The following is a 53,101-nucleotide window of genomic DNA, read 5'->3' on the forward strand; positions in this document are numbered from 1 at the left end:
TCGACCACCAGGTAGGCTGCGTCGAAGGCTTCACGCTGGAAGCCGGTATCGACGATATGGATGCTGGGATCAAGGGACGTCACGGCGATCCCTGGCGTGGCCGCGCCCACCCAGCGTGGCCGCAACCACAGCGCCACCGCCAGCACGGCAAGGAAGGCGCCGTAGGCGTACAGCACGGCCACCACCTGCGGCCAGATGCGACCCACGCCGGCCGCTGCATCCGCGCCCGCAAGGCGGTAACCCCACTGCATCGCCAGCACGCTCAGCAGCAGGGCGAGCGCCAGTGCGGCCGTGTCGAAGCGGCGCCGCCGGCGCGCCCCGCGCTGGCGCGGGTACAGCCAGAACAGCCCGCCCAGCAGGGCGAACCAGGGCAGGAACAGCAGCAGGGACAACCAGGCCATCGCAGGAGGCTCCATGTCGTCGCGCCGACCGCGCGCGGCCATCATGGCACGGCAGGCGGCTGGGCCGCCTCCCGGTCCGGGCGCCTGCCCGGCTCAGCCTGCTTCCCGCAGGTCGGCCAGTGCGGCCAGCACGAGGGCGACTTCGGCCTCGAGCTTGAACAGCTCGCTCTGCAGCTGGTCACCCTGCTCGGCCTGCTTGAGCACGGCGATGAGCTGGCCGGCTTCGCGCGGGGAATCGAAGCCCCCGCTCTGGATCAGCAGCGTGCCATCGCCGGCGGTCAGTTTGAAATGGAAGCGTCCGTCGCTTTCGCGGTACTGCTTGAACACCGGCAGCGCCGCGCGCGTGGCGACGGTGGCGGCGGCCTGCGGCACATCGGCCAGGTTGCGCAGGCCGACGGCATGGCGCAGCTCGGCCAGCAGCGGCATGGCGAAGGTCTCGCGCAGCTGCGTGCCACGGCGGACCAGCAACGCTTCGATCTTTTCCGGCTCGGCCATCAGGGCGTTGTAGCGCTCGCGCAGCGGTGAGAGTTCGGCATCGATACGCTCGAACAGCTGCTGCTTCGCATCGCCCCAGCTGATGCCTCCGGCGAACGCCGCCGCGAACGCGGCGGTCTGCTCGGGCGTGGCGAAGGCCTGGTACATCTGGAACAGCGCCGATCCTTCGGTGTCCTTGGCCTCACCCGGCGCACGGGAGTCGGTGAGAATGGAGAACACCAGCTTTTTCAGCTCCGCGCGCGGGGCGAACAGTGGAATGGTGTTGCCGTAGCTCTTGCTCATCTTGCGCCCGTCCAGGCCCGCCAGCGTCGCCACCTGCTCGTCGATCACCACTTCGGGCAGCGGGAAGTACGTCTTGCCATACACATGGTTGAAGCGCTGGGCGAAATCGCGCGCCATCTCGATGTGCTGGATCTGATCACGTCCCACGGGCACGCGGTTGGCCTTGAAGATCAGGATGTCGGCCGCCATCAGCACCGGGTACATGAACAGCCCGGCGCTGACACCGGCATCCGGGTCCAGGCCCTCGGCGGCATTGCGGTCCATGGCGGCCTTGTAGGCGTGCGCGCGGTTGAGGATGCCCTTGCTTGCGATGGCCGTCAGGTACCACATCAGCTCGGTGGTCTCGCGGATGTCGCTCTGCCGGTAGAACCACACATGCTCCGGATCCAGCCCGCAGGCCAGCCAGCTTGCCGCGATTTCCAGCGTGGAGCGCTGCGTGCGCTCGGGCTCCTGGGCCTTGATCAGGCTGTGCAGGTCGGCCAGGAAGAAGAAACTCTCGATGCCCTCCGCCCTGCTCGCTGCGATGGCCGGACGGATCGCACCGACATAATTGCCGAGGTGCGGGGTGCCAGAAGGGGTGATGCCGGTGAGGACTCGGGTGGTCATGACTGCTCGGGGGATACGTGCGATGAACACCGCCAGTTTACCCTCCGCTGCGCAACCCCGCTGTTCCCGCTCACCCGTTCCCCTCTCCGTCCGTCCCTTCTGGAGAACTGCGATGAAGCACCTGCTGCTCCCCCTGCTGTCCGTGCTCGTCCTGGCCGGGTTCCGCCCCGCCCCGCCCGTCCCTGCGCCCGGGCGTGTGACAGTGAAACAGGCGTTGGTGCAGGCGTCCGTGCTGGACCGCGCCACCGGCGAGGTCCTGCCCCTGCACCCGCACGAAGGCCAGCTGTGGGTCGCCGGAGAACGCGGCCACCCCTATGCGGTGCGCCTGCGCAACGCGACCGGGCAGCGCGTGCTGGTGGTGCTGTCGGTGGACGGCATCAACGCTGTCAGTGGCGAACAGGCTGCGCCCGAGCAGACCGGCTACGTGCTCGATCCCTGGGAGAGCACGGACATCACCGGATGGCGCAAGTCCAGCCAGGACGTGGCGCAGTTCGTCTTCAGCGCGCCAGGTGCGAGCTATGCCGCCCGGACCGGTCGGGCGCAGAACCTGGGAGTGATCGGCCTTGCCGTATTCCGCGATGGCGATGCGCCGCGCTGGACGCCCCGTCGCGGGGTACTGCATGGGCCGAGGGCGTTGGCGGAGGCCGCCGATGCCGAATCGGCCGCAGCGGCGCCACGGGTCGAACCCTCGCCGATGCAACGCCTGGGAACGGCGCACGGTGTGCGGGAGAAATCCCCCGTGCGTGATACAGCGTTCGAGCGGGCCACCGCGCTGCCCGAGCAGATTACCGAACTGCGTTACGACAGCGCCGCCAATCTACGCGCGCGGGGCATCGATACGCCCGTGCCGCCCAAGCCCCGCAGGCCCGACGCCTTCCCCGGGCGCTTCGTGCCCGACCCGCCTGCGCGCTGAGCGAGGCCACGCCCGCTCACAGATACGACAACGGACCCTCGAGGGGTCCGTTGTCGTGTGCATTGAGTCACGGCGTGAAACGCTGCCGGATTACTGCCTGAAATCGTTGTCGCTCTCGAGGGACTTGCTGAAATCGCGCACTTCCTGCTCGGCGCGGTCCTTGGCATACCCGTAACGCTCCTGCAGACGGCCGGAGAGATATTCGGCGTTGCCCTCGGCCACCTTGAAATCGTCGTCGGTCAGGTCGCCCCACTTCGCCTGGGCCTTGCCCTTGAGCTGGGACCACTTGCCGGAAATGATGTCTTTGTTCATCGCTAGGCCTCGCCTTGTAAGTGTCAACAATGGAGTTGTTGTCGTGTCGCAGCTCCACAATGGACCCTGAGGCGTCGCGGCCCAGTCAAGCAGACATTAAACCGTCGTCATCTCGTTGAATGATTCGATACTGCTTCTTTCGAGGAGGCGCACATACAAAAAGGCCGGGAACATCCCGGCCTTTTCGCGTATCCGTCAGGGACGAATCAGTTGCGGGCGGCGTTTTCAACCTTCTCGCCAGCACCCTGCACATCCTTGCCGGCACCGGCAACGGTGTTGCAACCGGCCAGCATGGCGACCGAGAACATGGACAGCAGCATCAGGGCAACTACACGCTTCATTTGGAACTCTCCTGGGGTTGTTTTGGTACAGCTTCACCGCGTTGTGCGGTCATGGCGTGGGCAGGCCTGAATCAGCACTTGCCGTTCTTGCAGTCCTGCGCGGTGTCGTGGACGGCCTCGCCTGCGCCCTGCATGTCCTTGCCGGCACCGGCAACGGTATTGCAGGCCGTCAGCGATCCAGCGGTGCACAGGGCCAGCAGCAGAACGGAAATGGTGCGCTTCATGGTCTTCTCCTCGTCTGGTCACGGCGTGCCGGGTAACGGTACGTGCCGCGTGAGGTGCAATCTGGCGCGGAGGCCGTGGAGCGGGCGTGAACGGCGCTGCGTCCGTTCAGCGAAGCGGCGTCCTCCCGGCCGGAGCAGGGACCGTGCCCGACCCGGCCGAGCCGGCCGGTTGCGATGCTCAGGCGCGCATCAGGGTGGACTTGCCGAACAGGCTTTCCACCAGGTCGACCGCCAGCTCCGCGGTGGCGTTGCGGTTGTCCAGAAGCGGATTGAGTTCAACGATGTCCAGAGAGCCCATGCGCCCCGAGTCCGCGATCATTTCCATCACCAACTGCGCTTCGCGGTAGTTCACCCCGCCCGGCACCGTGGTGCCGACCCCGGGGGCGATGCTGGGGTCCAGGAAGTCCACGTCGAAGCTGACGTGCAGGTGGGTGGTGTCATCCATGCCGGCCAGTGCGGCCTCCACGGCACGCTTCATTCCGTTCTCGTCGATGTACCGCATGTCATAGACATCCACGTTGTGGGTCTTGATCAGGCGTTTTTCCTCCGGGTCCACCGAGCGGATGCCGATCTGCCGCACCTGCGAAGGCTGGAGTGCCGGTGCATCACCGCCCAGGTGTGTCAGTGCCTCCGGGCCCAGTCCACACAGGCACGCCACCGGCATGCCGTGCACGTTGCCCGATGGGGTGACCTCGCTGGTGTTGAAATCCGAATGGGCGTCCAGCCACAACACGCGCAGCGTCCTGCCCTGGCTGCGGCACCACCGCGCCACGGCTGCGATGGAGCCGATGCCCAGGCAATGGTCGCCGCCGAGCATGATGGGCATGCGCCCATCCTCCAGCTCACGCAGGCTGGCCTCCATCAGGGCGCGGTTCCAGGCCACCACTTCGTCTAGGTGCCGGTAGCCTGCCACGGGCGCGGTCCACGGGTTGCGGGGGCCATCCAGGTTGCCCAGGTCGCGCACCTCAACGCCCCGCGCCGCCAGCGCCTCGGGCAGCCCCGCGATACGCAGCGCTTCGGGCCCCAGGCGCGCTCCACGATGGCCGGCGCCGATGTCGGTGGGCACGCCGATGAGGGAAACAGGCAGATAGGTCATGGAACGCTCTGGTGGGACGAAACCTCGAGTCTAGCGAGCGCAGGCGTGGCCGACTCGCGGCGATGCAACACGGTCCCGGAGCGTGGGGCATGATCCGCTGGATGCCGCCCGGCGGGCCCAAAAGGGGCCAAAGGCCCGTGCCCGTTGACGTTCCGGTCATAATTTGTGTGCTAGCTTTCACACTTTAGCCCCTCAGGGGTTGACTGAATGCCATGCCGCCGGGTCAGTTTCTGATCTGGTTCCAGGGGGAATCCGTGCAGCGCAGTGCCATGAACCAGATCGTCCGTCAGGCGACGGGCGACACGCCACCCGTACGCCAGCTCTACGACGTCAGCGGTATTGCCGGCGTCTTCCGGCAGGCCCGCGAGCGCGAGCCCGGGCTCACCCTGCTGCTGCTGTCCACGGCGGATGGCCGTGCGGTGGCCGAAGATTCCGTGCTGGGCGTGGACGGCCGCCGCCTGGCCGCGATGGCCAACTCATTCCTCACCCTCGGCGAGACGGTTTCGCGCGAACTCGCCCTCAGCGAGGCCGATTACGCGACGGTTTGCACGCGCCAGGGGAATGTGGTGCTGATCCGCGTGCAGGGTGAAAAGCCCATGACGCTCACCGCCGTGGCTGGCGCCGATATCAACATGGCCGCCCTGCTGTTCCATGCGCGCGAGTGCGCCAGCCGCCTGCAGGCCGTCCTGCGTACCAACGCCTGACCCTTCGTGTTTCCCGCCAACGGGCAGGCCCTCCGGTCGGCCCATTCCGTCCGCCCGACCTGAAAGGATGTCCGTGTCAAAGCTCAACCTGGAAAACCTCAACTCGATCACCGGCTTCATCGGTGCGGCGCTCGTCGACTCCGACAGCGGCATGGCCCTGGCCATGAACGGCGGCGGTGACATGAACCTGGAGCTGGCTGCGGCCGGCAACACCGAAGTGGTGCGTGCAAAGCGCCGCGTGGCGCAGCAGCTCGGCCTCACCGACGGCATCGAGGACATCCTCGTCACGCTGCAGAGCCAGTACCACCTGATCCGTCCACTGGAAAGCAACCCGCTGCTGTTCCTGTACGTGATGCTGGACCGCAGCCGCGCCAACCTGGCGATGGCTCGACACGAGCTCAAGTCCTTCGAGAAGACGCTGGATTTCAGCTGATTCCCCGCGCCTTGTGCCGGCCCCACCACGAAGGTGGGGGCGGCACTGCGTGTTGCCACGATACGATTGCATGAACGCGCCGATACGACATCTGCGGGTGGCCGAATCCGGCCTGGACCTGCTGCACCGCACCCGCCTGAAACTTGCCTGCACGCTGCTGTTGTCCGAGCGCATGGAGGTCACCCTCATCGCTTGGGATGGCACCGGGGTGGACCTGCTCGTCACCGGCCAGGAGACGCCCGATCTCGCTGCACATCGGGAGGTGCCGGTCCTGCGCATCGCGCGCGATGTGGCCGTTGCCGCCGCCGGGCGGCTGCCGCACGGCGCGACCGTGCGCGATATCAACCAACAGCTGTCGGCACTGCTCGCCAGCACGCCTGAACACCTGCCCGACGCGGGCGCCTCAAGTGCGGCGCCGGTGCTGCTGCAGCGGCTCGCCGAGGCCGATCCGCGCGTGATCCACCTGCTCCAGCGCGGCTCGATGATGCTGGCGCTGGAGGGACGCACGCGCAGTCTGTGGCTGCCGCCCGGCATGACGCTGGCCGAGCTGCTGCCGCTGCTGGATGATCCGGCGTGGTCGTCATCCGAACTGGATGATGACACCTTCCAGCATCAGTACAGCTACCGGCTGCCGCACTGCCGCTCCTACGAAGCCCTGTATTTCCAGGTCGCCCGACAACGCCCCGCGCTGCTGCCGCGTGCACCCGATGAGGCAACCTCCGTGCAGCTGCGGCGTTGGCCCGACCTCGATGGCGAAGGCGTTCCCGCCGACTGGCTGCCGGCGATCGCGCAGCTGCATGCGCGTCCCTGGCGCGCCACCGCGCTGGCACGTGCGTGCCATCTCCCGCACGATAGCGTGCAGTTCCTTTTTTCCGCCGCGGCCGCCAGTGGCCTGGCGTCCTATCTGGAGACCGCCGTGCCCCCCTCTGCACGCCCTGCCGGCAACCGTGATTCACGCTTCCTGTCCTGGGTTGCCCGACGCTTCGGCCTGCTGCTGGGTGACCGCGCATGAGCCAGCCGGCCAACAAACTCGTGTTCGTGGGCGGCATGGGCGCGGGCAAGACCACCGCCGTGCGCGCCATCTCCGACGTGGAACCGGTCAGCACGGAAATGCCGTTGAGCGAGCACGCCACCGCCGACAAGACCGAAACCACGGTGGCCCTGGATTACGGTTCCATCGAGCTTGATGATGGCGAACTGCTGCATCTCTACGGTGTCCCCGGCCAGCGCTATCTCGACTTCATGTGGCCGATGGTGTGCGAGGGTGCGCTCGGCGTGATCGTGCTGGTGAGCGCGGCGGCCGAAGATCCGCTGGCCACGACACGCGAACTGCTTGGCGAGTTCTCGCGCATCGCGCCGCAGGCCAGCCTGGCCGTCGGCGTAACGCGCACCGACGACTACCCGTCGCTGTCCATCCCCACGTTCCGCGACGCGCTGTTCGACGCCGGCTTCCGGCTTCCCGTACTGCGCGTGGATGCGCGCTCGGCGGCACAGGTGACCTTCCTGGTGCGTTCGCTGCTGTCACACCGGTACGCCGAGCAGCGCTGAGCGCGCCCGCACCGCTACCCACGCTGTGCACCGCAGCCGATAATGCGGTCTTTCTTCTGCAAGGACCGCACCATGCCTTTCCGCCCATGGATGATCACCACCGCGCTGGCCACGCTGCTGGCCAACGGCACCGCGATGGCACAGGCCCCGGCGTCCGCGCCCGACGGCACGCGTCGCGTGGCCGCCTTCGACCTGCCCGTTTCGCCCTACCTGAGCGCGCCGGCGCAGGCGGCGGTGCGGGCCTCGGTGATCAACGGCGATCCGACCGCGAAGATGGACAACGCCGCCGTTCTCGCCGGCTTGCCGGCCTTGCGCAAGGGTGCCGATGAGTGGGCGCGTGGCGAGATCGTCGGGCTGCGTGCGCGCTACCCGGTGGACCTGCACGAAGAGACCTGGAACGGGGTCAAGGTGGTTCGCGTGCAGCCGCACAGCGCACCGACCGATACGGCGCAGCGGCGCTTGCTGATCGAGCTGCATGGCGGCGCTTTCATCTTTGGTCGCGCCGACACCCTCGGCCTGCTGGAAGCCATCCCCCTGGCATCGCTCACCGGTGCTACCGTGGTGGCGGTCGAGTATCGGCAGGGACCGGAACACACGTTCCCCGCCGCCAGCGAGGATGTGGCGTCGGTCTACCGCGCCGCACTGGAGCGCTATCCGGCGGCGCATATCGGGCTGTTCGGCTGCTCGGCGGGCGGCGTGCTGACCGGTGAATCGCTGGCCTGGTTCGCCAAAGAGAAGCTGCCGATGCCGGGCGCGGCCGGGCTGTTCTGCGCCGGCGGTGATGCGCGCTACGGCGGCGACTCGCGTTACGTGGTGGCTGCGGTGAACGATGCGCTGCTGCCGCATGCCGACGGCACGCTGCCGATCATGGAAGACCTGTACTACGGCGAGGTGGACTTCCGGGATCCGCTGGTGTCCCCGGTGTTTTCCGATGAGGTGCTGAAGCAGTTCCCGCCGACGCTGCTGATCACCGCCACCCGCGCGGCCGAACTGAGCAACATCGCGTACCTGCACACGCGGCTCAACGACCTCGAACGCGAATCCGACCTGCACGTGTGGGACGGCCTCGGCCATGCCTTCCATCTCAACGAGCGCCTGCCCGAGAGCCAGCAGGCCTACCGGGTGATGGCGCGCTTCTTCAGCCGGCACCTGGACATGCCGCTGCCCGCGGCTGCTGCACGACAGGGCAGGTGAGCGGCCGCGGATGACGCATCCGGAGACGGCTGCCGATGGCGGTGCCAGGGACGGGGTGGTGCCGCTTATCGGAATCGAATTCGCTTGTGGCACAAGGCCTTGAGGCTTAGGATGTGCCTTTCCTGTGCCTGAGGTAACTGACGCGCTGCAATGACATCCACATTGCGGCGTCATCAAGTGCCACGAACGATGCGACCAAGAGGACCTACTAGGACTCCCTCGCTGGAGACGCTTTGAGGAGATCACAGCCCTACGCAAGCAACTCCCCATTCTCCGCATCGATCTCGGGCAAGACCTCGCTCACCGTGCACGAGTCAGGGCACCACTGCGGCGTAGGCCGCAGCTAGTTCAACGATAGGGGGCCGGAATGCAACTTTCAGCCGCGGCCGTTCATGGGCAAGAAGCGCTACGAAAAGTCAGCTCTCGACACTGCGATCGGCAGCGCTACCGGATGGGTTGGGGACGCTGTTCCGACAGGCCGGGCCTTCACGATAGGTTTCTCTCCGACAGCGTGGGGGCACTCAGACAGGATCAGGAGCCCGACTAATCAAAAGCGGCCAGCCTGGCGGAAAGGTTGTGGACTCTAACCCGACTCCGGTGACCGGCGAAGCGGGCTTAAGAGGCAAGCACGCTTGATTAACATATTCCGGCGCGCGATCAATGTCATGCAAATGGTCGCGCGCAGCTTGGGCGCCAGCGCCAAGCCCTACAGGAATCATTCAAACTAACTTGCCAATTGTCGCGACATCCCCACGTTGAAGCGCTCGGCCGGGATCCAACTGCAAGCTGGGCACCTACAATGCACCACTACGACGCCGCCCAGCGCCTCGCGGAGACGCTGGGGGTGGATGGAGATTTACAAAAATCTTGCATTTCCGTAAAGCATAGTTTCGACCGCACCTTTTCGTCCTGTCCAGGCTTAGGCCTCAAGCCGTGCCGGTAATGAGGCCCAGACCTCGGCGTTTCACAGATTATCTGTCTCTTCTGGCAGAGGAGATTGCCTCTGCAGCGAGCGCCATCTTTCTCTTAATCTCGTCTGAGGCTGTAGCCATCTTGAAGTCATTTGGCAGATTAGCCAGTGACTGTTCTATCTTGCGAAGCCAGAACCCAACCGCAATCCGCTCGCCGGCGGAGAAATCATCTGCTCGCGCGAGAGCAAATGGCAGAACGTTCTCAAGCACCTTCACGGCGTAGGCTCGGTGACTGCTGTCCGACACCATCTTATTAATCTTCTCCATCCCGTCAATAATCTCGACAATCGGCGCGATTGCACTACCGATCGGCTCCTCAGTCGCCTTGAGTAGCACTATGCGGAAAGCTTGGGTGTCAATCTGGTACGTCTCAAAACCGGGTAACGCCGCTGCTCGCCGATAAGCTGTCTGAATGTACTCGTGTGCTGCGTCCAAGCGCGGCACGTCGCTCATAGCGATTGCAAATTGTAGCCAAAAGAGAGGCTCCGCAGACACATTTTGGTCATGGCGGAGTTGCTCATACAGATCCAAGACCCACCGATTAACATCCAATCCACTACCGAAAAGCGAACGAAGTCCGCCATAGGCCATCAATTTTGAAAGCAGCGTCCTATACTGGCGCTGCGTCTTCCGCTGGGCCGCCGATCTAATCAGGCTACCTACCACCTCACCGATCTCAGCGCGGTCAACGAACTCCCTGAGAACAAATTGAGAAAATATCGAGGAACGAATTCGGAATCCCTCGGTTGATATCTCGAGAATCTCAGAAGCGACGTCAGCAAAGGGATTCAGTTCATCGAATGGGTCGACCTTCAGAACTGACCTAAGAAAACCTGCAGGAACGTATCCTTGGTGCGAAGAGATGATCATAGCGGCGACCACGACTTGGCGTGCGCTCGCCGTTTGAAAAAGTGGCGTCAGGGCACGCTCGATACGCTCTCGGATGAACCGACTTTGGAAAAGCTCAATCAGGAACTCCCGCAACTCCTTAGTCTTACGAGTGGGTTCAGTGAGACCAGCCATCGAGCAAAGTCGCGCGAATGCACTGAGTTCGCCTGTATCGAGCCTACCAAGACTAACTCTTTCGAAAGGCCGCGGGACAAGACCAACGACCTCATGATATCGAACTTCTAAAGTGCCAGTGGCGACTTCCACAACAAACTTTGCATCCGGTAGAGCCGTAGCAAGCCCCTCCAATGAGTCTTGTGCGATTGCATATTCATCCATGAAGATGACCACCTTCTCGGTTTCCCGAAGAAGTGCGATCTCTGCTGACACGTCAGGCCGTCCAGGACGAAACATAAAGCACGAATAACCGCCCTGTAAAAGCTCACTGGCCAACAAGCGCTGAAATATAGATTTCCCATTACCAATGCGCGCATCAATAATTAGAGAGCGACTCCTGGCCAGCGCATTGACCGCAGCACTAAGCGGGCCAGGCCGCTTGAAAACATATGAATCACCAGGCAAAGACCGCCCAAAAGCTGACGGATCAAAGTTACCATAAACCAAAAGGTCATAGACCTCAGTCGCGGTTGGCTTAGTAACGCTCTTTGGATCCTTTGTAGGACTCAACGATTTAAATGATCTCAGCCGCATAAGGTCGCGAGAAGGCCCATGCCGAGGCAGCGAATCGAGCGCCTTAGAAAATTTCTCGGCGCCGACGAAGAAAGCTCTTCCATAATCTCTCGTTCTCCGCTCCAGAATAGGGTCGAACTCCGGACCCTGGATGAAGAACGTCCGATTTGCCAGCTCCGGATTCTTCATTAAAAGCGCAGCTATATGATAGTCAGCTAAGCTGTAGCCAACGATGAAGAGAGCACTCGCGAATGCGATATCCCGTTCAAATTGAGCGTACCAAGGAGACTGGACAACGTACTGGGTGACATATGATCCCTCCCCTAGCACCAAACTCGATTTTATGTTTTCCTCCTTCGCAAGTCTGATGCTGCCATGAAGATGAATAATCGCGCCATCCACCAGACGATTTGGCACAGGTTCCGAAAAATCATAAGAGCGCAGGTCCACTCTCGCCTCTAGTCTATGTACCTCCACCGTATCGTCGAAGTTAGTAGTGTAGATTCGACGCCACGGCTCGCTAAGAATTCTCCGCTGAACATCGCTAATTGAAGAAATTCTGAATATTCTCAGCAGCTCCCTCTGCAGCCGTGAAGCGTCGCTTGCAGCGAATTCCTCACTTAGGACTTGCAGGTCATACTTGGTGTCCACAGGCAAGCGGAGTTCTTGGATGAAGTGGTCGCGCAGTCCTGCTCCGTTCGGCGGAGACTTACCACCCACGTTCGTGGCTCCGAGGCTGAAGCCAGAGCCCAAAAAAAGCACTGCGGTGGATGGGTCAATTGAATCAACCGCCTCCTTAAACGCTTGATCACCCGTTTCCATACTCCCCCCATTCGTCGTGATGAGCCGACAGTCTACGGGACAGCAAGGATGCTCTGGCAAGATAATTTATGAACCGAGTGCATTTATTTAGGGCATCCCGGTAGAACGCTCTCGCGAATCGATTCAACCATGGCCGCATTGAGACCTTGGTCACGACCGGCATCGCGCACCGTGTTAAAAAAGCTCTGCTGCGTCGTGCCGATGGCTTGGCACTACGTGGTCGGTCAGCTTGGAGGACGGCGAAAAAGGGGGATCCCTGGTTCGTCCATAGAACCGAGCCGTTGCTGGACGATGGGTTGTGGGAAGACACTAGTGAGTTGTAGGCCGAGGGCAACCTAGGCACGTTCGCCGTGTTCAACGGCGACAATAGCGGCGTGTCGGCCAACATTCACGACCGCATACGGGTGTTGATCCCGGCCAGCCTCGTGGATGACTGGCTCGCGGCCGATCCGGACGAGGCCATGGCCATGCTGCTGGCGTCGCAGCCGCCGGCGATGGAGGCCTACCGCGTCAGCCGGGCGGTGAACACACCGCGCAACAACGGCGAGCGGTTGCTGCAGGCAGCTTCCTGATCACCCCCACATCGGCGGCTGTTAATCCTCACTGTCTTAATGGTCAGCTCGCCAGGCCTCGTGTCAGGATTTAGCCGTCGACGTGATCAAGTTCCTCGGCACAAAAAAAAGGGGCCGCGGGTTCCACCGCAGCCCCTATGCAACTTACAGCCAGCATCAGCTAACGACGCCTCACTTCGCCATGTACTGGACGTAGCAAACCTTAGCCGTACCCGAACCAGAACAGCTGATACCCTTGATGTATCCGCCGCTAGTCGGTCCGGTTGTCTTCACCGTCGCACCGAGCGCGGCCATATGCTCGCCCATGCGAGTCAAGTTTTCTCCACCGCCTTCGTTCGTCCATTCGCCGTTGAGTTCTTGAATGTCCGAAGGGATAAGCTGGCCCGCTGCCGTACGGGCGCTTTTGGACTCGGTCTGGCCATTCTGATGTTGGAGGTCAACAATGACCGTCACATACGAGCCATCGACAAAGACGACTCGGAACATCAGGCGCGCCTGATCCCGCAGCCCCGTGTAGTTGCTGAAGTGGCCGACCAAGTCGGAAAGGGCAGTCAACGCATTCGCGCCTACAACGCGCGTGATTGTGTTCACGTTGCCCGTAGCAGATTCGACCATTGCCTGAAGATTGTAGTCCCCCACATAGTCGTAGGCGGTCTTGGAGGCAGCATTGGCGTTCAAACCAAGCTGGCTGACAGGTACTACGTAAGTCGGACGAATTGAAAGCCCGCCTTCAACATACATCCTGTGCCCTAGGCGGACTTCCTCCGCTACTGCAGGCAGCGGAGTCTGTCGCTGAACGGTCTGGGTAGCGGCGGTAACCGCTGCTGCCCGCCGTGCAGCCGCCGAGTTAGCCGAGAGCGGCACCACAGGACCGCCGCCACCGCCCGTACTTCTGCCGATGTAGTACTGCTGGACCGTATTATTCGTGATGTTGTACACGATGTGAGTGCCGGCGCCTTGGGCGATGGCTTGAGCCCGGAAGTCACCTGCATCCATACAGGTGTCGCAGCGAACGGGAACGGCTTGCGCTTCTGGCGAAAAACCTACGCATCCGGCGACGGCAATCGCCCCTACAACTAGTGCTCTAAGCAAGGTACTGCTCCATTGATCAAAGCTCGCCGTATACGGTCATTACTCAGCGAGCGGAGATCGCAGTCTAAATGAATCGGCCACGGCCACTAGGTAGGAAATCCCTGAACCATCGCCGAATGTGACCCGTATCTCATTTTTACGCTGTCACCAACGCTTTTGCCTCATGGACGTGAAGGGCGGTGCTGTAGCAGAGCCTGCTAGGGCTCCACACCTGCGTCTGGCAAATCGGACGTTGTGGCCGTCGAAGTTCGCCTCCTAGCGTCGTCATCTGAAACCGGCGAACGCAACGTCGTTGATGGGGGCATGCCCGCCTCGGCGTCCCACACCCGCTCTGTCGCCGCCTTGATCAGCGCCATCAGCTTCCAGCCAGGCTCGGTCAGCTGCTCGCCGGTGAACGGGTCGGTGATGGCGTACTGCCCGACGATCAGTCCAGCGATGTCCTGGCGCACTGTGCGGTCGTAGCCCCGCGCGTTGACCATGCGGGTGGCCCGGTCCCAGTCCACCCTCTCGAAGTGGAAGAGCACCGGCCCGGTGTTGGTACGGAAGTCCCACTGCACGTCGATGCGGGTGGCGAACATCTCCACCGCGTTGTTGCCGCCCTCGGAAAGAATCAGGCTCATGCTCACTGCTCCACGGAGATAATGGAAAGGTTCTGGGTAACGGTCTGGGATTCGAAGCTGCCGGCTTGGTGCGTTACGGTCTGCTCTCCGAAGGCCGCTACGCGCGCCATATAGCTAACCGTTTCCTGCGACCAACTGCTGTCATTGACGGTGAACGAGCCACTCCATCCCGACACAGCCGTATCGGGGCCGTCGGTCTGGTTGACGATGTTGACCGAGCCGGTGACGCTGAGTACCTGCCACAGCACCCAGCCGCCGGTGCCGATCTGGCGGAACAGCTGCACCTGCGCCGTGTTGGCGCCTGCGCCGGCCACGAAGCCAGACGTGCCGCCCGCCGCCCGCTGCCGCTGGTGGGTACGCGCGAAACTGAGCGTGACGGTCCGGTTGCCGCCGTTCGTCCGGAACGGGCCGTTGAGCAGCTCGGTGCCCACTGTCTGCGTGGTGCCGGTCTGCACTGCGTTACGCAGGGTGCCGGCGGAGAGACTGCCTCCGAAGTACGAGTTGCCTTTGTTGTCGATCCAGAACAGCCCATTGGCTTTGCTCGCATCGTTTACCGCCGATCCGATTCCAAACCACATCATCAGGTCATCTGTGGCTCCGAACGGTTTGCCATGGGCCATCATGTAGCCACCCGAGCGGGTTATCCATCGCCCGCCCTCGAACGTCGTGCTACCCGTGTTGTTCGGATCCACGATGCTGAAAATGTCGGACACGATATCGATCCTGCCCACCGCGCCGTTGTTGAGTGCCTTCATGCCGATGGCACGGCCGTTCACGTCCAATGCGAACGACCATTGAGCCATGAGTTGCGTTTGTCCGTTCTCCAGCTGCGTGGCGCGCGTCTCCAAGATCTGCGTCACCGTCGCGTACTTCGAGTCCAGCCCGGCCGCCCCGGCCTGCCACGGAGACGGCGCCCACCCATGGTCGGACTAGGCGCCGGCCGAACCGGGCTGGTACAGGTTCACCTGCGAGGAAACTAATTGCGCCATCGAGCGCGTGCTGGTGGTGGCCGACCGAATGACCGGCCAGCTCCGCGCCGTCGATACCGGAGTGGGCACCATCGACCTCCGGCACTACCACGACGGCCTGACCAATCCGCGCTGGAAGAAGGTGGAGGGCCCGAACAATGTCATGGGTTGAGCACCTGCTCTGGCGCATCACGGCCCGCAACTGGCTCAGCTGGCCGACGGAACGACGTCACCGGCTGACCGGCCGCTACCAGCACATTCGCTACAACGAGAACGGCCGTTGGAAGGACGGCCGGCTACCGGAGGAAGGAGGGCCACATGGCCAATGAGATTGACGTGGCCACCATCGCCGCAATGGCGCGCGATGCGGAATGGCTCAATGCGGGTGCGTGCGCCTTCATCCTTGGCCTGACCAACCGCGAGGGCAAGGTGAACCGGCGCGCATTCCTTGAACGTGTCGCCGTCCGCACGACATTTCCGAAGCCGATGGTCATCGGCGCCAAGAAGCTGTGGAACCGGGAAGCCGTGGTGATGTGGGCAGAGGACGAGGCGCGGATCAGCCGAGCTTCTTAGCCAACTCGGAGGCCGTGGCCCTGTAGTAGATCAGCAGGCTGGACAGGTTGCGATGTCCGATCACTCGGGCCAGCTCCAGGACGTCCAGCCTCTTCGACAGCCGCCAAATAGCCTCCGCGCGCGCATCGTGGAAATGCAGGTCCTTGATGGAGGGAACACCGTCTCGGACCTTGCGGAACAGGCCGTCTCGTTTTGATGCCGACAGGCCAAACACCGGAGCAAAACCCAGCGGCAGCGCGCGCAGGATCTGTGCAGCGCGCGCCGTCAGCGGTACTTCGCGCGTGTCGCCGTTCTTGCTGGTACGCACAGTCACGTAGCGCTCGGCTAGGTGCACATCAGTCCACCGCAGCTCGCATATCTCGCCCGAACGCATCGCGGTCTCTAGCGCAAACAGAAACGCCAAGCCGATCCGGTTGCGCTGAGTCTCAACCTTCAGCGTGTCCCAAACGTCGAAGGCATTGGCCAACGCCTCGACCTCCTCACCGGATATCCGGCGTGCACGTCCCTTCGGCTTCTTCGGCTGGCGCACATCGCGCATGGGGCTTTCTTTCAGCCAACCCCACTCGCGCCGTGCGACTTCTAGCACCGCGGCAATCAGGTTCATCTCCCTGGCTACTGTGCCAGGCTTCACCTGCTTCAACCTGGCATCGCGCCACTCGGCTAGGTCGGCAGCCGACAGGGCCAGTAGCCGGCGCTTTGCGATCTTGTCTTCGCGGTTGAACCTGTCGATCCGGATCCGGTCCCATCGACCGCCGCGCTTGCTAGGCGTCACCTCGTCGGAGTAGCGAGTGAACGCTTCTTCCAGCGTTTTGTCCGGCAGTTGGGTGCCGTCTAGCAGCGCCTCCTGCTCCTGTGCCCAGGCGAGCGCAGCACGCTTCGTGTCGAACACCTTGGTCGCGCGCCGGCCGTCTACTTTGACGAATGCGCGGTATCGGTTGCCGTGGGGTCGAATGGATGCCATGGCCCCATTGTGTGCCATTTCGTGTGCCCGTGTGCCTTTCGATACAGGGCACTACGGGGCATTACGGAATCTAACAGAAAGCGCAACCGGCTGATTTTGTTCCGTTTCGTACCGTAACGGGGAGATACGGGTAACACTGAAATGGGGGGGTTTGGTGCCGCTTATCCGAATCGAACGGATGACCTACTGTTTACAAGATAGTTAAACTATGCCTATATTTCAATAACTTAGCGATTTGAATTTTCCCGGCGGCAGATCGTGGAACCGTTGTCGCTGCTAGGGATCGATGCTCGTTTACCCGGTCCTCGGGACGCGCTGAGAGCTTCAATGGGCGCGCCAGCAAGGATCTCAGACGTATGATGAATGGAACCCAGCGTTCCGTTATTGGGTGTATTACATATGTAACGGGTACCCTAAGCTACGTCCATCCAGCCCCCTCAGTACGCCACCCACCTCATCCAGGGTAGGCCGAACCGGGGGCTTTCTTGTGTCTATGGACTGACCCATGCCCACGGCCGTTTTGATTGATGGCGCCTATTTCATCAAGCGCTTCCGAAGTATCGAACCGTCGAACAGCTACAACGCTCAGCGAGTCGCCGACTGCGCGCACAGGTGGGCCATTGCTCACTTACGAGACGGCCGACGTGACAAGACGCGGCGCGATCTCTACCGGATCTTTTTCTACGATTGCCCGCCGCTTGAGAAGAAGATGCACTACCCGACTTCAAGTCGCTCTGTCGACTTTAGCAAGTCAAAAGAGGCGATTTTTCGTCGTGAGCTTCATTTGTTGCTCAGAAAGAAGCGCAAGGTCGCGGTTCGATTGGGTCACCTCTCTACACAGGTGGGCTGGACCCTTTCTCCGGCTCTCTTAGATGCCATCCTTCGAAAGAAGAAGTCCGTAGACGAGCTGACAGACGAAGATTTCCACCCTGCCGTGCGGCAAAAGGGCGTGGATATGCGAATCGGTATCGACATTTCATCTCTCGCACTGAAAAGGCAGGTCGATCAGATCGTGTTGCTGGCAGGAGACGCCGATTTCGTCCCAGCCGCCAAGCTTGCCAGGCGTGAAGGCGTCGATTTCGTACTCGACCCCATGTGGCGGAGCGTGCCAGAGGGTCTCATCGAACACATTGATGGATTGCGGTCGGTCTGCCCAAAAGCGGCTCCGCGCAAATCCACGGCGGCTGAAGCGGCAAAGCCATCCTGCCCTACTACTCCGTCGCGCGAGAACGACTGATCGTAGACATCGGCAACATCACTGGGCCGCCATAGTGGATGTATGTGCGGCCGCTTCGTCCAGCGCCCTATCCTCGACTTCGGCCTGCCGTCGCTGGTAGACCTCGCGCCGGCGTTGGCCGAGATCCCTCCCAGCTACAACCTGGCGCCCACACAACGGGCGTCGGTCATCCTCGATCGGGGAACAGGCCGGCAGGTGTCCCGGCTCGCGTGGGGCCTGCTGCCGTCGTGGGCGAAGGCCAAGAGCCTGCAGGGATCTACCTTCAATGCGCGGATCGAGACGGTGGCCACCAAGAACGCCTTTCGTGCCGCCTTCAAGAGGCGTAGGTGCCTGGTCCCGATGGCCGGCTACTACGAGTGGTCGATCAGCGACGTGGACGGAAAGAAAGACCCATGGTTCATCCACGCCGACGGTCCTCTATGGGCTGCAGGACTGTGGGAGGACGCAAGCCCTTTGCTGGCCGACGACAACCTGGGCACCTTCACCATCATCACCGGCGACAGTAGCGGCGTGTCGGCCGATATCCACGACCGGATGCCTGTCTGGATCCAGCCTGGCCAGCTCGATGCGTGGCTCACGGCCGAGGCGGACGACGCGATGGCCATGCTCCTTGCGTCCAAGGTGCCCGCCATGGAGGCGTATCGCGTCAGCCGGGCTGTGAACACCCCTCGCAACAACACCGAGCAGCTCCTGCAGCCGGTCGCCTAGACCGACGCCGGCGTCCCCACTACTCCCAGCCAAATGGGGGTGGGGTGTGTGCTCTGGCCAACCTGTTCGCCCTCACCGCCTCCCGGTATGCGGTGATCTTGGCCACGTCCTCTCGCAGGCGGGCCTCATGCCTGGCCACCCACATCTCGGCGCCGGCGCGACCCTGCTCATAGCTTGTGCACCAGCGGAACGGCCCGCCGGGGCCATGCCGGTGCCGGTCGAGACTGGTGATCCAGATCCCGTCGTTCACCCGCTGCATCAGTACGGCCACCCACACGCCGCTGCAGGCGATGACCGTGGGGGCATCGTCGGGGAGGCTGGCAGAGCGTGTCGTCCAGTAGAAGTCGGAGGGCAGCGGCATGGCGGGGAGGATACGGCTGACCGTCGCAAAGGCTGCGACAAGGGAGCGGGCTGCAGGCGTGCGCATGTGCGGCGGTGGGGATGCTGATGGCCCCCTTACGCGCGATAAGGTGCAATTTTTCAGGTGACCACGGGAACGAGGTAATAAAGGTAACCACCCTGCAAAGAGCGCCCCATTCACCTTTAAAAACAATGATTTATATTGAATTTATCAAGGTAACAATAGGGTAACCTCTGAGTAATCCCATTACCTTCTTCAGAGGTAACATTGGCGGGAACAAATTTCCTTATGAATCAATGACATTACTTTGTAGGGATCGAAAAATTACCTCAAATCACCTCGAAAGGTAACCACCCTTTTTCCTTTTCCATCAGTCACTTACAGGCTGTTTGGATGCGCGTGTTACCTGGTTACCTCGTTCCCGTGGTCACCTGAAAAATTAACCCCGCCCGAAGGTGGCCATAGGAGGCCACAGGGCGCCACGCAGACACCCCCTGCCGCGCAGGAAACCGCAGGGCGGACCGGTGCCAGCGAAGCCCGGAGAACGCCATACAGGGCCGGGGCTGAGCCGCGCTGCAGGCAGTGCAGAAAAAGCGCCCTATGAAGTGCGCAGGCGTGGCGGGGAGACGAGTGCGCGCGCCGACAGCTGTTGAAGCAAACCGTACTCTCCTTCAGCCCATCGAATGGAACTGATGCGGCACACTTAGGTCTGCTGCTGCCCGAGGCATCGATGAACTTCAAATCCGAGATCATGACCCTCTCTCTGCGTCAAGTTGCCGCATGTGGCGATCTGGCTGGGGCGATGCGCCCGCCCCTCAGAAGTCCAGGCCGGCTCCAATTCGCCCTCATGCTTACGCTCATAGAGCAGTTCGAAGCGGCTGTTCTTTTAGCCGAGGCGGGGCTGGTGACGCACGGGGCGGTCCATGCCAGGTCCATGCTCATGGCGCTCGCAGACCTGCGTTTATTACGCATCAGTGCGGAGCACACGCAGCGAATGAAGCACGATCAAGCGAGCAGCGAGGTCCGCCTGTATAAGCGTGGCCTGGCGGCGGCCGTGCATGAGAAGGACCGGGTGTTCTTTGAACGGAGACTCAGCGACAGCGAGGCCAGCTTAGAGCCGCTCAAGGAGGTAGTAAGACCGCGTAAGCTCGAGGAGACAGAAAAGCTGCGACAGGCGGACCTCGTTGAGATGATCGTCCCGTACACGATGCTGTGCGGCTTCGTTCATAACGACCTAGCCGCACTCAGCCTTCGCCACCAAGGGCAGGAGAGCATGACGCTGCGTGCCCCGGCGGCCGACCACATATTTTGGTTGGTCCTCCAAGTAGCGCACGCAGCACTCATGCTGGGTGCCGAGGAGATGAGCGATGTCGCAGCCTTTGATGAGGAGGCATTTCATCAAGCGATTTCACGTATGCGCGTGGTGTGTCACCGGATCTCAAGCCTCGTTCCTCCTAGGCCTGACGGCGCTTAAACGAAAGAGGCCGCCCATTGGCGGCCTCTCAGGTTGACGCCTGAACTTAGTCAGGCTGCGACGAGCCGTTGCTGCGCGATCTCATAGTAATGCTTCGTCATCTCGATCCCTGTCCAGCGATAGCCCTCGGTCTCGGCCGCCACCAGAGTGGTCCCCGAGCCAGCGAACGGGTCCAGCACACGGCCGCCTTTCTCGCAGATCCGAACCAACTGGCGCATCAAGTCCGTGGGCTTGCCGGTCATGTGGTGCTTGTCCAGCTTGCGTACAGGCTCGCGGAACACGCCCGGCAGCGTGGGCGCATCGCGGTCCAGCGGCATACCGCCCTTGCTGCCCCACACGATGTACTCGGCCTGGTTGGAGAACCGGCCACGCTGCGGCCGCACGCCGCCCGTCTTGTCCCACACGGCCACACCGCGCCAGGTAAACCCAGCGCACTGCAGGGCATCGGTGGTCAGCGGCAGCTGCCGCCAGTCGGTGAACAGCAACACCGGTGCGCCTTCGCGCAGCACGCGGTTGCACTGGGCAAGCCACAGCTGCATCCATGCCAGGTGCGAGCGCTGGTCACGTTCGTCGCTCGGGAAGTCGGCGTGCAGCTGCTGACGGCCACCCTGCATGTACTTGTCGTGCGGCGAGCGCTGGCGCGACGATGCATGCGTGCCTCCGCTGGCGTAGGGCGGGTCAGTGATGAGCGCGTCGAAGCTGCCGGCCGGCAGCGTGGACAGGACGGTCAGTGCATCGCCGTGGATCAGTTCGTTCTTCATGGGTAGAGCCTTCTTCGTGGTGTCGCTCGCGGCGATCCGTGGAGAGGCTCTGGGCCTTCAAGTGATTCAGCACCCCACAACGGGTGCATTTGATCTGCAGGTCGTACACGCCGCTGGCGCGGCACAGCAATCGGGCGCATTCGCCACAGCGCAGGTTGATCCGCTCGCCGCTCATGCTGCTGCGCCTCCCAACTGCAGGGGGCTGAACCGGATGACGGCCTCGCCGGCCCATTCGTTCACCACCGCAATGCGCGCCTGCAGCGGGATCAGTTCCAGTTCCTCCCACACCTGGGCGGCATCGCGGATGGAACCGAACCCACCGCTGTTCTGCGGCACGATGCCCAGCAGCTGCGGTGGCACGCGCAGCGAGGCCAGCATGTCGTCGCGAGTGACGCTCTTGATGCCGGTGAACTCATCCTTGGCGGCTACTTCGCTGACGGGAATCAGCTTGACGCCGTCCTTCTGCCCGTTGGGCGAGTGGATGAACAGGTTGCGGAAATTGCCGGGACCACGTGCGTTTTTCAGTGCATCGCGCAGGCTATCCACATCGCCTTGGTTCATCTGGCTGTCGGACAGGTACAGGATGAAGCCGGCATGCGAGCCATTGTTGTAATACTTGCGACGGAACAGCGTGGCTGACTCATTGAGCAGCGCCGACTGCACCGCCGGCAACCATTCCGGCAAGCCGTAGATCTCCTGGTCAACGTCCGCCTCGCGCAGCTGGAAGACGCTGTCGCGCGCGAACTCGTGTTCCAGCCCGCTGCTGGTCACCTGGAAGAACTCGCCCGCCTCCACGCCGCGCCTCATGTACTGTGCCAGCGGCACGGCCAGCTGCAACACGCGGCCCAGCGCGTTGTTGCGCCGCTCAACGTAGGCCATGCCGAAGGTGGTGAAGTCCAACGCCAGCTGGGCGAACGCTGCGCGGCTGAGCAGGCGGTGCGGCTGGAAGGTACGCACCAGCATGTTCCGCTTCAGCGTGAGGCCGCTCTGTAGGTACGGGTTCGCGCGCGTGGTGCGCGCCAGGCCCTGCAGGCTGATCGGTGGCTCGTAGTACCGGCCATTGCGCCAGCAGTCGAGGTAGTCGAGGATGCCGCGCTGATCCAGCACCGGTGTCGGGTCACCGAAGGTAAACGCCTCCGCGCGCCCTGGGCTGGGCACGGTATCGGGGGGAAGGGACTCGGACATCAGCAAATCTCCATGGTGCCGGTGCCGGCGCCGCTGGCGCCCTCCAGCGGTTCGTTGTGCAGGGCGTGCAGCAGTGCCCAGGCCAGGTCGGCATGGCCGGTGACGCGCGTGCGCCCTGCGGTGTAGGTGATGGCGCGGCCGCTGGCGGTCATGGTCTTCTTGATCGCCATGAGGGCCTGCGTGAGGTCTGTCCAGCCGGCGTCGTACTTCAGCCGCTCATTCTTGATGACGTCGAACGCCTTCAGGACCAGGCGCGTCTTGACCTCCGGCGAGTAAGCGAAGGTGGTCACGTTGGGGAAGAACTGTTTCACCAGCTGGGCCACGCCGGTGCCCATGCCGGTCGTGTCGATGCCGATGTACGTCACCCAATAACGCTCGGTCACCTTCTTGATGAAGGCGGCCTGGCCGGCGAAGTCCATGCCCTTGAACTGATGGCGTTCCAGCACGCGGAACTCGCCACCCGGCACCTGCGGCGGCGCCAGCACCACCAGCCCTGCGCTGTCGCCGGTCTCGGCCGGGTCATAGCCGAGCCACACCGGACGGTCGCCGTAGGGGCGCATGGCCAGCGGCTTGTACACGTCCTGCCAGTCCACCCAACTGTCGACCTGGCACGGCTGCAGCATGGTCAACGGGAACACGCTGGCGCTGTCGTCAACGAACTCGCACATGAGCAGGTTGGCGAACTCTTCGGCGCTGTAGTCGCGGCGCAGCTCTTCGATGTCGAACAGGCTGCAGCCGCGGCTGTCGGCATCGAGCACTGTGACGATCTGCCGCCACAGCGCGTCCTCGCACAGCCGGCCGCCATGCAGCCGCGCATGGCTCACGTCGATCTGCAGCTGCTGCGACACCGGCCTGCCCTTGTTGAAGCGCTCGCCGGTCCAGAAATCGTAGGCTTCGTGAGCCATCGTGGATGGCGTGCTGAAGTAGGTCTTGCGCCACTTCCTGTGCATCGCCATGCCGCTGGCAACCTTGTTCAGCTGGTTGAAGCCGTAAGTCCAGAAGAACTCATCGAAGTAGAAGTTGCCGTGGTAGCCCTGCGCGGTGCGGGCGTTGGTACCGAGGAAGAACAGTTCCGCGCCGTTGCCCAGCACGATGGGATCGCCGGTCAGATCGCGGTCCAACACCTCACGGACGAAGGCGCGCATGTAGCCCAGGAAGATGTGCGCCTGACTCTTGGATGCGCTCAGAAAAATCTGGTTGCGGCCGCTGGTCAGCGCGTCGATCAAGGCTTCGCGGGCGAAGTAGTACGTGGCACCGATCTGCCGAGACTTCAGGATGACGCGGGTGCGCTGGTCGCCGGCGCGGTACCAGTCACGCTGGTAGTCGAAACATCCTTCGAGGAATGCCTGCTGCAGGCGCTCGATCTCATCCTCGCTGAAGTCGTTCTTGCGCTGCTTCTTCTTCGTCCCGGCGTTGCGCTTGTCCACGTTCGGGTTCAGATCGCCTTCGTGGCCACCGCCCTGGTATCGCTGGATGCGCGCCTGCCGTTCCAGCTGGCGGTGCAGCAGATCGATCTCTTTGAAGTCGCCGCCGGTCTTGGCATCCTTCATGATGAGCATGACCAGCCGCGCTTCCAGTGCGCCGCCGATCCGCTCCACGTTGTCGGCGCGATCCCATTCGTCGCGCGACTTCCAACTGTGTAGCGTTTTCTCTTTCTCGCCAGTAGCCTCTGCGATGTCGCAGATGCGCCACCCCATCCAGTACAGGAACTTCGCCTGTCGGCGGGTGTCGGTGGTTGGCAGTTGGTCGGCGACAGCGTTCACCCGTTCAGGGTGCCGCCTCGCGCGCACGCGAAACACTGAGCAGCCCTGTAAAAACCCGGTGAACACACCTACCGCGTTGCTGGTCATTCGGCCGCTGCCGAGTATGGGTCATCGCATCGACACCGATGCCTTTCACCCATGCAGAGGCGCAGATGAGCAGCAAGAATCACAAGGCCAAGAAGACCTATCGCTCCAAGTTCTTCCGCGTGGCCGTGGCAGGAGCCACAACCGACGGTCGCAAGATCGAGCGCGAGTGGATCGAGCAGATGGCGGCCACCTACAACCGCGCCACCTACGGTGCGCGCATCTGGGTTGAACACCTGCGCAGCCTGCTGCCGGACAGCCCGTTCCGCGCCTACGGCGATGTGCTGGCCCTGAAGGCCGAAGAAGTCGAGATCAACGGCGAGAAGACCCTGGCGCTGTTCGCACAGATCCAGCCGACCGATGCGCTGGTCAACATGGTCAACAACGACAAGCAGAAGCTGTACACCAGCATCGAAGTGCAGCCGGACTTCGCCGCCAGCGGCAAGGCGTACTGCGTCGGCCTCGCCGTCACCGACTCGCCTGCCAGCCTGGGCACTGAAATGCTGTCCTTCGCCGCCGAGCATCCCGACAAGAACCCGCTGACCTCCCGCAAGCAGAGCCCGGAGAATCTGTTCACCACCGCCAGCGAGACGGTCATCCAGCTGGATGAAGTCGCCCCGGCGCCGGCCAGGACCAGCGGCTTCAGCCGTCTGCTGGAAACCATCGGACTGGCGCCCGTACCCAAGCCCGAGCCGGAGGCCGAAGACGATGCGAGCCGCCTGCATGCCTTCGGTCAGCAGATGGTCGACCTGTTCAACGAACAGGAAACCCGCGTCGAAGAGCTCGCCACCCAGCTGGACGGCGAGCGCAACGCGCGCAACCGCCTGCAGGCCGATTTCAACGCCCTGAAGAGCCAGCTGGAGAAGGCCCCCAACGGCTTCACCCAGCGCCCGCCCGTCACCGGCCCGGCTGGCGACGACGCCACCGACTGCTGATCCCCACCCCATTTCCAGGAGCAAATCATGCGCACCCAAACCCGCGCCCAGTTCGAGCAGTTCACCCAGCGCGTTGCGCAGTTGAACGGCGTCAGCAGCATCGCCAACACCTTCGCCGTTGACCCCACCGTCCAGCAGACCATGGAAGGCCGGATGCAGGAGAGCAGCGCCTTCCTGTCCGCGATCAACGTGATCGGTGTGGACGAACTGAAGGGCCAGAAGGTAGGTGTCGGCGTCTCCGGCACCATCGCCAGCCGCACCGACACCAGCGGCGGCAGCGAGCGAAAGCCGCGCGACGTGACTGCGCTGGATGCCACCGGCTACGAATGCGCCAAGACCAATTTCGACACGGCGATTCCCTACGCACGGCTCGATGCCTGGGCGCGGCAGAAGAATTTCCAGACCCTGGTGCGCGATGCCATCCTGCAGCGGCAGACGCTGGATCGCATCATGATCGGCTTCAACGGTGTCAGCGCTGCCGTCAACACGGACCGTGATGCCAATCCGCTGCTGCAGGATGTGAACAAGGGCTGGCTGCAGCAGTATCGCGTCAATGCGGCCGAGCGTGTCCTGGCCTCCGGCAAGGCCGAGGGAGTGGTCCAGATCGGCGGTGCCGAACCGGACTATGCCAACCTCGATGCGCTGGTCATGGACGTGCGTTCGCAGCTGCTGGATCCGTGGCACCAGCAGGACCCGGGCTTGGTCGTGGTGCTGGGTCGCGACCTGATCCATGACAAGTACTTCCCGATCATCAACAAGGACAACCTCCCGAGTGAGCAGCTGGCAGCCGACCTGGTGCTGGCGGCCAAGCGCATTGGCGGCTTGCAGCCGGTGGCCGTGCCGTTCATGCCCGCCAACGCGCTGATGGTGACCTCGCTGGCCAACCTGTCGCTGTACTGGCAGATCGGTGGTCGTCGCCGCCATGTGATGGAGCAGCCGAACCATGACCGCATCGCCAACTTCGAGTCGTCCAACGATGCCTACGTGATCGAAGACTATGGTCTGGGCTGTGTGGTCGAAAACATCAAGCTCGGCAGCGGGGTGTAACGGCGATGGCCGACAGCCCCGCCAAGCGCCACCTGACCCGCGCCCGCGCGGCTCAGGCAGCGGCCGCCGCCGCGCCGAACCAGCTGATGGACGGCACGACCGTCTATGAGCAGATGCTGTTGCAGTTGGCCAGCGACAAGGGCCGACTGAAGCAGATCCAGTCCAACGTGGGCAAGGCTGCGCTGAAGGCGGACCTTCTACCAGCCTACGACGCCTACATCGACGGCGTGCTTGGGGCCGGCCAAGGCGCACAGGATCAGGTGCTGACCACGGTCATGTTGTGGCACATCGACGCCGGCAACTTCGCCCAAGCACTGCGTATCGGCCAGTACGTGATCGCCCACAAGCTGAGTATGCCCGACAGCTTCTCGCGTACCACCGGCTGCGTCATCGCTGAAGAGATCGCCGACGCCGCGCTGAACGCGCAGAAGACGGACCAGCCGCTCGACCTGGCCGTGCTGGACCAGGCGGCCACGCTGACCGAGGCCGAGGACATGCCCGATCAGGTACGCGCGCGCCTGTTCCTGGCCAAGGCACGTGGCTGGCTGGCAACCGGCAGCAAGGAAGAGCCGCCACCGTATGCGGTGGTGCTGCAGGCGGTGAGCGACCTGAAGAGGGCTATCACCCTGCAAGACAGCTGCGGCGGCAAGAAGGATCTGGAAGGCGCCGAGCGCCTGCTGAAGAAATTGGCCGACGCGCTGCCGACTGGCGCCGGCGAAGACATCGCCACCAAGGGCGAGGCTTCGACCGGTGCCGCCGGCAACGACAACGCCTGATCGAGCGTACCCCGCAACCCCGCCGGCTCGGGGCCGATCACCAAGACCTCTCTCCCTTGGTGTGACGCCCCGACCACCGGCGACCAACCTCGAAGACAGCCATGAACGGATTCACTGCCAACGCCTCCAAGCCGGCCGCTGCCGCTGACGTGTCATCGGACGCGTTCTGGCCGGTGGTCAAGCTGGAGCATCTGCGCGACGCGGTGCGCCTTGAGGGCAACGTCACCAACGAGCGGTTGCGGGAGGCCGTGATCGCGGCCGTGATCGAGGTCAACGGCGAACTGGCGAACTGGCAGAGCAACGCCATGGCCGAAGGGAACGCCGCGCTGTCCGATGTGGCGGCGCCAGTGATCGACGGCCAGTCGCGCCTGATGCAGCTGTATCGCCGCGCGGTGTACTGCGCGGTGGCCGTGGAGATCACCGCGCGGTTTCGTTCCTACGACGCCACCGCGCAGGGCAACCAGCGCGCCGATGACCTGGCCCCCACCATCGAAGAGCAGCGCCGCGATCTGCGGTATGCGATCAGCGACTTCCTGGGCACGCGTCGCGTGACCGTGGGGCTGATCTGATGCGCGTGCATACCTTGCAGGGCGACACGCTGGACGCGCTGTGTCACCGCCACCTGGGCACGACGGCCGGCATGGTCGAGCAGGCCCTGCAGCTGAACCCCGGTATCAGCCTGCTCGGCACGCATCTGCCGATGGGTACCGAGGTTGAACTGCCTGATGCCCCGCCGGCTGCGTCCAGCACCGTCGAGCGCCCCCTTATCCAACTGTGGAACTGACGATGACCGAACCAACCTCCACCGGCAGCCTGACGGCGCTGGCCACCAGCGTGGGCCTGGCCTCACTGCTGCCCGGCATCGACGGGGATGCCCTGATCGGTGCCTTTGCCGGTGCCACTCTGTTCGTGGTATCCGCCAAGAACCTCCCGCTGTGGAAGCGGCTGATCTATCTGGTCATCAGCGTGGTGGCCGGCTACCTCGGCAACGGCGAAGTGATGGGCCTGTTCAAGCTGCAGTCCGCCGGCCTGGCGTCGTTCCTCTGTTCGGCGCTCGCCATCACCGTGACGCTGAAGATGATCGAGCGCAGCGATCGCGGCAGCCTTCCCCGCATTCGCCGAGGCGATCCCAATGTCTGAGTTCATCAACGCCGCCACCCTGTTCTCCTGCCTGGTCATCTGCATGCGCCTGCTGACCTACCGCCCCCACGCTGGTGCACGGCATCGCCCGGCCGTCGCGTGGCTGGCATGGGCGCTGATCGTGGCCACCGGCGGCCAGGCCCTGACGCTGGTGCTCTTCGGTACAGGCAGCGGCGCGGCCGACGCTACGACCCGCCTCTGCCAGCTGGCGCTGCTCGTAGTGCTGGCCATCGTCATCTACCGCGCACACGGCAACGCCGCGCGCCTGCTGCCCAAGGACTGACCGCCATGCTGACCGCAACCCTGCTCGCGCAGATCATGCTTTGCCCGCCTTCCCGAGCGCAGCGCTGGGTCGATGCGCTGAATGTGGCCATGCGCCGCTTCGGTGTAAATACTCCCCGCCGTGCAGCACACTTCCTCGCCCAGGTTGGTCATGAAAGCCTGAGCCTGACCAAGCTGGAAGAAGGTATGTCGTACAGCCGACTGCGGCTGGAGGAAGTGTTCGGACGGCGCCTGACCGCTGCGGAGCTGCCGTCGTTCGTTGGCCAGCCGGTGAAGCTGGGCAACCGCGTCTATGCCAACCGTAACGGCAACGGCAACGAAGCCAGCGGCGATGGTTACCTGTACCGTGGCCGGGGTCCCATCGCGGTGACCGGCCGTAGCAACTACCGCCACATCGGCAGGCTGATCGACCAGCCGCTGGAGCAGATGCCGCAGCTGCTGCTGAACCCGGAGGTCGGCGCCCTTGCGTCGGCCGCTTATTGGCAGGACGCGTGCCTGAACACGCTCGCCGACCAAGGAGATGTGCTGCCGATCAGCCGCAGGATCAACCTCGGCAGCGCCACCAGCCGCGCCATCCCGAACGGTCTGGACGACCGCCGCCAGCGCACCGAGCGCGCCCTGCGTGTGCTTGGGGCCCGCTGATGCAGGTCCGGGCAATCCTTCTGCTGCTGGTGCTGCTCGCCATCGCAGTGTTGGCCACCTGCCAGCAGCAGCGAATCTCCAACGCAGAGCGGGCAGCCGAGCAATCAGGCGCTGCAGTCGCTACGGCTGAAGCTGAGCGCGATGCTGCCGTGCGTGCGGCGCAAACCGAACGGTCAACCACCCGCGTAGTCACCCAATATGTGGACCGCGTTCAAGTCGTGCGCGAGCGCGGCGCCACCATCGTCAAAGAGGTTCCCGTCTATGTCACCCCGACTGCTGATGCTGCCTGCGCTGTGCCTGCTGGCTTCGTGCGCCTCTACAACGCCGCCGCCCAAGGCATCGCCTTGGACCACGCGAGCGCCGGAGATCCTGATGCGCCCGCCGCCGGCGTTACGCTCTCTGCCGTCGCTGACACCACCGCGCACAACTTCGGGCTCTGCCACGAGCGCGGCGAAACCATAGCCGGCCTGCAGCACTACGTGCGAGAACTGGAGCAGGCATTGCAGGAGGCCCGACCATGAACAAGCTGAAGGATCTGCGCGAGCATCTGCTTGCGGCGGTGCCCGGGCTGGCCAGCAACCCGGACCGACTATTGCTGTTCGCCGATGACGGCTCGTGGTCCAGCACCAGCGCCACCAATCTCAGTTTCCTGTGCAGCTACACCGCCACCCTGGTGATGACCGACTTCGCTGGGGCGCCGGTGTCGGTAATGTTGCCGGTGCTGCAGTGGGTTGCTCGCCATCAGAACGAGCTGCTTGCGAACCCGACCAACCGCGACAAGATGACATTCGAGGTGGAAGTGCTGGCCAGTGACCTGGTTGACCTGACCATCAAATTGTCGTTGACCGAACGCTTTGTAGTCACGCGCGACGCTGACTCGGCGCTGCAGGTGCACAACCCGACCGAGCCACCGCCGGAGTATCAGATCACCGACAGCTTGCGCGGCGGGCAGGTGATGGACAGCTTGGGCAATCTTGTCGCTGCCCTACCGGCCATCGATGCATGAACGATGATCTGCAGGCACTGGAAGCCTGGGCCGCACCACTGCTGCACCGTCTGCAGCCTGCCGAACGCAGCCGCCTAAGCCGCAGCATTGGCAACACGCTACGGCGAAGCCAGCAGCGCCGCATCGCCGCCCAGATGAACCCGGACGGCAGCGCCTATGCGCCACGCCGAAAGCAGCCGGCGAGCCGGGCGAAGGCCGGAAAGATCAAGCGCAATGCGATGTTCCGCAAGCTTCGTCAGGCCAAGCACCTGAAGGTGCGTGCCAACCCGCAGCTGATCGCGGTAGGATTCTTCGGCCGCGTTGCCCGCATCGCGCGAGTGCATCAGGAAGGACTTACCGACGCGGTGTCGAAGGACGGCAGGCGCATCACCTACGAGAAGCGCCAGCTGCTGGGCTTCACTGATACAGAGGTCGCGCAGATCCGCGACCAGATCATGGGTCACATTCATGGCCGCCAGCCGAGGATTTGAGCGGGCACCTGGCACAACACCGCAGTGGAGCCGAGATGGCGCCGGCAGAATTGCAGCCTGACTGCACGATTACGCCGACGCCGGTTGTAGGTTGCTTACGTACAGACTGATTGTGGTTACCTACGCGCGCGCGTGAGCGAGGCTGGACCCAGCCCAACTGCTGGTCCCCGAATGTCCACGTTCACCGCCATCGAAGTCGACAAGCTGCCGGCGCCGGATGTGTTCGAGCAGCTCACCTTCGAGCAGATCTATGCAGAGCGCGTTGCTGCCTGGTACCGGCTGGCGCCCGATTACGCCGAACTGTACGAATCCGACCCCGTCACCAAGCTGCTGCAGGAGAATGCCTACCGCGAACTGCTGCTGCGCGAGCAATTCAACGAGCGCGCCAAGGGCCTACTGCTACCGTACTCGCGCGGCAACGACCTGGACAACCTGGCCATTCCCTTCGGCGTCGCACGGAAGCTGCTGACGCCGGCCGACCCGGACGCCGGCACTCCTGCGGTGTACGAGAGCGATGAGGACTTCCGTCGCCGCATACAGCTGGCGCCAGAAGGTCTGTCCGTGGCCGGGCCGGAAGGCGCCTACATCTTTCACGCCCTGTCTGCCGACCCCAACGTGCTTGACGCCAGTGTGACCAGCCCCAGCCCGGGCGAGGTGCTGGTGACGGTGCTGTCCCGCGCAGGCAGTGGCGTACCCGCACCTGCCTTGCTGAGCAAGGTCGAGTCGGTGCTGATGGACGGCAACGTCCGCCCGCTCACCGACCACGTCACGGTACAGGGCGCCAATATCACCGACTACGGTATCCGGGCAGGCCTCTACACCTACAACGGCCCTGACGCCGCACTGGTGATCGCTGAGGCCAACCGCCGCTTGCAGGACTACCTGAGCCAAGCGCAGCGTCTCGGCCGCGATGTGCCTCTGTCTGCGCTGTATTCGGCACTGCATGCTGAAGGCGTACAGCGCGTGGTGCTGGAGAGCCCAACAACAGACATCGTGGTGTCCGATCAGGGCGCGGCATTCTGTACGTCGGTGGTGGTGGAGCATCGCGGCAGCAATGTCTGAGGTGCTCACCCTTCTGCCGCCCAACGCGACGCACCTGGAGCGCGCGGTTGAGCAGGTGAACGCCGGACTCAGCGCGATTCCCATGGCTCACCAGCATCTGTGGAATCCGTGGCTTTGCCTGCCCAAGTTTTTGCCCTACCTGGCGTGGTCCGTATCCGTGGACACGTGGAGCAGCAGCTGGCCTGAGCACATCAAGCGGTCCCAGATAGCCAGCGCCTTCACCATCCAGCGCCACAAGGGGACCGCCCAGAGCATCGCCGACGTGGTGGCCAGCTTCGGCGGCCAGGTGGCCATCGTGGAGTGGTGGCAGACCATTCCCAAGGGTACGCCCCACACCTTCGAGCTTCAGCTGACCTTGAGCGGCCAGAACGGCATCCCGGTCACGGCCGAATACGTGAACCAGGTCATCGCTGCGGTGAACCGCGCTAAGCCGGTCCGCTCGCACTTCACCTTTACCCAAGGCATCAGCACCGCAGGCGCCATCGCCGCACTCGGTGTCGCCCGTCTGTACACCGCCACCCGCCTGCAGCTGGCGGCCGTCGAGCCGTAGGAACTCACCCATGACCGTCCCCACTATCACCATCACCCCAGCCGGCTTCGCCGCTATCATCAACGCCGAGCACACCGGAACCGCACCGGTGCGTGTCACGCAGATCGGCCTCACCGACAAGGCATTCAGCGTAGGCAGCGTGGGCGCGGTAGTGCCTGGCGAGCGGAAGCGCATCAGCACTATCGGCGGCAAGGCTGTAGCGACCGATACACTTCATGTGAATATCCGTGATGACAGCCAGGACACGTACAGTCTTCGCGGCTTTGGGCTTTACCTGCAGGACGGCACGCTCTTCGCTGTATATTCGCAGGCAACGCCGATCATGGAAAAAGCGGCTGCCGCGACGCTGCTGCTGGCGACCGACATTCGCTTCGCCAACATAAATGCCACCAGCATTGATGTCGGCGATGTCGACTTCATCAATCCACCAGCCACGTCCTCTCAGATAGGAGTGGCACGCTTTGCGACCGATGAAGAAGCGGTTGCAGCTGTTGCAAAGGACGTCGCTCTCACTCCGTCGGGCATGGCTGCCTACGTCAGTGCCCGCATCGGCGCGGGCGCGCCTACTGCATTGGCGAAAACCTTGCTTGCAACCGCTACGGCCGCGCTCATGCGCGTTGCGCTTGAGCTAGGGTCAGCATCCACCAAGAATGCCGGCGCAGGCAATGGATTGGACGCAGACCTGCTCGATGGTCAGCACGGCGATTACTACCGGCGCTGGGAAAGCCTTACTGGCGTGCCCACGCGCTTCACTGCTGCACCGCATACCCACCCCATCAGCGAGGTCGATAACCTCCAGACCGCTCTCAATGGAAAAGCGGAACTGTCTGGGGCGACATTTACCGGTCCCGTTGTGGTGAACGGCAGCTCCATCCGCGTTCAGAACTGGGGTGGGACGCGAGACAGCGGTGTCCTCTACTTCGGTACCGACGACAGCTATATCTACAAGGCCGGAAACCGATTCGTTTTCAATGACGTCGCGGGCAAATACACCGCCACCCTGCAAACCGGAGGGCAGATCTGGACCGCAGAGAGCTTCGACCCTGAGAAACGGCTGCACGTTGACGGCACCGCCAAGACGGCGCGTAGATTGGTCGGGCTTGGTTACAGCCCAGGCAACACTGCGGACGCGCCGGACGGCAGCCCCGCGTCGGGCATTCATGCCACCGCGTACACCGGCGGCTCGGTATCAACACCTGATGCTGATTGGGCGACCGTGCTGAATGTGGGTCCGATGGCCGATGGTTCACGAGCCTTCCAGCTCGGTTACAGCTGGAACGTCGAAGAGTCGTTCTCTATCCGCGTTGTCGGAAACACGTGGCGCAGGCTTTGGCATTCCGGCAACTTCAACCCGGCTAGCAAAGCGAATCTCGTAGGCGGCAACTCCTTCGCAGGTGACCAAAGAATTAATGGCGGCTCGTTGTGGGGCTCAGGCAGCGCCGTTTTCGGTGGACCTGTACAGGGAGCCGGGGTGAGCTCGTTCTCAGGAAACCTTGGGACCCAAATCGGCCAGATCGCACGTGGGTGGAAGGACGGCATAACTAGATGGCTCGATGTAATGGAGAGCGATGGCTCCCTGGCGCTGTACGGCTACGATACAAAGGGCGGCGCTCCCTACAGCCTCATCAACTTCAAGACGCCAGTGTCCGGCGGCGAAGCGCGCGTGGGCATGAATGCCAGCTTGGTCGTCGGTGGAACAGTATCTGCAGCCCAGAACTTCCAGTCATCGAGCGCTCATGTGGTGCTGGGGGCCGGTGGCGGCAGTGTCTACCTCCGGCCGAATGGGCAGAACAGCACGCAAGGCGAAGCCCGTCTGCAACCTGATGGCTCGCTGGTAATCGTCAACACCGTTTTCTCCGGTCAGAACTTCCAATCTAGTTCTCCGAGTGCCGTCATCGGCGGCAACGGCGGCCTCATCTATCTCCGCCCACATGGCGGTGGCAGTGCCTCTGGTGAGTTTCGCGTGGGCGCTGACGGCTCGGTCTACGCTTCGAACACGATCACCACATCCGGCGGAGTCGGTGCACAAGGTCCGTTCACAAGCGCAGGCGGGCTATCTAGCTTCTGCGGCGGTCATGTACGTCTCAATCCCGGAACCGGTGGCCAAGCCGGCTACATCAGCTTCCACACCCCCGATGGCGCGAGGCGTGGCTATATAGGCTGGGCCAACGGTCTTCGCCTTGAATACAACGTGGAGAGCGGATTCACCGGCCACTACTTCGCGGGCAATGTCGTTGCGTCCGGCGGGTTCGACTTTGGTTCCTCGCGCAAGCTCAAGCATATTGACGGAGAGATTCCCTACACCCTCGATCACCTGCGCCGCATTCCGACGGTGACGGGCAAGTACCGGCGGGAGTACAACCCCGACGATGCGCAGCGCCTGTTCTATGACGCTGAGGGGTTGCTTGAAGTCATTCCCGAGGCAGTTAATCCGGAGGGTCTGCTCTTCGCCGGCGAGATGGTTGCGTCCGTGCACCTGGACCAAATGGAGCCGCTGAACACGCACTTCCTGCAGCTGCTCGATGCGCAGGTTCTGCAGAGCCAGACAGAGATCGCCCTGATGCGGCAGCAGTTGGAGGCGGCCATCCTTCGCATCGCTGCGCTGGAGGCCCGGTAATGGCTACTGGACAGAATATCGGCGGGGTTCGATTCGAGGACTACTTCGACCCTGATGTTATGGGTGATGGGCCGACAGCGCCTGGTTTCCGTGGAGACGACGGCCAGTTGCTGCGATTTGCACACATCCGCTACGGGTCAAAGGGGCCGGACGTGGGCAGACGCGGCGCCGATGGAAGGGATCTTTCCAACAACTGGGCGGCTAGGGGCACCGCCCGGTACGCACTGGATTTCAACGGGGGCTCCTACAGTTCCGAGGCGCAGGCACCCACCAGCGCAACGGGGCCAGTGACAGCGTCTCTCTCTGTCAGTCTGCTGAGCAACGGCACCTGGCAGATCCTTCGCTCGGCATCCAACAGCAGCGTTGGGAACGGCACTGACGTGCTTGCCAGTGGGAGCTGGCTCCCCGCTGGCCACACAGTGGCCGATTACCAGGTTCAATTCAGCGGTGCGGTGCAGGGCGCGGGTTCTCTAACCAACAGTGCCCCGTCCTTCGCCGATTTGGGAACGAGCCGCTCCGCAAACCTAACTGTCAGCGTGCCAGCCGCATCCTCTCAAAGTCTGACGGGGGCGGTGGACCTGCTATGCGAGCTGCGCCGGCTCAGCACCGGTGCAGTGACCCGGACGGCGTGTCGTCTTACCTGCAAAGCAACGGGCTGGCACTGATCCTTGCGGTCTTGTACGAACTCCCTTTACGCGCGACATGACATGCGCGCGCGCGAAGGGAAGACCACCATGGGCTCATGGAATCGCGCACCCAACACGCCCAGCAATTGAGCAACATGATCCGCTTTGGCGCCGTCACTTCCGTCGATCACGCCGCTGCTCGCTGCCGCGTACTTTCAGGCGAGCTCGAGACTGATCTTCTGCAGTGGCTGGCGCCGGCGGCGGGTGATTCCGTTCACTGGAATGCTCCCGCCGTGGGCGAGCAGGTGCTGTTGCTCTGTGCCGAGGGTGACCTGGGAAACGCCGTAGTTCTGCGCGGCTTGTACAGCTCGGCGTTTGCGGCCCCTTCCAACAACGCGTCGGTTGTTCTCCAGCGATTTTCCGATGGTGCTGTCATTCAGTACGACAGCCAGAAGCACGCGCTGGCGGCCATCCTGCCCAGCGGCGGAACTGCTCAGGTCACCGCGCCCGGCGGCCTCACCATCGACGCCGACGTAACGATCAACGGTTCTGTACTGGTAAACGGAAATGCTGGCGTTAGCGGCACGGTAACTGCCGAACAAGACGTCATTGGCGCCGGTAAGAGCCTGAAAAGCCATGGCCATGTGGGCGTGACAGCAGGCAATGCCGTCTCTGGTGCGCCGGCATGACACGCATGGGCGTACACGGCGGACCGGTCGATGAGCAGGCGCACCTTTCGCAATCCATCGCCGACATTCTGACCACGCCGCTCGGCTCTCGGGTGGAGCGACGGGAGTATGGCTCTTTGCTGCCCAGCATGATCGACGCTCCCTTCAACGCTGCCGCCAAGCTGCGTCTGTTTGGAGCGACGGCGACCGCTCTCATGCGCTGGGAGCCTCGCCTCCAGCTGACCAACATCACCCTCACGCCAGGCGCCGTGCCGGGGAGCTTCGTGCTTGACCTGGTCGGGCGACGCAGTGATCGCCATCGCGCAGGCGAGCTCACCCGCCTGACCGTTCCACTGCGCTTCCGCAGTCCTTAATCCTAGGAGCAATCCAACATGGCCGACTATCACCACGGCGTTCGCGTTATCGAAATCAACGGGGGCGTCCGTCCCATTCGCACCATTGCCACCGCTGTTCTCGGCATCGTCTGCACGGCGCCGGACGCAGATACCACCGTCTTTCCGCTCAATCGCCCGGTGCTGATTACCGACGTGCTCGGCGCCATTGCCAAGGCCGGCGTGGAAGGCACTTTGCGGCCAACTCTGCGCGCCATCGCTGATCAGTCGAACCCGGTAACGGTGGTTGTCCGCGTTGCACCTGGGACCACCGATGTGGAGACCACCAGCAATGTGGTGGGAAACGCCGATGGTGCCAACTACACCGGCGCGCAGGCGATGCTGGTGGCACAGGCACAGCTGGGCGTTCGCCCCCGCATCCTCGCCGCTCCCGGCTTGGATACACAGCCGGTTGCCGTCGCCTTGGCGGGCATTGCCAAGCGCTTGCGTGCCATGGCGTACGTCAGCTGCGCCGCCAGCGCTTCGGTGACTGAGGCGGTGGCGTACCGGGACCAGTTCAGTCAGCGGGAGCTCATGCTCATCTACCCGGACTTCGTTGCATGGAACACCAGCACCAGCGAGTCGGATCTGGCTTTCGCCACGGCCCGCGCAATCGGACTGCGCGCGCGAATCGATCAGGAACAGGGCTGGCACAAGACCATCTCCAACGTCGAGGTGCAGGGCGTAACGGGTCTGAGCCGCGATATCAGCTGGGACCTGCAGGACCCGGGCAACGACGCCGGAGTGCTGAATGCGGCTGATATCACAACGTTGGTCAACTCCACCGGCTACCGCTTCTGGGGTTCACGGACCTGCAGCGACGATCCGCTGTTCGCATTCGAGAGCGCCACCCGCACCGCGCAGATTCTGTCCGACACCATCGCAGAGGCGATGCTGTTTTATGCCGACAAGCCGATGCACCCAAGCCTGGTGCGCGACATTGTGGAGTCGATCAACGCCAAGTTCCGCGAACTGAAGCAACTGGGCGTGGTGATCGACGCCAGTGCTTGGTACGACCCGGCCCCCAACCAACCGACCACTCTGGCCAGTGGCCAGCTGGTTATCGACTACGACTACACCCCGGTGCCGCCGCTGGAGAATCTGAAACTGCAGCAGCGCATTACCGACCGCTACTTCGCCGACTTCGCCAGCCGCATCAACGGCTGATAAGGAATCTTTGCCATGGCACTGCCCAGCAAACTGAAAAACATGAACCTGTTCGACAGTGGCGTCAGCTACCTCGGCCAGGTAACCGAGTTCAAGCTGCCCACGCTTTCCCGCAAGATGGAGGAATACCTGGCCGGCGGCATGGCCGGCCCCATCATGATCGACCTCGGCCAAGAGCTCATCGAAGCCGAATGGAAGTGTGGCGGCCTGATGCGCGAGGTGCTGCGCCAGTACGGTGTGATTCGCCACAACGCAGTGCAGCTGCGCTGGGCCGGCGCCTACCAGCGCGAAGACACCGGTGATACCGACGCGGTCGAGATCGTCATTCGCGGGCGTCACAGCGAGATCGACTCGGGTACCGGCAAAGTCGGCGACGACACCGAGTTCAGCGTCAAGACCGTGGCCAGCTACTACAAGCTGAGCATCAACGGCCGCACCGAGATCGAGTACGACGCGGTCGGCATGGTCTTCATCGTTGACGGCGTGGATCTGCTTTCCGCCCAGCGGCGCGCCATCGGCATGTAAACCCCTGCGCCCGGCGCAGGCCGGGCGTCCTTCCCTGAGAGAGACCCCATGAACGAAGAGACCATCCCTGCATCCCCGGCCGCCATCAGCGCGCAGGCAGTCCCCGCCGCGCTGGTGCAGCATCACCCGCTGGAAGATGTGCGTGTCACGCCGGGTTCCATTGCTGTTGAGGAAGCGATCAAGCCCGCCGCCATACCGGAGAGACGCCCGAACGTTGTCGTGCTGGAAGAGCCGCTCAAGCGCGGCGACCAGGTCATCACCGAGGTTGAACTGCGCAAGCCGAAATCCGGCGCGCTGCGCGGCGTCAAGCTCACCGACCTGCTGTCGATGGACGTGGACTGCGTGGCCATCGTACTGCCGCGCATCAGCAGCCCGACCCTGACGACCGCCGACGTGCGCGAGCTGGACCCGGTCGACTTGGTGGCGCTGGCCACGGTGCTGGGCACTTTTTTCGTCTCGAAGACGGAACGCGCATAACCGAAACAGTGGAGGACGCCATGGCAGACATCGCCATGGCATTCCACTTCAGCCTGTCCGACATGCAGGCCATGGATCTGAACCAACTGATGCAGTGGCGCGAACGTGCGGCCCAACGATGGAATTACAGCCCGTGATAAAGTCCCCCCATGGCCACCCTGTTCGCCCTGCTCATCGCCTTGGTCCTGTTGGCAATCGTCGGCGGCCTGCTGCTGTGGGCTCTCAGCGCTCTTTGCATCTTCGTGAGCCGGCTGCTGCCGCCCCCCAAGGCCGGTACTCCCAGAGCCTGACCGCTCGCGGTGGCCACTGATGGCCGCCGACAACCTGCGACTGCAAGTCGTCCTGGAGGCGCTGGATCGTGCCAGCGCCCCCTTCCGCAAGATCATGGCCGGCAGCAAAGGGCTGTCGCAGCAGCTGCAGTCACAACGCGAGGCGCTGAAGCGCCTGCAGGCCAGCCAGCGCGACGTTGCCGCGTTCCGCCAGCAGGCCGAGGCCACGCAAGCCACCCGTCAGCAGCACCAGGCCGCCACCACGCGCGTCCGTGAACTGACAGAGCAGATTGCCCAGGCCGACGCTCCTACCCGGAAGCTGACGCGCGAGTTCGCCGCAGCCAAGCGTAGCGCTGCGCTGTTGAAGACCCAGCACCAGCAGCAGTCCTCTGAATTGCAACGCCTGCGCAGCGGGCTGGAACGTGCCGGCATCAGCACGCGGCAGCTGGGCCAGCATGAGCGCCGCCTGCGCACCGAGTTAGCTGCCGCCAACGCTGCGATGGATACCCAGCGCAAGCGCCTGGCAGCCATGGACGCGGCGATGATGCGTAGTAAACGGATCCACAGTGCCGGCATGAGTGCTGCCGGCCACGGCGCGGGGCTAGCCTTCGGCGGCACGGCCGCGCTGCGCGCCGAGATGTTCCCTATCGGGCAGGCCATGAGCTTTGAGTCGGCTATGGCGGACGTGAAAAAAGTCGTGGATTTCGACACTCCGGCCCAGTTCGCGCAGATGGGGCGCGACGTCGAAGACCTGTCCATGCGCCTGCCGATGCTGCCAACCGAAATCGCCAAAATCGTGGCTGCTGCGGGTCAGGCCGCAATTCCGCGTCAGGAACTGCTGCGGTTCTCCGAGGACGCCGCGAAGATGGGCGTGGCCTTCGACAGCACCGCCGAGGAAGCCGGCCAGACGATGGCCACCTGGCGCACGGCATTCCGCATGGGCCAGGACGAAGTGGTTGTGCTGGCCGACAAGATCAACCACCTGGGTAACACCGGCCCGGCCAGCGTCATCAAGATCAGCGAAGTGGTCAACCGCATTGGCGCCCTGGGCGAAGTGGCAGGTCTGGGCAGCGGCCCTTTGGCCGCCCTGGGCGCCACCGTGGCCGGAATGGGCATCGAATCAGAGGTTTCGGCCACCGGCATCAAGAACATGCTGCTCACGCTGGCCGCCGGTGAAGGTGCAGCGAAGCGGCAGGTTGAGGTACTGGAAAAGCTTGGACTAAGCGCAACCGGCATGGCCAAGGCTATGCAGGACGATGCAGGCGGCGCGATCCTGACAGTGTTGGAGAAGCTGAAAGAGCTGCCCAAGCATGAGCAGGCGGCCAACATGACGGCTCTGTTCGGTCGCGAGTCGGTGGGTGCAATCGCACCGCTGCTGACCAACCTCGGGCTGCTGAAATCCAACTTCGACAAGGTCTCCGATGCCGAGGTCTATGGCGGGTCCATGGCCGCAGAGTACGCCTCGCGCGTGGCCACGTCCGAAAATGCCCTGCAGCTGCTGAAAAACCAGGCGCTCGTGTTGGCACAGTCCATCGGCCAGACCTTGCTTCCCCAGTTCAAGCAGCTGATGGACCGAACCGCGCAGATCACCAAGCGTGGGACCGAATGGATCCGCGCCAATCCCGCGCTGGTCGGCACGCTGGCGAAGCTGGCCATCGCCGGTACCGCTGTCGCAACTGTCCTGGGCGGGTTGCTGGTAGGCGGCGGACTGGCCGCCATGGCGCTGACGCAGATGCACAAGGCAGTAATGCTGGTGAGTGGCGGCGGCGGCCTTGGCCAGCTGCTGCGCCAACTGCTGTCCGTAGGCAGCCGTGCGTTGCCCATGCTGCTCAACGGTGCACGCCTTTTGTTGCCGGTGCTGGGCGGCGTCAGCGCACCTGTGCTGGCCGTGGGCGCGGCGCTGGCCGTGGTCGCTGCCTTGGTGTGGAAGTACTGGGGTCCGATCAAGGCGTTCATGGTCGGCATGTGGCAGGGCGTTGGCGAAGCCGTTGGGCCGCTGATGACTGACCTGCGCACCGCGCTGGAGCCCCTGGCGCCGCTGTGGGATGCCATTTCCGGCGCCATCGGCAGCGCGTGGTCGTGGTTTAAGCAGCTGTTCGCGCCGATGGAAGCCACCAGCGCGCAGTTGCAGGGCGCCACCGACAACGGCCGCAGTTTCGGCCGCATGCTGGCCACGGTCATGACCGCTAACTTGCGCCTGGCGGTGTCGGCCGTCGGCTGGTTGGTCAGAGCGTTCGCCAAGATCCTGCCCGCCATCCGCAATGTGATGGGAGGCGCATGGACCTACCTGCAGGGCGCATGGTCGATGATCGTGGGCGTATTCACACTCAACGGCGGGAAGATCCTCGCGGGCCTGCAGGGCGTGTGGGCCGGCTTGAACCAGATTCTGCTGGGCTGGCCGCAGCGTATGGTGCAGGCCGGCATCGACATGATCTCCGGGCTGATCCGCGGCATCGGCTCGATGGCCGGCGCGGCCGCCAACGCAGTCGGCGGTGTTGCCTCCGGAGTGATCGACCGTTTCAAGGGTCTGCTGGGCATTCACAGCCCCTCGCGTGTGTTCGCCCAACTGGGCGACTTCACCATGCAGGGACTCGCCGGCGGCTTGGGCCGCAGCCAGAAGCATCCACTCGCGCAGGTGTCCAGCTTGGGCGAGCGCATGCGACAGGCAGGTACAGGAATCGCTCTGGGCATCGCAGCAGCGCCCGCGATGGCCACCGCCCCCATGGTGGGTGCGCAAGCGATGCAGACGGCCCTAGCGCGCGGCCCAGCGCCTTCCAGCATCACCATCCACATCCACGCCGCTCCCGGCATGGACCCCTCGGCCATCGGCCAGGAAGTCCGCCGGCAGCTGGAAGCCATGGACCGCGAGAAGAGCGCACGCCGCCAGTCCCGCCTGTCTGACTGAGAATTACGCCATGCTGATGACATACGGAACCTTTGTTTTCTCCATCGCCACCGCCGCCCACGACCAGCTGCAGCGGCAGATGGACTGGCGTCACGCCAGCAGCGAACGGATCGGCACACGGCCTGCGCGGCAGTATGTCGGCCCAGGCGACGACACCATCGACCTACAGGGCACCATTGCGGCCGAACTGACCGAAGATCTGCAGTCGCTGGATGTGCTGCGCGACTTAGCCGACACCGGTCGGCCACAGGCGCTGGTGGAAGGCACCGGCCGTGTGTACGGCAGCTACGTCATCGCCAGCATCCGCGAGACGCGACGTGCATTGTTCAGTGACGGCACTCCCCGCCTGATCGACTTCCAACTGCAGCTGCTGCGCGTTGACGACAACCAGGCCGTGCCAGCATGAGCGGCGCCTATTCGATCCCCGCGTGGAAGGTGGTACTGGACGGCAACGACCTCACGGACCGCATCGTGCCGCGCCTGCTGGACCTGACGCTGACCGAAAGTCGTGGTGACGAGGCCGACCAGCTGGATCTGCGCATCCACGATCACGATGGCGCTATGGCCCTGCCGCCACGTGGTCGCACGCTGACCATTGCGCTGGGCTGGAGCGACAGCGGCTTGGTCAACAAGGGCACGTTCGTGGTCGACGACGTCGAGCACAGCGGCGCACCGGACATTTTGACCATCCGAGCACGCAGCGCCGACCTGACCGGTGCGATCCGGCGCCGCCGTGAACGCAGCTGGCACGACACCACGCTCGGGCGGGTGCTTGACGCCCTCGCCGGCGAACACGCATTGCGCAGCGCGGTGGCGGCCGACCTGGCCAGCATCGCCCTCCCCCACCTGGACCAGGCCAACGAGAGCGACATCAACCTGCTAACGCGGCTTGCCAAGCGCTTCGACGCGGTGGCCACGGTGAAGGCCGGGGCGCTGATCTTCGCGCCCATCGGATCCGGTACCACGCCCAGCGGCATCGAACTGCCAGGCCTACAGATAACCCGTGACTCGGGTGACCAGCACCGCTATTCGGTATCCGACCGAGAGAAGTACACCGGCGTGCGTGCGTACTGGGGCGACCGCCGCGATGCACGCCGCAAGGGCGTGCTGGTGGGCACCGCCGACAACGAGAAGGCACTGCAGACCACCTACGCCACCGAGGCCGAGGCCAGACAGCACGCGCAGGCTGAATTCAATCGGTTGGATCGCGGAACCGCGACGCTCTCGTACACGTTGGCGCTCGGCCGCGCGGACCTCTATCCCGAACAGACCATCACCGTCAGCGGCTTTAAGCCTGAGATCGACGGCACCAACTGGCTTGTCAGCAAGGTGACCCACACAATCAGTGGCTCGTCTGGCTTTACCACTTCTCTGGAGCTTGAGCGGGACGCATAGGAACGAACCTAGTCACTGGCAGCGCTTTCTTCGGAGATATCTCATTTCCAAGATGCGGCGTGCATGCCGCAGCATTGCCTTGCCATGTCCGCGCTTCCAGTAACGCGCGGCGAACCCGCCAGCGAGAAACAGGGCAGCGTGGGGCAGCGACGCGGAAGCTGGCGGTGCAATCACTGGCAGCGCAAGCAATGACTGCCAGATGGCGATCGCCAGCATGGCCGATGCAACCGGCCTGTCCGGCTCAGCCGGCGCTGCAGGTTCGGCCCGCTCCAAATGTGGGCACTGCACCTGCACATCACCCGTGAAAACCTGGCCGATAACGGCCCCTTCAAACACGGTCTGACAGCTGCACACGCACGTCGCCACACCATCTTTCGCACTGCCACCGCAACCCATAATCCTTCATACCCTGTCGTGCGCCAACCCGGCGCCCTTGCGCGCGAGTTAGCGGCATGAACAGGATCGAGGTGAGCATCAGCGAGTGGACTTGTGCGTTGCTTTCCGAGCCTTGACTGTGATTTTTTGCCCACGCAGATCCACATCACCACTGATCTGCTGGCTGATGCTGGCATTTTCAAAGGACGTGCGTGGTGCGGCCGGGGTCGATGCCGGGGCGACGCCAAGCAGCGCTGCCATACCGGCAGCACGCGCTGAAGGCGACGCTGAGCGCCACGCATTGAGCAGATCCGCATCAGGCTCGGACAGCCGATCACGACGGCCGACCAACACATAGGCCACATCCATACCGAGTTCGTCGGCAGCGACGAAGTACGCGCCACCGGGCAGGTGTGCATCTTGCTCGAACAGGATCTGCGTGCGTTTGGCAACACCGCAGGCCAGTCCCATGGCCTCCTGGGTCAGACCCAGCCGCTTCCGTTCTTCTTTCAGGCGAATACCTACAGACACGCAATTTTCCCCTTGACAGGTGCAGTTAACTTCACCACCATTCCGCTTAGAAATACACAGCGGAAACGGAATGAACGCCAAACGACGTACCACTGCGCTACGCACTGCTGAACAAGCCCGGCAGTGGCTCATCGACAACGGTCTGTCCGTAACCGCCTTCGCGGAGAAGCACGGGCTGGACCGAGACGCCGTGAACAACGCTCTGCGCAGCACCAGCAAGTGCCGGATCGGCAAGACGCACGATGCTGCTGTCGCTCTCGGCATGAAAGCCGCCCCTGATTCTCACACAGATTCGCCTATATCCACCCGCGTTCGCACGGCCAAGAACACCACCGGCAAAGCCCCGGTTAAGACGAAGGCCGCCAAGAAGGCAAAGAAGGCACGGGGTAAGGCATGAGCGCCTCAGTCGGACAGCGCGCTGTGTTCTGCTGCCCTGCCTGCAATGCCCGGCTGGTAAAGCGCACCAGTGCTTTGCAACACCCGTTCCTGCGCACTGACGCCTATGTCTGCCCGAACCCCATGTGTGGGGCTACGTACACCGGCAGTTCCGAACTGACCAACGTGGCCAGTCCCAGCGGCCTCCCCAGCGCTCCCGCCTGCGAGCTGCCACCGACACCGTGGTATCAGCGAACGATGCTGCAGACCCGTTGGAAGCAGGACCAGGGCGAGCTGCAAACCGACTGGATCGACGCAATCGAATCCTGTCCACCCGACGGCGATCAGCCCTCGGTCTAATCACCTTTCCCCCCTTCCACAACCACTGACCTGGCGCCATCCGGCGCCAGCGAGGGAGTGCTGCGCCTGTGATGCGCCATAAGACCCAATTTGACGGCTGGTCCTCGGCAATGGAGCCGAGCTTTGTAACCGCTCCAACGCGTGTCCAATACGTGTCGTATGCGCAGAAGCAGCGCGACGCCTCCAGGCTTCACGACTTGGTGAAAGCCCATATCGCACGTGGCGGCGCCTATGAGGTGCTGCCGCCGCACGCTGCTGCACAGGTGTCCGCATGAGCCTGTCCGCAACTGGAATCAATCCGCGCATTTCTACACAGTTCTACTTGACTTCCTCACGGACGGGGAGCAATGTTTGCCGCACGGAGCCTAAGAACTCCAAGTCAGCGGTATCCGCGCCCGTCAGCATCGCGGTTTTTTTGCGCCTGCTATTCGTGCGCGCCGACGCTTTCCTGCGTCGGGAGGGCGGCAGCCATACAACACCCGCAAGGGGAAAACTGCCCGCCGGTCTGACTCCGGTTCTTAGCCTCCCGACACCCTCGGTGCGACGCCTAAGAACGTCTCTCCGAGATTTCAATCTCAAGTCAGGAGACGTCCCCGTGTCCCACGGAGCCCCTTCAAAGCCCGGCAAGCCTGCCGCGCGTCAGCTTTCGCTCGCCTTCGGCCTGATCGCCGACACCCTCGAATGGCCTCACGATGCGTATCAGGCGTTCATTGCCCGCCTGCTCGCTGTCGGCGTGTGCCCGCTCGCCATCACACTGGGCGACGTGCTAGCCGCCTACAACGCCACCTGTGACGCCAACGGCCGCGCGCCGGGCGCCGACGACAAGGCGGTGCACTGATGGCGCCCCCTTCCAACGTGGCCATCCCTGAGCCGACCCTGCGGCCGGTCATCGTGCTGGAAACACAGATCCCCGGCTTCGGCCTCCGTGCCTCGTTCGACCAGCGCGGGATGCTGTTCCTCGCCCTGATACACATCGATTCGGACGCCGCCGCGACCGTATCGGCTCACTACTCGCGGAATGTGCAGCGCGCCGCCACCGAGGGTATCCAGACTGGAACAGTGGTCTACCTGCTCGCCAAGGGCGAAGCTGACCGGTTCTTCGAATGGCTGCGCACCGGCGCCAGCTATGCGGGCGGGCTGAACTGATGGCCAGCAGCAACGAGCACTCGCCATCTCTATCCGGCCCTGCGGATCGCGGTGACCAGGTCATCTGCCTTGCCGATTATCTGCGACTGTGCCGTATCGCCGCAGCGGCCGAACTGCTGGCCAAGCTGCCGAGCGAGGCGGCAAAGATGCTGGAAATCGAGGCCGATCACACCTCCGCCGTCGCGCAGTACATGGCCGAAGACCTCGCCGCGATCCTCAGTCGATCCCGCCCCGCCGTTGAGTAATGCATCACCCCACCCCCGGCAGCGCGCCAACGCCGCCGGGGGCGGTCAGGAGAGAACCATGCAACACCACCGCACCGCCGCTCATGCGGCGAACGAAGGCTGAGCCGCCATGCAAGAAGAAATCCGCCAACAGGTACTGTCGCGCATCCAGCGCGACTATGGCCTCAAGCATCGCAGCGGCACCGAGTACATGCGTGGAGGCAAGTGCCCGCACTGCGGCAAGAAGGAGCTTTACACCAGCTACGTCAATCCGTGGGTGCTGCGCTGTGGCCGACAGGCCAAGTGCGGGCAAGAGGTGCGCGTGCGCGACCTCTACGATGATCTGTTCGACGACTACTCCAAGACCAACCCGCAGACGCCTCAGGCGCCACATGCTGCCGCTGACGCCTACCTGGCCACCGGCCGCGGATTCAATGTGAAGCCACTGAGCGGCCTGTACACGCAGGAAAGCTACTACGACCGCACGAAGCGCGAGGGTACCGCCACGGTTCGTTTCCCGCTGGTCAAGGGCGGTTGGTGGGAGCGGTTGATAGACCGCCCACACCGCTTCGGCAAGCAGAAGGCACGGTTTGCGCCGGGTGAGAGCTACGCCGGTGTTTGGTGGGGTGCCGCCGCACAGGAACACCTGCGTACCGCACGCGAGGTCTGGATCGTGGAGGGCATCTTCGACGCCATTGCCCTCCTGCAGCGCGGCATCTGCGCCGTTGCCGCCATGTCGAGCAACGCCTACCCCGAGCTGTCGCTCACGGAACTGAAAGCCGCGCGTCCGGGCGATCTGCCGGTGCTGGTGTGGGGGCTGGACAACGAGCCGGGCGCCCGCGCCTACACGGTCAAGCACGCGCGCCGGGCCGAGAAGCTGGGCTATCGGTGCATGGCTGCGCAGATCGAGCAGGTAGGCGACAAGAAAACCGACTGGAACGATCTGCACCTGCGCGCACAGGCGGCAGAGGACGGCGACGCGCAGTGGCAGGCTGACCTCCACCTGGCACGCCACAACGGCGCCGTGCTGATGGCGCGCACGGCCGTGGACAAGGGGCTGGTCATCTACCAGCGCGAGCAGAAGACCGAGTTCCACATCGAGTTCGCCTCGCGCCTGTTTTGGTTCGAGTTCGACGCTGTGCGCTTCGACAAGATGATGCGGGAGAAGAACCCCGATGACGAAGAGGGAGCGGTCAGCGATGAGACGGAAGCCAAGATCCGGCGCGCCTGTGCGTCGGTGCAGCAGATCGCCAACTGCTACCCCGAAGCCCTCTACTTCCAGCGCCACGAAGCCACCGACGAAAGCTGGTATTACTTCCGTGTTGATTTCCCTCACGACGCACCGTCGGTCAAAGGCACCTTCACCGGCGCTCAGGTGGCCAGCGCTACCGAGTTCAAGAAGCGAATCATCAGCCTTGCGCAAGGCGCCGTGTTCAGTGGCAGCGGCCAGCAGCTGGACCGAATGATGGAAGACCAGCTGTTCAACATCAAAAAGGTCGATACGGTCGATTTTGTCGGCTACAGCCCTGACCACAAGGCATACATTTTCCCCGACCTGGCCGTGCGTGCCGGCGAAGTGACCCTCGCCAACGCGGAGGACTATTTCGAGTTCAACAAGCTGCGCATCAAAACCACGCAGCGGTCGATCCGTATGGACATTCAGCGTGACCACGAGCAGTACACCAGCCAGTGGCTTGAATGGCTGTGGATGTGCTTCGGTACGCACGGCGTTGTGGCCCTCACGTTCTGGTTCGGCTCGCTGTTCGCCAACCAGATCCGCAGCGCGCACAAATCCTTCCCTTTCTTGGAAGCCACAGGCGAGGCCGGCGCCGGCAAGACCACGCTGCTCAACTTCCTCTGGAAGCTGCTGGCCCGCGCAGACCATGAGGGCTTCGACCCCGCCAAGTCCACCAAGGCCGGCCGCGCCCGCGCCATGGGGCAGATTTCCGGCATGCCCATCGTGCTGCTGGAGGCCGACCGCAGTGATAGCAACGACAAGGCACACGCCAAATCGTTCGAGTGGGACGAACTGAAGGACTACTACGGCGGCGGCACCCTGGCCACGCGCGGCGTGCGCAACGGCGGCAACGAAACCTACGAGCCGCCGTTTCAGGGAACCATCGTCATCAGTCAGAACGCAGCTGTAGACGGCAGCGAAGCCATCCTGACGCGCATCGTAAAGCTGCACTTCAAGAAGCCGAACGCGACAACCGAGAGTCGGCAGGCTGCCGACAACCTCAATGCGCTGCCGGTGGAAAAGCTGAGCTACTTCCTACTGGCCGCGCTCAAGGCGGAAACCGCCGTGATGGAGAAGTTCGCCGAGCGCGTCCGGTTCTACGAAGCCAGGTTGCGCGAGGACAAGGAACTGCGGGTGGAGCGCATCATCAAGAATCACGCGCAGATGCTGGCCCTGCTCGATTCTCTGCGGCTGGTGGTGGAACTGCCGGAACACGTGGTGCGCGAGACCCGAGACGCCCTGGTCGCGATGGCCATGCAGCGCCAGGATGCCATCGGCGCTGACCACCGCATCGTGTCCGAGTTCTGGGATGCGTTCGAGTACATCGAGATGCAGGCCAGCGGCGACAAGCGAACAGTGTTGAACCATTCGCGCGACGAAGCCCGTATCGCCATCAACCTCAACGAGTTCATTCAGAAGGCCGGCTACTTCGGTCAGCAGGTGCCTGACATTGGCGACCTTCGCCGACTACTGGTCGAGTCGAAGCGTCACAAGTTCGTCAGCGCCAACACCGCCGTAAACAGCGCGATCCGATCCACCCCAATGCTCAGCAGCACCGTGAAGTGCTGGGTGTTCCAGAAGTAAGACCCGTAGCGACAGCAAAAGCCCGGCGGGGAGTGCGCCAACACCGCCCCCAAGGCCATCCACCAACGAAGTTCAGGAGAGAACCATGCAACAGATGACAGGCAAAGCCATGACCACCCTCGCAAAGTCGCTGGATTCCAGCACCGGACCCGGAGCGGAGGCTATCACGGGTGCGCATAACCGTGTGAATGCTGGTAACAACGGAGAATCAGAAGCCAGCGCAACCATCACCCTGCATGTCACCCACAACCGCGTGATCGCCACCGCGATGCTGAACATGGGACCGGCAAAGATCGCGCAGTGCGTGTTCGAGCGCCGGCAAGGGAGCAGAAAGGGCTGGAAGCTGGTGAAGGGGACCGACTTCAACGACGAAACCAGCTGGATTTCGCCGGAGCTTGCCGACCTGGCCAGCCGCGTGCCCTTCCCCTACGAGGTGGCCAACATGCTGCCCGGCAAGCGAGCTACGGCCGCTGCCGTAGCGCAGGCGGCACAGGAGGTGGCCAATGGCTGATTTCGTCGCCCTGTTGGCCATGTGCGTGCTGCTGCCGGTCGCCGGCGCCACCATGCTCAAGATGTGGCAGACGCGGCCGCCTCGGCGCCGTAATAGCGGCCTGGCCGTGGGCCAGATCCCGCAGCCGCTTCGCCGCCGTGCCCCCATGGCCGTGCGCCGGGGGGTGGCCCATGTTTAAGCGGCTGATCCGTGACCCCGGCAGGCACTGCCCGGACTGCGGCCAGACGGGTGTCCTCGACTTCACGAACGTTCCCGCCTCGGTGCGGACGTATGCCCGTGGAGACGGCAACTATGCGGACCACAACGGCCCCTCCCGCGACTACGAGTGCCACAACTGCGGCGCTTCATTCACCCTCACCGGTTGGGAGGAATCCCGTGGTTGATATCGATTCCGCCCGCCGGTTCCTCGCCGCCGAATTCGAGAGCGCCGGCCTGCCTCACGTCGCCGGGGGCATCCTGGCCGGCACCAGCCCCTTTGGCCAGGGTGCGTACATCACCGCTATCGCAGCCGCGCTGACAGCGCCCTGTGCGGCCCGTGGCTGCGCGAAGGAGGCCACCCATGGGTAAGCGCCAGATGATCGCGGTGTGGTTCTCCTGCGGCGCCGCGAGCGCCGTGGCGGCGAAGCTGACGCTGGACCGCTACGCCTCGACGCATGAGGTTCGCATCGTGAACAACCCCGTGGCCAACGAAGATCCTGACAACCTGCGCTTTGCCCGCGATGTGGCGGCATGGCTGGGGATGGAGGTCGAGACGGCCATAAATTCCAAGTTTCCCACCTGCGACGCTGTGGATGTGTGGGAGAAGGAGCGTTACATGGCCGGTGTCGCTGGTGCCCCCTGTACCCGCGCACTCAAGAAGCGGGCACGCCAGGAATGGGAGCTGATCCACAAGCCTGACTTCCACGTCCTCGGCTTCACTGTGGAAGAACGCGCACGCCATGACCGGTTCGTTCGCGGCGAGCGCGAGAACGTGCTGCCGGTGCTGATCGAGGCCGGCTTGAGCAAGCCCGACTGCGCCGCTCTGCTGCTGTCCGCCGGCATTGCGTTGCCGGCCATCTATCTGCGCGGCTACCCCAATGCAAACTGCATCGGCTGTGTGAAGTCGCAGTCGCCGACCTACTGGAACCACGTTCGCCAGCATGACCCAAAGGTGTTCGCCGACCGCGCCGAGCAATCGCGCCGGCTGGGCGCTCGGCTGGTAAAGGTGAGGGGCCAGCGGATCTTCCTCGACCAGCTGCAGACCACCGATAAGGGCGGCTCCATGAAGTCGCTGAACTTCGATTGCGGGATTTTCTGCGAAGAGCCGCTGCATCACATTGTTTCGAGCCGCGCCGAGGTTCAGGCATGAAGGCTATTGACTTGTTCGCCGGCGGCGGCGGATTCACCGAAGGCGCGCAGCAGGCGGGCTGCGAAGTGGTATGGGCCGCGAACCATTGGCCCGCGGCTGTCGCCACACATGCATTGAACCATCCGCACACGGAACACGCGTGTCAGGATCTGCAGCAGGCCGATTGGTCGAGACTGCCCGCGTTCGATCTGTTGCTGGCGTCGCCCGCCTGTCAAGGACACACGCACGCACGTGGCAAGGAACGTCCACACCACGACGCAACTCGCTCTACCGCGTGGGCGGTGGTTTCGGCGCTCGAATCCTGCTCGCCGGAATTCGCGCTCATCGAGAACGTACCCGAGTACATGCAGTGGCGGCTGTTCCCCGCATGGTGTGCCGCTGTAACTGCGCTCGGCTATGCAATCAGCCCCCACCTGGTCGATGCGGCCGACTTCGGTGTGCCGCAGCATCGCGTGCGGATCTTCATCGCATTGACCAAGAGCAAGCACCCGATCCAGCTGCAGCTGCCACCGCAGGATCACGTTCCGGCCAGCAGTTTCATCGACTTCACGGCTGGTAGTTGGACGCCCATCAAGCGACCGGGCCGGGCGGTGGCAACGCTGGCCAGGATCGAAGCCGGCCGGGCTGCATTCGGCGACAGGTTTATCGCACCGTACTTCGGTAGTGGTTCGGGCCTCACCGGCCGCTCACTGGCCCGTCCGATTGGCTCGATCACAACCCGCGACAGGTGGGCTGTGGTCGATGGCGACCGCATGCGCATGCTCACCGTAGATGAAGGACGCGCCGCCATGGGCTTTCCTTCAACCTACCAGCTGCCATCCAACAAGCGGGACGCGATGCAGATGCTGGGCAATGCCGTCTGCCCGCCAAAGGCTCGCGCCATCATCACCGCGCTGCGGGAGGCCGCATGACACAGCGACAGAAGACGCCACCTCGCATTCTGCCTCCCTGCCCGGATAGCCACCCGGCGCGGTACATCCACGATCTACGCCGCGAGGGCGCGGGCGGTGGCCACCTCATCGAATGCTGTTGCAGCACCACGGCTAAGCACCCGTCGTTCGATCTGGCATGGGCGCACTGGCACAAGCAACACGGCCTGCAGCCGACCGCTGCGGCGGTGGAGCAACCCTTACCGAGCAACGTGTTACAGATGAAATTATTCGCCGCAGGGAGGGCTTGAGCATGGCACAGATCCTGCACTTCACCGATCTACAACGGATCTGCGCCCCTGATGGTCCGCCCCCCACACCGACAACGGTGGAGCGGTGGGCGGATGCTCAAGGGATTCTGTATAAGTACGACCGGCGCGGGCGCATCTGGACCACCGTCGAGGCCATCAATGCGGCCTTGGGCCTGCCAGGCGCAAATGCACTGCCACACGAAACGACACTGCTGGAACTGGTTTGATGACACGTGGTCGAAAAAGGAAGTTCAACCCGGAGATCCCTGGTCATATTGACCAGGGATCACTGCCACGCGGCGTGTACTGGGGCGATGGCCGTTGGTACGTGCTCAACCCACACCCCGAGGGCATTGGGCAAAAGAAGGCAACGGTGGCCTCACGGCGCGCCCGCCTTTCTGATCTGCACGCGATCATGGAGGCGCGAGCTGGCGGCAACGTTCGCGGAACCCTCGAATACCTGGTCGATGCTTTCAAGCGGTCCAGCGAGTATGTCGATCTGTCGGAGAAGTCGAAAGAGAGCTACGACTACTGCGCGGCAAAGGCGTGCGGCTACCCTCTGCGCGACGGGCGTCCGCTTGGCCAACAGCGCGTCGAGCATCTTTCGGTGCCGGTCCTGCAGCGGGTGGTGGAAACCTTGGCCACCGGACGGCCGGCCATCGGCAAGCTGCCCACGATCCCGCCGACCCCAGCAGCGGCCAACCGCGTCGCCAGTTACCTGCGGCGTCTCTTTGCGTGGGGTATTCGACACGGCCACTGCTCCACCAATCCGGCTGATGGCATCCGCAAGGTGCGTGAAAAGCGCGACGCGCGCATGCCTGACCACGACGCGTTCGACGCGGTGCTGCGGTTCGCACGCACGCGCGCCAGCCGGCAGGCGCATACCGCTGGCAGCTGTCCGCCCTATCTCCCTGCAGTCATGGTGCTGGCCTATGCGGTTCGCCTGCGCGGCATTGAGGTGAACACTCTCACCGACGCCAACCTGCAGCCTGAGGGCATT

The 53,101-nt window shown here is 63.5% G+C and carries 67 protein-coding genes and 1 pseudogene (2 of these 68 only partly in view); 49 read left to right on the forward strand and 19 right to left on the reverse strand.

Translation table 11 applies throughout. The features are described from left to right. The 3 genes and pseudogenes from FHY09_RS14970 to FHY09_RS14980 all read right to left on the reverse strand — a co-directional run. On the reverse strand, positions 1 to 83 hold the 5' portion of the coding sequence (locus FHY09_RS14970; RefSeq protein ID WP_166927786.1) for an MBL fold metallo-hydrolase. The gene continues 853 nt to the left of window position 1, outside the view; 83 of the gene's 936 nt are visible here — the first part of the coding sequence; it begins with the start codon at positions 81 to 83; its stop codon lies beyond the left edge, outside the window. A 27-nt stretch (positions 84 to 110) separates the two neighbouring features. Next, positions 111 to 401: pseudogene (locus FHY09_RS14975) on the reverse strand (hypothetical protein); the annotation flags it as partial. Between the two features lie 93 nt (positions 402 to 494). Next, entirely contained in the window at positions 495 to 1,784 is a 1,290-nt protein-coding gene (locus FHY09_RS14980) for a tryptophan--tRNA ligase (protein ID WP_166927705.1), read from the reverse strand. Positions 1,785 to 1,896: 112 nt separating this feature from the next. Here FHY09_RS14980 and FHY09_RS14985 point away from each other — a divergent pair, with 112 nt between their 5' ends. After that, a complete protein-coding gene (locus FHY09_RS14985) occupies positions 1,897 to 2,697 on the forward strand; it encodes a hypothetical protein (RefSeq protein WP_166927706.1) in 801 nt (266 codons plus the stop codon). A gap of 90 nt (positions 2,698 to 2,787) precedes the next feature. On the opposite strand, the gene FHY09_RS14990 is transcribed toward FHY09_RS14985, so the two are convergent. From FHY09_RS14990 to rocF, 4 genes are all read right to left on the reverse strand, one after another. Further along, the gene (locus FHY09_RS14990) at positions 2,788 to 3,009 is read right to left on the reverse strand and encodes a CsbD family protein (RefSeq protein ID WP_166927707.1); all 222 of its coding nucleotides are present in this window, start codon (positions 3,007 to 3,009) and stop codon (positions 2,788 to 2,790) included. A gap of 206 nt (positions 3,010 to 3,215) precedes the next feature. Continuing rightward, positions 3,216 to 3,350: an entericidin A/B family lipoprotein gene (locus FHY09_RS14995; RefSeq protein WP_166927708.1), complete on the reverse strand. Its 135-nt coding sequence runs from the start codon at positions 3,348 to 3,350 to the stop codon at positions 3,216 to 3,218. A gap of 71 nt (positions 3,351 to 3,421) precedes the next feature. Further along, on the reverse strand, positions 3,422 to 3,574 hold the full coding sequence (locus FHY09_RS15000) for an entericidin A/B family lipoprotein (RefSeq protein ID WP_166927709.1): 153 nt from the start codon (positions 3,572 to 3,574) through the stop codon (positions 3,422 to 3,424). Between the two features lie 178 nt (positions 3,575 to 3,752). Further along, on the reverse strand, positions 3,753 to 4,670 hold the full coding sequence (gene rocF, locus FHY09_RS15005) for an arginase (protein ID WP_166927710.1): 918 nt from the start codon (positions 4,668 to 4,670) through the stop codon (positions 3,753 to 3,755). A gap of 254 nt (positions 4,671 to 4,924) precedes the next feature. Here rocF and FHY09_RS15010 point away from each other — a divergent pair, with 254 nt between their 5' ends. The 5 genes from FHY09_RS15010 (at position 4,925) to FHY09_RS15030 (ending at position 8,549) form a co-directional block, all read left to right on the forward strand. Next, the gene (locus FHY09_RS15010; RefSeq protein WP_166927711.1) at positions 4,925 to 5,374 is read left to right on the forward strand and encodes a roadblock/LC7 domain-containing protein; all 450 of its coding nucleotides are present in this window, start codon (positions 4,925 to 4,927) and stop codon (positions 5,372 to 5,374) included. 73 nt (positions 5,375 to 5,447) lie between these two features. Then, a complete protein-coding gene (locus tag FHY09_RS15015; RefSeq protein WP_166927712.1) occupies positions 5,448 to 5,807 on the forward strand; it encodes a roadblock/LC7 domain-containing protein in 360 nt (119 codons plus the stop codon). Between the two features lie 70 nt (positions 5,808 to 5,877). Next, the gene (locus tag FHY09_RS15020) at positions 5,878 to 6,819 is read left to right on the forward strand and encodes a hypothetical protein (RefSeq protein ID WP_166927713.1); all 942 of its coding nucleotides are present in this window, start codon (positions 5,878 to 5,880) and stop codon (positions 6,817 to 6,819) included. Further along, entirely contained in the window at positions 6,816 to 7,355 is a 540-nt protein-coding gene (locus tag FHY09_RS15025) for a GTPase domain-containing protein (RefSeq protein ID WP_166927714.1), read from the forward strand. Before FHY09_RS15020 ends, FHY09_RS15025 begins: the two co-directional genes overlap by 4 nt. Before the next feature lie 72 nt (positions 7,356 to 7,427). Further along, on the forward strand, positions 7,428 to 8,549 hold the full coding sequence (locus FHY09_RS15030) for an alpha/beta hydrolase fold domain-containing protein (protein WP_456362830.1): 1,122 nt from the start codon (positions 7,428 to 7,430) through the stop codon (positions 8,547 to 8,549). A gap of 971 nt (positions 8,550 to 9,520) precedes the next feature. Here the strand turns inward: FHY09_RS15030 and FHY09_RS15035 are convergent. Continuing rightward, the gene (locus tag FHY09_RS15035; RefSeq protein ID WP_166927715.1) at positions 9,521 to 11,920 is read right to left on the reverse strand and encodes an SIR2 family protein; all 2,400 of its coding nucleotides are present in this window, start codon (positions 11,918 to 11,920) and stop codon (positions 9,521 to 9,523) included. A gap of 350 nt (positions 11,921 to 12,270) precedes the next feature. Here FHY09_RS15035 and FHY09_RS16450 point away from each other — a divergent pair, with 350 nt between their 5' ends. Continuing rightward, positions 12,271 to 12,492: an SOS response-associated peptidase family protein gene (locus FHY09_RS16450; protein WP_456362831.1), complete on the forward strand. Its 222-nt coding sequence runs from the start codon at positions 12,271 to 12,273 to the stop codon at positions 12,490 to 12,492. A 171-nt stretch (positions 12,493 to 12,663) separates the two neighbouring features. On the opposite strand, the gene FHY09_RS15045 is transcribed toward FHY09_RS16450, so the two are convergent. From FHY09_RS15045 to FHY09_RS15055, 3 genes are all read right to left on the reverse strand, one after another. Then, positions 12,664 to 13,488 (reverse strand): hypothetical protein, encoded by an 825-nt coding sequence (locus tag FHY09_RS15045; RefSeq protein WP_166927716.1) that lies wholly within the window; start codon positions 13,486 to 13,488, stop codon positions 12,664 to 12,666. Between the two features lie 293 nt (positions 13,489 to 13,781). Next, entirely contained in the window at positions 13,782 to 14,204 is a 423-nt protein-coding gene (locus tag FHY09_RS15050) for a hypothetical protein (protein WP_456362832.1), read from the reverse strand. 2 nt (positions 14,205 to 14,206) lie between these two features. Continuing rightward, positions 14,207 to 15,064 (reverse strand): hypothetical protein, encoded by an 858-nt coding sequence (locus tag FHY09_RS15055; RefSeq protein WP_166927717.1) that lies wholly within the window; start codon positions 15,062 to 15,064, stop codon positions 14,207 to 14,209. Positions 15,065 to 15,221: 157 nt separating this feature from the next. Between FHY09_RS15055 and FHY09_RS16455 the strand changes: the two genes are divergently transcribed. Then, on the forward strand, positions 15,222 to 15,344 hold the full coding sequence (locus FHY09_RS16455; protein ID WP_456362833.1) for a hypothetical protein: 123 nt from the start codon (positions 15,222 to 15,224) through the stop codon (positions 15,342 to 15,344). A 146-nt stretch (positions 15,345 to 15,490) separates the two neighbouring features. Beyond that, positions 15,491 to 15,745: a hypothetical protein gene (locus tag FHY09_RS15060; RefSeq protein ID WP_166927718.1), complete on the forward strand. Its 255-nt coding sequence runs from the start codon at positions 15,491 to 15,493 to the stop codon at positions 15,743 to 15,745. Here FHY09_RS15060 and FHY09_RS15065 read toward each other — a convergent pair. Then, complete coding sequence (locus tag FHY09_RS15065; protein WP_166927719.1) at positions 15,729 to 16,706, reverse strand: site-specific integrase; 978 nt, start codon at positions 16,704 to 16,706, stop codon at positions 15,729 to 15,731. The genes FHY09_RS15060 and FHY09_RS15065 overlap by 17 nt on opposite strands. Before the next feature lie 505 nt (positions 16,707 to 17,211). On the opposite strand from FHY09_RS15065, the gene FHY09_RS15070 reads away from it, so the two are divergent. The 3 genes from FHY09_RS15070 (at position 17,212) to FHY09_RS15080 (ending at position 20,486) form a co-directional block, all read left to right on the forward strand. Continuing rightward, positions 17,212 to 17,943 carry an NYN domain-containing protein gene (locus FHY09_RS15070; protein WP_148239525.1) on the forward strand — a complete coding sequence of 244 codons (732 nt, stop codon included), beginning with the start codon at positions 17,212 to 17,214 and terminating at the stop codon, positions 17,941 to 17,943. 42 nt (positions 17,944 to 17,985) lie between these two features. Next, positions 17,986 to 18,651, forward strand: coding sequence for an SOS response-associated peptidase (locus tag FHY09_RS15075; RefSeq protein WP_166927720.1), 666 nt, complete (start codon positions 17,986 to 17,988; stop codon positions 18,649 to 18,651). A gap of 1,091 nt (positions 18,652 to 19,742) precedes the next feature. Then, entirely contained in the window at positions 19,743 to 20,486 is a 744-nt protein-coding gene (locus FHY09_RS15080; protein WP_166927721.1) for a hypothetical protein, read from the forward strand. Between the two features lie 50 nt (positions 20,487 to 20,536). Here the strand turns inward: FHY09_RS15080 and FHY09_RS15085 are convergent, their stop codons facing one another. Genes FHY09_RS15085 through FHY09_RS15100 form a run of 4 tightly spaced genes read right to left on the reverse strand, consistent with a single transcriptional unit; the run spans position 20,537 to position 24,195 of the window. Beyond that, positions 20,537 to 21,247: a DNA-methyltransferase gene (locus tag FHY09_RS15085; protein ID WP_166927722.1), complete on the reverse strand. Its 711-nt coding sequence runs from the start codon at positions 21,245 to 21,247 to the stop codon at positions 20,537 to 20,539. After that, complete coding sequence (locus FHY09_RS15090) at positions 21,165 to 21,479, reverse strand: Com family DNA-binding transcriptional regulator (protein ID WP_456362834.1); 315 nt, start codon at positions 21,477 to 21,479, stop codon at positions 21,165 to 21,167. The genes FHY09_RS15085 and FHY09_RS15090 overlap by 83 nt, the downstream gene beginning before the upstream one ends. Further along, positions 21,419 to 22,432, reverse strand: a complete 1,014-nt coding sequence (locus FHY09_RS15095; RefSeq protein ID WP_208407944.1) for a phage portal protein — start codon at positions 22,430 to 22,432, stop codon at positions 21,419 to 21,421. Before FHY09_RS15095 ends, FHY09_RS15090 begins: the two co-directional genes overlap by 61 nt. Continuing rightward, positions 22,432 to 24,195: a terminase ATPase subunit family protein gene (locus tag FHY09_RS15100; protein WP_456362835.1), complete on the reverse strand. Its 1,764-nt coding sequence runs from the start codon at positions 24,193 to 24,195 to the stop codon at positions 22,432 to 22,434. The genes FHY09_RS15095 and FHY09_RS15100 overlap by 1 nt, the downstream gene beginning before the upstream one ends. Before the next feature lie 152 nt (positions 24,196 to 24,347). Between FHY09_RS15100 and FHY09_RS15105 the strand changes: the two genes are divergently transcribed. From FHY09_RS15105 to FHY09_RS15205, 21 genes are all read left to right on the forward strand, one after another. Beyond that, a complete protein-coding gene (locus FHY09_RS15105) occupies positions 24,348 to 25,214 on the forward strand; it encodes a GPO family capsid scaffolding protein (RefSeq protein WP_166927725.1) in 867 nt (288 codons plus the stop codon). Positions 25,215 to 25,241: 27 nt separating this feature from the next. Beyond that, a complete protein-coding gene (locus FHY09_RS15110; protein ID WP_166927726.1) occupies positions 25,242 to 26,261 on the forward strand; it encodes a phage major capsid protein, P2 family in 1,020 nt (339 codons plus the stop codon). Between the two features lie 5 nt (positions 26,262 to 26,266). Beyond that, entirely contained in the window at positions 26,267 to 27,037 is a 771-nt protein-coding gene (gene gpM, locus FHY09_RS15115) for a phage terminase small subunit (RefSeq protein ID WP_166927727.1), read from the forward strand. 101 nt (positions 27,038 to 27,138) lie between these two features. Beyond that, positions 27,139 to 27,606 carry a head completion/stabilization protein gene (locus FHY09_RS15120; RefSeq protein ID WP_166927728.1) on the forward strand — a complete coding sequence of 156 codons (468 nt, stop codon included), beginning with the start codon at positions 27,139 to 27,141 and terminating at the stop codon, positions 27,604 to 27,606. After that, positions 27,606 to 27,821, forward strand: a complete 216-nt coding sequence (locus FHY09_RS15125; RefSeq protein ID WP_166927729.1) for a tail protein X — start codon at positions 27,606 to 27,608, stop codon at positions 27,819 to 27,821. Before FHY09_RS15120 ends, FHY09_RS15125 begins: the two co-directional genes overlap by 1 nt. 2 nt (positions 27,822 to 27,823) lie before the next feature. Further along, complete coding sequence (locus FHY09_RS15130) at positions 27,824 to 28,177, forward strand: putative holin (protein WP_166927730.1); 354 nt, start codon at positions 27,824 to 27,826, stop codon at positions 28,175 to 28,177. Next, the gene (locus FHY09_RS15135) at positions 28,170 to 28,460 is read left to right on the forward strand and encodes a phage holin family protein (RefSeq protein ID WP_166927731.1); all 291 of its coding nucleotides are present in this window, start codon (positions 28,170 to 28,172) and stop codon (positions 28,458 to 28,460) included. The genes FHY09_RS15130 and FHY09_RS15135 overlap by 8 nt, the downstream gene beginning before the upstream one ends. 5 nt (positions 28,461 to 28,465) lie before the next feature. Then, a complete protein-coding gene (locus FHY09_RS15140) occupies positions 28,466 to 29,101 on the forward strand; it encodes a glycoside hydrolase family 19 protein (RefSeq protein WP_166927732.1) in 636 nt (211 codons plus the stop codon). After that, positions 29,101 to 29,622, forward strand: coding sequence for a hypothetical protein (locus tag FHY09_RS15145; protein WP_166927733.1), 522 nt, complete (start codon positions 29,101 to 29,103; stop codon positions 29,620 to 29,622). The genes FHY09_RS15140 and FHY09_RS15145 overlap by 1 nt, the downstream gene beginning before the upstream one ends. Then, positions 29,619 to 30,107 (forward strand): phage tail protein, encoded by a 489-nt coding sequence (locus tag FHY09_RS15150; RefSeq protein ID WP_166927734.1) that lies wholly within the window; start codon positions 29,619 to 29,621, stop codon positions 30,105 to 30,107. Before FHY09_RS15145 ends, FHY09_RS15150 begins: the two co-directional genes overlap by 4 nt. Next, positions 30,104 to 30,577 carry a phage virion morphogenesis protein gene (locus FHY09_RS15155; protein ID WP_166927735.1) on the forward strand — a complete coding sequence of 158 codons (474 nt, stop codon included), beginning with the start codon at positions 30,104 to 30,106 and terminating at the stop codon, positions 30,575 to 30,577. Before FHY09_RS15150 ends, FHY09_RS15155 begins: the two co-directional genes overlap by 4 nt. A 171-nt stretch (positions 30,578 to 30,748) precedes the next feature. Continuing rightward, positions 30,749 to 31,639 (forward strand): baseplate J/gp47 family protein, encoded by an 891-nt coding sequence (locus tag FHY09_RS15160; protein WP_166927736.1) that lies wholly within the window; start codon positions 30,749 to 30,751, stop codon positions 31,637 to 31,639. Further along, complete coding sequence (locus FHY09_RS15165) at positions 31,632 to 32,189, forward strand: phage tail protein I (RefSeq protein ID WP_166927737.1); 558 nt, start codon at positions 31,632 to 31,634, stop codon at positions 32,187 to 32,189. The genes FHY09_RS15160 and FHY09_RS15165 overlap by 8 nt, the downstream gene beginning before the upstream one ends. A gap of 10 nt (positions 32,190 to 32,199) precedes the next feature. Beyond that, on the forward strand, positions 32,200 to 34,806 hold the full coding sequence (locus FHY09_RS15170) for a hypothetical protein (protein WP_166927738.1): 2,607 nt from the start codon (positions 32,200 to 32,202) through the stop codon (positions 34,804 to 34,806). A 742-nt stretch (positions 34,807 to 35,548) separates the two neighbouring features. After that, the gene (locus FHY09_RS15175; protein ID WP_166927739.1) at positions 35,549 to 36,121 is read left to right on the forward strand and encodes a phage baseplate assembly protein V; all 573 of its coding nucleotides are present in this window, start codon (positions 35,549 to 35,551) and stop codon (positions 36,119 to 36,121) included. After that, a complete protein-coding gene (locus FHY09_RS15180) occupies positions 36,118 to 36,474 on the forward strand; it encodes a GPW/gp25 family protein (RefSeq protein WP_166927740.1) in 357 nt (118 codons plus the stop codon). Before FHY09_RS15175 ends, FHY09_RS15180 begins: the two co-directional genes overlap by 4 nt. Positions 36,475 to 36,492: 18 nt before the next feature. Beyond that, positions 36,493 to 37,659 carry a phage tail sheath protein gene (locus FHY09_RS15185; RefSeq protein WP_166927741.1) on the forward strand — a complete coding sequence of 389 codons (1,167 nt, stop codon included), beginning with the start codon at positions 36,493 to 36,495 and terminating at the stop codon, positions 37,657 to 37,659. Between the two features lie 15 nt (positions 37,660 to 37,674). Continuing rightward, positions 37,675 to 38,184, forward strand: coding sequence for a phage major tail tube protein (locus FHY09_RS15190; RefSeq protein WP_166927742.1), 510 nt, complete (start codon positions 37,675 to 37,677; stop codon positions 38,182 to 38,184). 48 nt (positions 38,185 to 38,232) lie between these two features. Further along, positions 38,233 to 38,661 carry a phage tail assembly protein gene (locus FHY09_RS15195; protein ID WP_166927743.1) on the forward strand — a complete coding sequence of 143 codons (429 nt, stop codon included), beginning with the start codon at positions 38,233 to 38,235 and terminating at the stop codon, positions 38,659 to 38,661. Positions 38,662 to 38,681: 20 nt separating this feature from the next. Beyond that, positions 38,682 to 38,798: a GpE family phage tail protein gene (locus FHY09_RS15200; protein ID WP_166927744.1), complete on the forward strand. Its 117-nt coding sequence runs from the start codon at positions 38,682 to 38,684 to the stop codon at positions 38,796 to 38,798. A 12-nt stretch (positions 38,799 to 38,810) separates the two neighbouring features. Further along, positions 38,811 to 38,951 carry a hypothetical protein gene (locus FHY09_RS15205; protein ID WP_166927745.1) on the forward strand — a complete coding sequence of 47 codons (141 nt, stop codon included), beginning with the start codon at positions 38,811 to 38,813 and terminating at the stop codon, positions 38,949 to 38,951. 130 nt (positions 38,952 to 39,081) lie between these two features. Here FHY09_RS15205 and FHY09_RS16460 read toward each other — a convergent pair whose 3' ends face one another. Next, entirely contained in the window at positions 39,082 to 39,387 is a 306-nt protein-coding gene (locus FHY09_RS16460) for a hypothetical protein (protein ID WP_456362836.1), read from the reverse strand. A 42-nt stretch (positions 39,388 to 39,429) separates the two neighbouring features. Here FHY09_RS16460 and FHY09_RS15210 point away from each other — a divergent pair, with 42 nt between their 5' ends. From FHY09_RS15210 to FHY09_RS15220, 3 genes are read left to right on the forward strand one after another with little or no spacing between them, the layout of a single operon-like run. After that, positions 39,430 to 41,835 (forward strand): phage tail tape measure protein, encoded by a 2,406-nt coding sequence (locus FHY09_RS15210; protein ID WP_456362837.1) that lies wholly within the window; start codon positions 39,430 to 39,432, stop codon positions 41,833 to 41,835. A gap of 10 nt (positions 41,836 to 41,845) precedes the next feature. Continuing rightward, positions 41,846 to 42,241, forward strand: coding sequence for a phage tail protein (locus FHY09_RS15215; RefSeq protein ID WP_166927746.1), 396 nt, complete (start codon positions 41,846 to 41,848; stop codon positions 42,239 to 42,241). Beyond that, complete coding sequence (locus FHY09_RS15220) at positions 42,238 to 43,230, forward strand: phage late control D family protein (protein ID WP_166927747.1); 993 nt, start codon at positions 42,238 to 42,240, stop codon at positions 43,228 to 43,230. The genes FHY09_RS15215 and FHY09_RS15220 overlap by 4 nt, the downstream gene beginning before the upstream one ends. A 12-nt stretch (positions 43,231 to 43,242) precedes the next feature. On the opposite strand, the gene FHY09_RS15225 is transcribed toward FHY09_RS15220, so the two are convergent. Together FHY09_RS15225 and FHY09_RS15230 are read right to left on the reverse strand one after the other, a co-directional pair. Next, entirely contained in the window at positions 43,243 to 43,446 is a 204-nt protein-coding gene (locus FHY09_RS15225; RefSeq protein WP_166927748.1) for a hypothetical protein, read from the reverse strand. 258 nt (positions 43,447 to 43,704) lie between these two features. Next, positions 43,705 to 44,136, reverse strand: coding sequence for a helix-turn-helix domain-containing protein (locus tag FHY09_RS15230; RefSeq protein WP_456362838.1), 432 nt, complete (start codon positions 44,134 to 44,136; stop codon positions 43,705 to 43,707). Between the two features lie 70 nt (positions 44,137 to 44,206). On the opposite strand from FHY09_RS15230, the gene FHY09_RS15235 reads away from it, so the two are divergent. The 13 genes from FHY09_RS15235 to FHY09_RS15295 all read left to right on the forward strand — a co-directional run. After that, positions 44,207 to 44,533 carry a DNA-binding protein gene (locus tag FHY09_RS15235; RefSeq protein ID WP_166927749.1) on the forward strand — a complete coding sequence of 109 codons (327 nt, stop codon included), beginning with the start codon at positions 44,207 to 44,209 and terminating at the stop codon, positions 44,531 to 44,533. After that, positions 44,530 to 44,871: an ogr/Delta-like zinc finger family protein gene (locus FHY09_RS15240; protein ID WP_166927750.1), complete on the forward strand. Its 342-nt coding sequence runs from the start codon at positions 44,530 to 44,532 to the stop codon at positions 44,869 to 44,871. Before FHY09_RS15235 ends, FHY09_RS15240 begins: the two co-directional genes overlap by 4 nt. Before the next feature lie 595 nt (positions 44,872 to 45,466). Further along, complete coding sequence (locus FHY09_RS15245; protein WP_166927751.1) at positions 45,467 to 45,709, forward strand: hypothetical protein; 243 nt, start codon at positions 45,467 to 45,469, stop codon at positions 45,707 to 45,709. Further along, positions 45,709 to 46,017 carry a hypothetical protein gene (locus tag FHY09_RS15250; protein ID WP_166927752.1) on the forward strand — a complete coding sequence of 103 codons (309 nt, stop codon included), beginning with the start codon at positions 45,709 to 45,711 and terminating at the stop codon, positions 46,015 to 46,017. The genes FHY09_RS15245 and FHY09_RS15250 overlap by 1 nt, the downstream gene beginning before the upstream one ends. Further along, positions 46,017 to 46,262 (forward strand): hypothetical protein, encoded by a 246-nt coding sequence (locus FHY09_RS15255; RefSeq protein ID WP_166927753.1) that lies wholly within the window; start codon positions 46,017 to 46,019, stop codon positions 46,260 to 46,262. The genes FHY09_RS15250 and FHY09_RS15255 overlap by 1 nt, the downstream gene beginning before the upstream one ends. A 109-nt stretch (positions 46,263 to 46,371) precedes the next feature. Next, positions 46,372 to 49,062 (forward strand): toprim domain-containing protein, encoded by a 2,691-nt coding sequence (locus FHY09_RS15260; protein ID WP_166927754.1) that lies wholly within the window; start codon positions 46,372 to 46,374, stop codon positions 49,060 to 49,062. A gap of 85 nt (positions 49,063 to 49,147) precedes the next feature. Further along, positions 49,148 to 49,573, forward strand: coding sequence for a hypothetical protein (locus FHY09_RS15265; protein WP_166927755.1), 426 nt, complete (start codon positions 49,148 to 49,150; stop codon positions 49,571 to 49,573). Beyond that, positions 49,566 to 49,751 (forward strand): hypothetical protein, encoded by a 186-nt coding sequence (locus tag FHY09_RS15270; protein WP_166927756.1) that lies wholly within the window; start codon positions 49,566 to 49,568, stop codon positions 49,749 to 49,751. Before FHY09_RS15265 ends, FHY09_RS15270 begins: the two co-directional genes overlap by 8 nt. 197 nt (positions 49,752 to 49,948) lie before the next feature. Further along, positions 49,949 to 50,140, forward strand: coding sequence for a hypothetical protein (locus tag FHY09_RS15275; RefSeq protein WP_166927757.1), 192 nt, complete (start codon positions 49,949 to 49,951; stop codon positions 50,138 to 50,140). Then, entirely contained in the window at positions 50,133 to 50,921 is a 789-nt protein-coding gene (locus FHY09_RS15280) for a hypothetical protein (RefSeq protein WP_166927758.1), read from the forward strand. Before FHY09_RS15275 ends, FHY09_RS15280 begins: the two co-directional genes overlap by 8 nt. Next, a complete protein-coding gene (locus FHY09_RS15285) occupies positions 50,918 to 51,832 on the forward strand; it encodes a DNA cytosine methyltransferase (RefSeq protein WP_166927759.1) in 915 nt (304 codons plus the stop codon). The genes FHY09_RS15280 and FHY09_RS15285 overlap by 4 nt, the downstream gene beginning before the upstream one ends. Positions 51,833 to 52,103: 271 nt before the next feature. Then, positions 52,104 to 52,328 carry a hypothetical protein gene (locus FHY09_RS15290; RefSeq protein WP_166927760.1) on the forward strand — a complete coding sequence of 75 codons (225 nt, stop codon included), beginning with the start codon at positions 52,104 to 52,106 and terminating at the stop codon, positions 52,326 to 52,328. Beyond that, a protein-coding gene (locus FHY09_RS15295; RefSeq protein WP_166927761.1) for a site-specific integrase crosses the window boundary here: on the forward strand, positions 52,328 to 53,101 show its 5' portion. The gene runs 405 nt beyond the window's last position; 774 of the gene's 1,179 nt are visible here — the first part of the coding sequence; its start codon is at positions 52,328 to 52,330; its stop codon lies beyond the right edge, outside the window. Before FHY09_RS15290 ends, FHY09_RS15295 begins: the two co-directional genes overlap by 1 nt.

Source organism: Xanthomonas sp. 60, assembly GCF_011761925.1.

Coding starts and splice junctions, on each gene's coding strand:
- FHY09_RS14980 (WP_166927705.1), bottom strand. CDS start 1,784: ATGACCACCCGAGTCCTCACCGGCATCACCCCTTCTGGCACCCCGCAC.
- FHY09_RS14985 (WP_166927706.1), top strand. CDS start 1,897: ATGAAGCACCTGCTGCTCCCCCTGCTGTCCGTGCTCGTCCTGGCCGGG.
- FHY09_RS14990 (WP_166927707.1), bottom strand. CDS start 3,009: ATGAACAAAGACATCATTTCCGGCAAGTGGTCCCAGCTCAAGGGCAAG.
- FHY09_RS14995 (WP_166927708.1), bottom strand. CDS start 3,350: ATGAAGCGTGTAGTTGCCCTGATGCTGCTGTCCATGTTCTCGGTCGCC.
- FHY09_RS15000 (WP_166927709.1), bottom strand. CDS start 3,574: ATGAAGCGCACCATTTCCGTTCTGCTGCTGGCCCTGTGCACCGCTGGA.
- rocF (WP_166927710.1), bottom strand. CDS start 4,670: ATGACCTATCTGCCTGTTTCCCTCATCGGCGTGCCCACCGACATCGGC.
- FHY09_RS15020 (WP_166927713.1), top strand. CDS start 5,878: ATGAACGCGCCGATACGACATCTGCGGGTGGCCGAATCCGGCCTGGAC.
- FHY09_RS15025 (WP_166927714.1), top strand. CDS start 6,816: ATGAGCCAGCCGGCCAACAAACTCGTGTTCGTGGGCGGCATGGGCGCG.
- FHY09_RS15030 (WP_456362830.1), top strand. CDS start 7,428: ATGCCTTTCCGCCCATGGATGATCACCACCGCGCTGGCCACGCTGCTG.
- FHY09_RS15035 (WP_166927715.1), bottom strand. CDS start 11,920: ATGGAAACGGGTGATCAAGCGTTTAAGGAGGCGGTTGATTCAATTGAC.
- FHY09_RS15045 (WP_166927716.1), bottom strand. CDS start 13,488: ATGGATGCAGGTGACTTCCGGGCTCAAGCCATCGCCCAAGGCGCCGGC.
- FHY09_RS15050 (WP_456362832.1), bottom strand. CDS start 14,204: ATGAGCCTGATTCTTTCCGAGGGCGGCAACAACGCGGTGGAGATGTTC.
- FHY09_RS16455 (WP_456362833.1), top strand. CDS start 15,222: ATGACCGGCCAGCTCCGCGCCGTCGATACCGGAGTGGGCACCATCGAC.
- FHY09_RS15060 (WP_166927718.1), top strand. CDS start 15,491: ATGGCCAATGAGATTGACGTGGCCACCATCGCCGCAATGGCGCGCGAT.
- FHY09_RS15065 (WP_166927719.1), bottom strand. CDS start 16,706: ATGGCATCCATTCGACCCCACGGCAACCGATACCGCGCATTCGTCAAA.
- FHY09_RS15070 (WP_148239525.1), top strand. CDS start 17,212: ATGCCCACGGCCGTTTTGATTGATGGCGCCTATTTCATCAAGCGCTTC.
- FHY09_RS15075 (WP_166927720.1), top strand. CDS start 17,986: ATGTGCGGCCGCTTCGTCCAGCGCCCTATCCTCGACTTCGGCCTGCCG.
- FHY09_RS15080 (WP_166927721.1), top strand. CDS start 19,743: ATGAACTTCAAATCCGAGATCATGACCCTCTCTCTGCGTCAAGTTGCC.
- FHY09_RS15085 (WP_166927722.1), bottom strand. CDS start 21,247: ATGAAGAACGAACTGATCCACGGCGATGCACTGACCGTCCTGTCCACG.
- FHY09_RS15090 (WP_456362834.1), bottom strand. CDS start 21,479: ATGGGCCGGCGAGGCCGTCATCCGGTTCAGCCCCCTGCAGTTGGGAGG.
- FHY09_RS15095 (WP_208407944.1), bottom strand. CDS start 22,432: ATGTCCGAGTCCCTTCCCCCCGATACCGTGCCCAGCCCAGGGCGCGCG.
- FHY09_RS15105 (WP_166927725.1), top strand. CDS start 24,348: ATGAGCAGCAAGAATCACAAGGCCAAGAAGACCTATCGCTCCAAGTTC.
- FHY09_RS15110 (WP_166927726.1), top strand. CDS start 25,242: ATGCGCACCCAAACCCGCGCCCAGTTCGAGCAGTTCACCCAGCGCGTT.
- gpM (WP_166927727.1), top strand. CDS start 26,267: ATGGCCGACAGCCCCGCCAAGCGCCACCTGACCCGCGCCCGCGCGGCT.
- FHY09_RS15120 (WP_166927728.1), top strand. CDS start 27,139: ATGAACGGATTCACTGCCAACGCCTCCAAGCCGGCCGCTGCCGCTGAC.
- FHY09_RS15125 (WP_166927729.1), top strand. CDS start 27,606: ATGCGCGTGCATACCTTGCAGGGCGACACGCTGGACGCGCTGTGTCAC.
- FHY09_RS15130 (WP_166927730.1), top strand. CDS start 27,824: ATGACCGAACCAACCTCCACCGGCAGCCTGACGGCGCTGGCCACCAGC.
- FHY09_RS15135 (WP_166927731.1), top strand. CDS start 28,170: ATGTCTGAGTTCATCAACGCCGCCACCCTGTTCTCCTGCCTGGTCATC.
- FHY09_RS15140 (WP_166927732.1), top strand. CDS start 28,466: ATGCTGACCGCAACCCTGCTCGCGCAGATCATGCTTTGCCCGCCTTCC.
- FHY09_RS15145 (WP_166927733.1), top strand. CDS start 29,101: ATGCAGGTCCGGGCAATCCTTCTGCTGCTGGTGCTGCTCGCCATCGCA.
- FHY09_RS15150 (WP_166927734.1), top strand. CDS start 29,619: ATGAACAAGCTGAAGGATCTGCGCGAGCATCTGCTTGCGGCGGTGCCC.
- FHY09_RS15155 (WP_166927735.1), top strand. CDS start 30,104: ATGAACGATGATCTGCAGGCACTGGAAGCCTGGGCCGCACCACTGCTG.
- FHY09_RS15160 (WP_166927736.1), top strand. CDS start 30,749: ATGTCCACGTTCACCGCCATCGAAGTCGACAAGCTGCCGGCGCCGGAT.
- FHY09_RS15165 (WP_166927737.1), top strand. CDS start 31,632: ATGTCTGAGGTGCTCACCCTTCTGCCGCCCAACGCGACGCACCTGGAG.
- FHY09_RS15170 (WP_166927738.1), top strand. CDS start 32,200: ATGACCGTCCCCACTATCACCATCACCCCAGCCGGCTTCGCCGCTATC.
- FHY09_RS15175 (WP_166927739.1), top strand. CDS start 35,549: ATGGAATCGCGCACCCAACACGCCCAGCAATTGAGCAACATGATCCGC.
- FHY09_RS15180 (WP_166927740.1), top strand. CDS start 36,118: ATGACACGCATGGGCGTACACGGCGGACCGGTCGATGAGCAGGCGCAC.
- FHY09_RS15185 (WP_166927741.1), top strand. CDS start 36,493: ATGGCCGACTATCACCACGGCGTTCGCGTTATCGAAATCAACGGGGGC.
- FHY09_RS15190 (WP_166927742.1), top strand. CDS start 37,675: ATGGCACTGCCCAGCAAACTGAAAAACATGAACCTGTTCGACAGTGGC.
- FHY09_RS15195 (WP_166927743.1), top strand. CDS start 38,233: ATGAACGAAGAGACCATCCCTGCATCCCCGGCCGCCATCAGCGCGCAG.
- FHY09_RS15200 (WP_166927744.1), top strand. CDS start 38,682: ATGGCAGACATCGCCATGGCATTCCACTTCAGCCTGTCCGACATGCAG.
- FHY09_RS15205 (WP_166927745.1), top strand. CDS start 38,811: ATGGCCACCCTGTTCGCCCTGCTCATCGCCTTGGTCCTGTTGGCAATC.
- FHY09_RS16460 (WP_456362836.1), bottom strand. CDS start 39,387: ATGCTGGCCCAGCTGCCGCGTGCTGATGCCGGCACGTTCCAGCCCGCT.
- FHY09_RS15210 (WP_456362837.1), top strand. CDS start 39,430: ATGGATACCCAGCGCAAGCGCCTGGCAGCCATGGACGCGGCGATGATG.
- FHY09_RS15215 (WP_166927746.1), top strand. CDS start 41,846: ATGCTGATGACATACGGAACCTTTGTTTTCTCCATCGCCACCGCCGCC.
- FHY09_RS15220 (WP_166927747.1), top strand. CDS start 42,238: ATGAGCGGCGCCTATTCGATCCCCGCGTGGAAGGTGGTACTGGACGGC.
- FHY09_RS15225 (WP_166927748.1), bottom strand. CDS start 43,446: ATGCTGGCGATCGCCATCTGGCAGTCATTGCTTGCGCTGCCAGTGATT.
- FHY09_RS15235 (WP_166927749.1), top strand. CDS start 44,207: ATGAACGCCAAACGACGTACCACTGCGCTACGCACTGCTGAACAAGCC.
- FHY09_RS15240 (WP_166927750.1), top strand. CDS start 44,530: ATGAGCGCCTCAGTCGGACAGCGCGCTGTGTTCTGCTGCCCTGCCTGC.
- FHY09_RS15250 (WP_166927752.1), top strand. CDS start 45,709: ATGGCGCCCCCTTCCAACGTGGCCATCCCTGAGCCGACCCTGCGGCCG.
- FHY09_RS15255 (WP_166927753.1), top strand. CDS start 46,017: ATGGCCAGCAGCAACGAGCACTCGCCATCTCTATCCGGCCCTGCGGAT.
- FHY09_RS15260 (WP_166927754.1), top strand. CDS start 46,372: ATGCAAGAAGAAATCCGCCAACAGGTACTGTCGCGCATCCAGCGCGAC.
- FHY09_RS15265 (WP_166927755.1), top strand. CDS start 49,148: ATGCAACAGATGACAGGCAAAGCCATGACCACCCTCGCAAAGTCGCTG.
- FHY09_RS15270 (WP_166927756.1), top strand. CDS start 49,566: ATGGCTGATTTCGTCGCCCTGTTGGCCATGTGCGTGCTGCTGCCGGTC.
- FHY09_RS15280 (WP_166927758.1), top strand. CDS start 50,133: ATGGGTAAGCGCCAGATGATCGCGGTGTGGTTCTCCTGCGGCGCCGCG.
- FHY09_RS15285 (WP_166927759.1), top strand. CDS start 50,918: ATGAAGGCTATTGACTTGTTCGCCGGCGGCGGCGGATTCACCGAAGGC.
- FHY09_RS15290 (WP_166927760.1), top strand. CDS start 52,104: ATGGCACAGATCCTGCACTTCACCGATCTACAACGGATCTGCGCCCCT.